Raw genomic sequence first — 57,671 nt, 5'->3', positions numbered from 1 at the left:
TAATTGATAGTCAAAAAGAAGATTGGGAATCTTTAATCAGTTGGCAAGCCAAATATCATCAATTAACGGAGGATGTTAAACTAAATGAAGGTTTGCCTGTTATTGAAAATATGTCTACACAACAGCAAGATATTATGAAAATGTATTTCAACAATATCATTAGCACTCATCAGCAATTAGTCCAATTAATGCATGTGCGGCGTAGTGAACTGAGCAAGCTTATTGGCGAACAAGTTGATTATCAAACTAAAATAGGCAGTTATCAAAAAGTTGCCAACCTAGTATAAGTAACTAAATACCCTTGACCTTATTTATTAAGTTAGTAATTAACTAAACGTAATTGAGGAAAAGGGTTTTTAACATATAAAAAGCACCTTTCCTCAAACTTTTTATTGATTAATTTTACATCTTTAAAGCATACACTGTGCTTGCAATGGCGACTCCCTCATTTCGCAATAACGTGCACCTTTTGCATCAAGCACTGGATAACTTCTGGGGTTGCTATAGGTATATTCACAAACGAATAAATTTCCTAAAGGATCATTAGGATTGATTGTCTATTTTAGATCTCCATTTTCAAAATCTTCAGACCTTAGTTCTGTTTATAAACATATCTTGCCAATAAATAAACACGCGTTATAAAGTTTATAAGTGGTATTGCCCGTTGAAAAGATTGCCGGGAAACTGATCACCTGAGTCTTAACTTGATCCAGACTATTTATTAATGTAAAACTAAATGGCAAACTTTACCATGCCGATTGTATGTAATAACTTGCATGGTGTTAAAAATTAATAATCTTAATTTTTTCAAATAATAAAAATTTAAAAGGAGAGCGATTGATTAGTCGTTGTTGCAACAATAGTGGTGAGGTTAAGCCAATTTACTATAAAAATTGGCAGTTAATTAATCATATTTTTTAAACCAAAATACCATCATCTAGTAGATGATTAGCTATCCGATAATGGTTTAAACATTCATATTCATGATTTCTTGATATGCTGAAACTAATTTATTTCGAACTTGAATACCAAATTGTAACGAAACTGAAGATTTTTGCATATTAACCATTACTTCATTTAGAGAAACATTTGGTTCTCCCATTTCAAACGCTTTAGCTGAATGATTGGCTTGTATTTGTAATTGGCTAATGTTATCCAATGCGGTTTTTAACTCATTGATAAAGTTATTCTCATCGGTTAATTGAGGCTTTGTGGCATAGGGTGCATTTAAATTTGTAAGTTCATTTGTATTTAATGTATTGATCGTTGTCATAACGGCTTGGTAATTTTCATTTTGTCACTTTACTGTGCAATTTATCATACAAGGCAAAAACTAAATGGCATAAGTAAGGGGAAAATGCTGTGTTTTTTTAGCTATTGATTTTTATTAATACAAAGATAATAGAGCCTAGAATTAATCTAATCAGCTTAGCATTAGGATTTTTATGGCTAGCCAAACAGTCGACGGTAAAGGTGAATCAATATTAAATAAATTACCTTTTATTAACCAAATAAAACACAATGCCAAAATGGCAGGGTCAATTGCAGCTGTTATTGCTATTGCTATTATCAGTATCATCTATTTATGGGTTAAAGATGACTCTTATAGTGTTTTATTTAGTAATTTAAATGATAAAGATGGTGGCGAGATTATCAGCCAGCTCGATAAGATGAATATCCCCTATAAATTTTCATCGTCGGGATCGACCATCTTAATTCCTGAAGATAAAGTTTATGATACGCGTTTGCGTATTGCTCAACAAGGATTGCCTAAAGGTGGTGCTGTTGGCTTTGAATTACTCGATAAAGAAAGTTTTGGTATGAGTCAATTCAATGAACAGGTTAATTACCAACGTGCTTTGGAGGGCGAATTATCCAGAACAATATCAATTATAAGTAGCATTAATGATGCTAGAGTGCATTTGGCGATGCCTAAACCATCATTATTTGTCCGAGAACGAAAGTTTCCTTCCGCATCTGTGGCATTAACGTTATTACCTGGTCGCAGTCTATCACAAGGGCAAATTGATGCCATTATTCATTTAATTTCAAGTAGTGTACCCGAATTACAGGCCGATAAAGTTACGATTATTGATCAACATGGTCATCTATTAACCGGTGAAAATTATCGTGACCGAAATGCCAATGTGGCGCAATTAGAATTTAGTGAACGCATTGAAAACAGTGTTCGTGAGCGCGTTGAAAAAATTATTATCCCTATTTTGGGTAAAAATAATGTTCGGGTGCAAGTGAATGCTGAGGTTGATTTTAGCCGACAAGAATCGACTTCAGAAATTTATGATCCTAACAGTGATATTGCCAAGCAAACTATTCGCAGTAAACAGTTAACGGAAAATCGGCAATCAATTAATAGTTATGGCATAGGTGGTGTGCCAGGTGCGTTATCTAATCAACCTGTACCTACATCAAGTGCCCCTATTGATGAAGACAAGGAATCCAACGATATTGCCGATAAGCAGCAGCCGAGCAACTGGCAATCCAATAATACTTTAAATTATGAAGTGAATCGGCAAGTTGTACACAGCAAAATACCTGAAGGGCGCATTAAACGTTTATCGGTTGCAGTACTAGTTAACTATAAGCTTGTGACCAATGAATCAGAGAATAATGAGACAAATGAGAGTGATGATGAAAATAAATTATCACTTCCAACCGAACAATGGGTAAAACTTGATAGTAATGAATTAAACGACATTGAATTATTAGCTCGTCAAGCGATGGGTTTTTCCCAATTACGTGGTGATAGTTTGACTGTTGCCAATTTAAAATTTACAGATCAAGAGTTTGATGAAGAGAGTGGTATCGCGTTTTGGAAAACGTCTGAATTTTATGATTCTATCAAAACAGGCGGTAAATATTTAATCTATATTTTAATCATTTGGATTATCTGGCGAAAAGTATTGCGTTCAGTATGGCTGAAACTACAAAGACATTTCTTAAGTGTTAATAATAAATCGACGGATGCTCAAGCAACGCTAGATGAGAAATTAGATTATAAAGCGCACAGTAAACAGCAGCAGAAAATGTTTGAAGATAATATGCAACAACAACAATATATTAGAAAAATTGTCGAGAAAGAGCCTCGGGTAATGGCATTAATTATTCGTGGTTGGATGAATAAGAGGGACACAGAATAATGAATTTAAGTGAAACTCAAAAAGCCGCTACAGTAATGATGGTATTGGGTGAAGATCTTGCTGCCAAAGTGATGCAATATCTTAACCCTAAAGAAGTACAACATATCAGTAGTGCAATGATGTCTTTACCACAGCTTTCGCAAGAGCAATTGAAAAGTATTCTTAATGAATGTCAATTTACACTTGAAAATTGTGCCGTTTTAACTACCGATGCCGATGGTTATTTACGTTCAGTACTCGAAAAATCCATTGGTAGTGAAAAAACCGAACGTTTACTTGATGAGTTGTTAGAAACTGATCGAGAAGAAGCCACCGATGGTCTTGAAATGCTTAATTTTGTTGATGCTGCACGAGCAGTTGATCTGGTTAAAAAAGAGCACCCACAAATTATTGCTACTATTTTAATTCATCTGAATCGGGATTTAGCTGCTGAAGTTTTAAATCTGTTTGATGACGAATTACGTAATGATGTCATGTTACGTATTGCAACTTTTGGAGGTGTCGAACCATCAGCGCTACAAGTTTTATCGACATCATTATCTACATTATTACATGGTCAAAATCTTAAACTGAATAATATGGGTGGCATTCGTACCGCAGCAGAAATTATTAACTTAATGAAATCTCATCAAGAAGAGCTTGTTATCAATGCGTTACGTGATTATGACCACGAACTTGCTCAAAAAATTATTGATGAAATGTTCTTATTTGAAAATCTCATTGAAGTTGATGACAGAAGTATCCAACGTCTACTTAGAGATGTTGATAATGAAACATTAATTATTGCTTTGAAAGGCGCATCAGTCGCATTACGTGATAAGTTATTAAGTAATATGTCACAACGTGCCGCCTCTATTTTACGTGAAGATCTGGAAAACAGACCTCCTGTGCGCCTATCGCAAGTTGAAACTGAACAGAAGAAAATTTTGGTTATTGCGCGTCGCTTAGCGGAAAGTGGTGAAGTTATCTTGAGTCGTGGTGATGATGAGTATGTATAATCAATCCCGTAGATTGAACTGGAAACCACTTATTTTTCAGGATTTAACTTCGGCAACGTTATCACAACTCAGTACCAACGACAGTACCCAAGAAAGTGAAATTTGCCAGCCTGAACAGGAATTAGAGTTAATTGAATCGAATAAAGAACCTGATGTTGACCAAGAAACACTTGAGCAGTTAAAGCAAGAAGTTAAAGCACAAGCTTATCAAGAAGGGTTCACATTAGGTCAAACGGAAGGTTTTGATGTGGGTAAACACTCTGGTTATGAACAGGGATTTGCGCTTGGACAGCAAGAAGGACGTCAACAGATAGAGCAGCAACTTAGCGATGAAAAGTTAAAAGCAGTAGAGAACATCACTGATTTAATACGCAATTTTCAGCAGTCAATTAATGATATTGATGAGTTAATCGTCCCCAAATTAATTGATTTAGCATTGGTTGCTGCACAAAAAACCGTTGGCACTCTTTCTAAAGTCAAACAAAAGCAGCTGGTCTTTACGATACAAATGCTTATTGAACAGTGTTCGATGTTATCCGAACCGATTTTATTGCATCTTAACCCTGATGATCTGTTGTGGTTAGAGCCAATAATAAGTGAAGAAATTAAACAATACCATTGGCAATTTATCGCCGATCCTAATATTGAAAGTGGTGGCTGTAAAATTTTTACAGATACCAATGAAATTGATACCAATGTTGACAATCATTGGCAAATTATGTCCGATTGTTTACATGAAAGGTGAGCATTAATATGACTTACTCATCGCAATGGATCAACAAAATTAGCCAAGCTACGCAGAAACTTCAATCTTTATCCTTAATTCGCCAATATGGACGATTAGTCAAAGCATCGGGATTAGTGCTTGAAGCTGTGGGGTTAAAATTACCATTAGGTTCAAACTGTTTTGTTGAGCGACAATCTAATGGTCAACTTGATGCGGTCGAGTGTGAAGTGGTTGGATTCAATGGGCAAACTTTATTTTTGATGCCATTTGAGGCAACCGATGGCATTTTATTAGGTGCTCGAGTTTATACTTTACAATATGATTTAGCGCATTTTAGCCATAAATTATTACCCGTCGGTATGGCGTTATTAGGTCGAGTCGTTGATGCCATGGGTAAACCGTTAGATGGTAAGCCACTACCAGAACATGTTGAATATGCTGGTTTAGTCAATAAAACACTCAATCCTTTAAATCGCACCCCGATTCATCAAGTTCTGGATGTTGGGGTCAGAGCCATCAACGCATTATTAACTGTCGGACAAGGCCAACGAATGGGGCTATTTGCTGGCTCGGGTGTCGGTAAGAGTGTTTTACTCGGTATGATGGCTCGTTATACACAAGCCGATATTATTGTAGTGGGCTTGATTGGTGAACGTGGACGAGAAGTTAAAGATTTTATCGAAAATATTTTAGGTGAAGAGGGTTTAGCCCGTGCTGTTGTGGTCGCTGCACCAGCCGATGTATCACCATTATTACGTTTGCAAGGCGCTGCCTATGCAACAAGAATTGCTGAAAGTTTTCGCGATCAGGGTTTTAATGTTTTATTAATCATGGATTCTTTGACTCGCTACGCTATGGCGCAACGAGAAATTGCCTTAGCAATCGGTGAACCACCAGCCACCAAAGGATATCCACCTTCTGTATTTGCAAAATTACCGGCTCTTGTTGAAAGGGCAGGCAATGACGAACATGGTAAAGGGGCCATTACTGCTTTTTATACGGTTTTAACCGAAGGCGATGATCAACAAGATCCGATAGCTGATTCGGCTAGGGCAATATTAGATGGGCATATTGTTTTGTCGCGTGCGCTTGCTGAGTCAGGCCACTATCCCGCTATTGATATTGAAGCATCCATTAGTCGAGTAATGACCGAACTTACCGCTACTGAAGATGAAAAGAAATCACGCTTATTTAAACAGCTATTTTCCAGTTTTCAACGTAATCGCGATTTAATTAATGTTGGCGCCTATGTGGCAGGTACTGATCCTTTGCTAGATAAGGCGATAAATTTATATCCAGCCATGCAAAAATTTTTGCAACAAGGTATTTACGAACATTGTGGATATGAAGAGGCGTGCCAACAATTAGCCGCGATTGTGAGTCAACATTAATCGGTTAGGAAAGTACTCATGAATGAAAATCCTTCACAATTAGCTTTTACAACATTAAAAAAATTAGCGCAAAAATCGGTTGACGATAATTTACTTAAGTTAAAAAAAGCAAATGAGAATCAGGATAAAGCACAGTCACAACTCAATGTCTTAAATGATTACTATGCTGAGTATCAACAAAAACTGAATGATGCCTTATCTGATGGCATAAAAGGCTATGAATTAAATAATTTTAATGCTTTTATTGCCACAATTGAGCAAGGGATAGAGCAGCAAAAAAAACTGTTATTAACCTTAGATATCAAACAAAAGCAGATTACTAACCAGCTTAATCAATCACAAAAAAGTTTGAACACCTATACAACATTGTTAAGTAAGCAATATAACAAATATTTACAACAGCAAAACCGTTTACAACAAAAACTGACCGATGAATTTGCCCAGCAGCAATTAGCAAGGAGGATATTGAGTGAGTATTAATTTGATTGGTAATTTAAACTTAATGCCAGCGCATCAATCAGAGGTTGTTACTAAAGATACCATTGATAATGATAGTAATCTGTTTGAGCAGTTATTGTTACTGAGTGAACAGTATAGTCAACCTGCTAATAAGCCAACTCAAATCAAATCCAACGATATTGATAATGAGGAACTTGATGATAATAACGCTAAGGATGATGAGTTAATTATTGGCGGTTATCCCGTTGCTGTTGAGTATTTCGATCAGGAAAAATTGGCTATTATCAGTTCGACAGCGGTAAACAGTGTAGACAATAGGGATATACCTACCAACCCATCTTCATTGCCAACAAATAAGATAAATTCTGAAATATTAGAAGCCAACTTATTGACTAATCTACCGACAAATCTATCGACAAATCCATTAGACAGTGAGCCAGCCAACGAATTTATTCATGATGAAAGGAGTGTCATTCACTCGATAACGCAACAAAATAATTTTATGTCATTATTTGAAGCAAAACGTCGAGCTGACACCGCACTTATCAACCATAAAAATACTGAAATTAACCATGATACGAGTAATTATTTATTTAATTCATCAAATAACTTATCAAGTATTAGTGATGTGATGCCAAAAGTGACCTCTCCGCAAACTGATTTTGCTATGAATTTAGGGGGTAACGATGTAATAACGCCTATCCATCAAGCTTCGTCTTTGTCACCGATGACCAATGAACCGAACTTGTTATCATCAGCGAATTCGACTGTAACGCCTTATACAATGGATCTATCTATGCCTGTTGATGTAGCGCAATGGCAAAAATCGTTAACTCAGCACATTGTGATGTTTAACCGTCAGGGAATGCAAACTGCCGAAATTAAATTACATCCTCAAGAATTAGGTTCGTTACATATTAAACTTGATATGACCGATGATAATATCAATCTTCATATGATGGCTGCACATAATATGGTAAAAGGGTTGTTAGAATCTGCAATACCATTTTTACGAACTTCATTACAAGAACAAGGTTTTACCTTACAACAAACTGATATAAGTGATTTTTCGATGATGAGTGATGGCGAGCAATCAGCGATGCATCATCAAAATAATCATCGTCAACAATCGAATACCGTTGTATCAAGCACGGTAGACAAAATTACTGAGCAGTCAAACAACGAAAAACATATTGTTAAGTCAGGTTTGAGCGTATTTGCTTAAAAGATAGTTTGTGATTTATTGTCTGTTTAGTACCTTAAAAATAAATTGAAAACGTTAAATAGGTAATATTTTTATTGCCTATTCTTCAAATCAATTTTACATGTTTGATTTATTATTCTTATCATTATTACCATTTAATGGTTATAAATTTTTTATTGGGATAAGAATAAATATGCCAACTACTCCAAAGAAAGTGAATATTTTGAACTTAATACTTATTCTCATCACGCTGTTAGCATTAAGTGCAGCTGCTTATTTATGGTTCCAAAATCAACCAAAAACCAAGACTAAAAAGCAAGATGAAATAACTATCGTATCGCCGGTTTTTTTAACCTTAAAACCATTTACTGTCTCATTACCTGCATCAGAAGATAATGGTGATATTAATAAAATTCTTTATGTTGGTATGGTATTGCGTGTTGCCGATGAAGACCAAAAAACCGCATTATTAGAATATTTACCTGAAGTTAGAAGCGATATCCTTTTTTTATTATCTAAACAATATGTTAGTAAATTAAAACAAGAAACGGGTAAATTTGAATTACAAGAACAGATAAAAAATACGTTATCACGCCAATATGATATCAAACACTCAGTAAAAATCGATGAAGTTCTCTTTACTGATTTTATTATACGGTGATTGTTATGTCTGATAAGCGTGAACCGATAACCGACATTAATGGCAACAAGAATACTAACCCTGTATCAGGAAGCTCAATTGCCACTAAAGATAACGTTACTGATACAAATGTTGTATCATTACCATCAGGCAAAAAAGCCGATGTTAAACCTTACGATTTATCGGTCAAACATAGCTTTGTTCCTGAACGTTTAACCGCATTAGAAATTATTAATGAACGTTTTGCTCGCCAGTTCAGAATAAGTTTATTTAATCTGTTACGCCGCAATACTGATGTGATTGCATCTCCAATTGAAACACAAAACTTTAAATATTTTTCCGATATTTCATCAACATATCATTTAAATTTAGTACATCTTAATCCTTTAAGAGGCTCTGCTTTATTTTCGTTTTCACCTGAATTAGTGTTTATTGTGGTTGATACATTATTTGGTGGGGATGGACGTACAAATAAGGTTGCAACAGAAGATCGTGAGTTTACTCATACTGAACAACAAATCATTAAACGAGTCTTAGAGTTAGCATTAACTATATATCAAAATGCGTGGGCAGATATCTATTCAATTGAAACTGAGTATATTCGCTCTGAGATACAAAGTAAGTTTACTAATATTACTACTTCTCCTGATGATGTGGTTTTAACTACCAAATTTAAAATTGAAATTGGTAGCTTTAAAGCGACATTTTATATTTGTATACCTTATGCCATGGTTGAGCCAATTAAAGAATCTTTAATCAAACCGCCTATCGAGCAGCAAACTTATAAAGATGATAATATTTGGATGAGTTCATTAACCTCTGGCATTAAACAATCCACTGTCGAATTAGTTGCTAACTTTACTCGTATTCAAACTACTGTCTCTAAACTATTAGCGTTAAAAACTGACGATATTTTAGTGATCGATAAACCGACAAATTTAGATGTTACCGTCGGGGGGGTACCAGTATTAAAAGGTCATTACGGTAAAGTTAATAAACAATATGCAATTAAAGTAGAACAGGTTATTAATCCTGTAATAGAACAATTAAATGAGGGAATGCAAAATGACTGATATCAGACAAGATAGTGAAGAGATCCCGAAAGTCGATGAAAGCGGTGATGAATTATCTACTCAAGGCGTTATTTTTGAAACACTATCACCACAACAAACTGAAGAACAAAAGCAGGATATTAATCTTATTTTAGATATTCCGATTGATTTGAGTGTCGAACTTGGTCGAACCAAGATGGCAATTAAAGATTTATTGAATTTAACTCAAGGATCAGTCATTGCATTAGATGGTCTTGCTGGTGAACCTTTAGATATATTAATTAATGGTTATTTAATTGCCCAAGGCGAAATTGTGGTTGTCGGTGATAATTATGGCATACGCATCACTGATATTATAACTCCATCAGAGCGTGTACGTAGGTTGAGTCGTTAATGGATATTATATACGAAAATAAGGCTCAGCCTTCAATATCTGCAACAGATACAATTGCGATAACTTCTGTATCACCTGAATTAAAAGTAAACACGCAAATAATTACATCAATGGGGATGTCGCTTATCGGTGTGATTGCAGTGATTTTATTATTAGGGTGGATAGTAAAACGTTTTAATTGGAAAACGCCAAATAAACAATTGATTGAGGTAAAAGCCACTTACAATATCAATCCTAAAGAGCGAATTGTTTTGGTTCATGTCGATAATCAATTATTAGTTGTTGGTGTGACTGGGCAGCAGATGACTTTACTGCATACCATAAATGAACAACGAACCGATATGCTACTAGCAGAACCTTCTTCAAGAGTGAAAGATTTTTCCAGAAATAGGATATTTGAGCAAATGTTACAGTCCATTTTGAAATTAAGAAAGGAGTAATGGGTAGTGCGGTTAAAATCTGTTATTTTGCTGAGCTTATTGTCGATTAGCCAATATAGTTTTGCTGAAATCTCACCGTTATCTATCATTTCTCGTACTACGTTGGACAATGAACAAAGCTGGTCATTACCCGTAGAAACATTGGTCTTTTTGACCTTACTCACTTTTATTCCTGCAATACTACTGCTAATGACCAGTTTCACCCGCATTATTATTGTATTGGGTTTATTGCGTAATGCTTTAGGGACACAATCTGCTCCACCTAACCAAGTTATTTTAGGTATTGCTCTTTTTATGACATTTTTTATTATGTCACCGGTGACTGATAAAATTTATCAAGATGCTTATATACCTTATTCACAAAATCAAATCACTATGCAAGAAGCTTTATCCACCGCAACTAAACCATTGCAGGCGTTTATGCTTACTCAAACCCGCGAAAATGATTTAGCGTTATTTGTGAATATGTCCCACCAAAACGAGATCCAAAGCCGAGAAGATATTCCTTTAAAAATTTTGGTACCTGCCTTTGTAGTCAGTGAGTTAAAAACCGCTTTTCAAATAGGTTTTACGATTTTTATTCCTTTCTTAATTATCGATTTAGTGGTAGCCAGTACACTTATGGCATTAGGGATGATGATGGTTCCACCTGCAACGGTATCATTACCCTTTAAGTTAATGTTGTTTGTATTAGCAGATGGTTGGCACTTATTACTTGGTTCATTAGCGCAAAGCTTTTTTAGTTAGGGAATTTTAGTTAAGTAATTTTAGTCAAAAAATTCTAGTTAAGAAATTCGAATGAAGGAATAGTATGTCACCTGAGTATATTAGTACCTTAGCAATGCAAGCCATAAAAGTCGCAGCCTCTCTTGCTGGCCCTTTACTGTTAGCCGCTTTAGTTACTGGTTTAGTCATTAGTTTATTGCAAGCGGCTACGCAAATTAACGAAATGACCTTATCATTTATTCCCAAAATTTTAGCAGTGATCGTGGTTTTAATTATTTTGGGACCATCAATGTTGTCAACAATGATTGACTACATTCAAATTGTTATCACCGATATTCCTAACTTAACTCATTAAAGATGATAGATTTTAATATTAACAGTCTATTTAATATTGATTTCTTTTCTTGGATTAAAGATGTTTTTTTTCCGTTTGTGCGCATTTTGGCATTAATTATGGTTGCGCCAATTTTTGGTGAAAAAGAAGTACCAAATCGCATAAAGGTTGGTTTAGCATTAGTAATTGTTATGCTTCTACCCATTCCTCATCTTGATGAAAATATAAAAATCTATTCTTTAACGGGGGTATGGGTTATCGCTCAGCAAATAATGATTGGCGTGTTGATTGGTTTTACTATGCAACTTGCGTTTATAACCGTCAGAATTTCGGGTGAATTAATTGGAATGCAAATGGGATTGGGAATGGCAACTTTTTTTGATCCAATCGGGGGGCCATCCACTTCAGTTTTATCTCGCTTAATTAATATTATAGCGTTACTGATTTTTTTAAGTTTAGATGGTCACTTATGGTTATTATATGGTATTTCAAATAGCTTTGATATTGTTCCAATTAGACTTATGACATTGCCTGCAAATGGTTATTTAGCCTTAATTGATGTAAGTAACCAACTGTTTATTAATGGTATTATGTTAGCGCTTCCTTTGATGACTTTACTGTTGATCATCAATATATCATTGGGGTTATTAAATAGAATTACACCACAATTATCCATTTTTGTGGTCGGTTATCCACTAACACTATTGTTAGGATTAATCATGTTAAGCTATTTAATTTCGATGTTGCCAACATTTACTGAGTTTGTTTTTGAACAGATGTTTAATCACATTTCTGTTATTTTATGGTTTTTAAGTGATGTTCAGTAATGTGATATTGATGATATAATTGAGAAATTTATTAATTTAATTCTTATTTAATTACTCTTTTCATTAGCTATTCATCACATTCAATGTTCATTTTTGTAAAAAAGTTTCAGGTTAACTATACGTTTCAGTATAAAAATAGGTTGAATTACATTAAATAATAATTTAAAAAAGATGCGTTAAAACTAAACAAGAAAGGAATGCTGATATAATCAGCATTTTATTGATATCAATTAAGCTTTTTTTACAAAACAAGCTTTAAGCATGATTTTCATGCCATCAATTTTACAATCGATCTCATGATCGCCTTCAACTAAACGAATGCCTTTGGCTTTAGCACCTTTTTTCAAAACGGTAGAAGAACCTTTTAATTTAAGGTCTTTAATTAAAATAATATCGTCGCCATCAGCAAGTAAATTACCATTACTGTCTTTCACTTGTAATCCTTCATCAGTTGAAGCAACATCGTTCGGATCCCATTCGTGAGCACATTCAGGGCAAACATAAAATGAACCATCATGATAAGTATGTTCAGACTGGCAAACAGGGCAGTTAGGTATAGATTCCATGGGTATGAATAATCCAAGTTAAATAAAATGGCGTTTACTATAGCAAAAAAACGCTATTAAGTCATGGTATTCCGATTTTCAATAGCGTTATAGTGGTTATCAAATGGCTGATTTAGGTTTGATAGAACAGATGGCTATATAATTAAGTTGGTTTCGGTATTGTTTGAATGTTTTAAACATTTTAAAAAATTGTGGTCGATTTTGTTTACGTAGTGCATTGAGAATAATTCTGAATGTTCCTAATAAACCTTCATCATAAACCATGCCTTTAGGAGACATTAATGTCATGGCAGCATGTTGTGATTGAATATCAATAAATCCAACATCAGCAAAAAGGGCATGCCAAGATTCATAGCTAATCGGCTGGGCATTAACATTAATTGCTTGATGAATTCGTCCTATAACTTCTTGTGATTGTGCTGGATTAACTAGCATAATATCGTGAGTAAGGAGTTTGCCTCCTGGCTTTAATACTCGATAATACTCTTTAATTAAATGCGTTTTAGCTTTATTCGCATACATTGTTAACATCGCTTCGTTAATCACTATGTCAAAACTATTATCGGCAAAGGGCAATGTTGATGCATTAGCTTGTTGTATATCAACTAAATGAGTAACTTTATTTTTAATAACATTTTGCTTTGCTTTTTCTAAAGCAAGTTTATCCATATCTACACCAATTATATGGCAACCGAAACGCTGGGCAATTTCGATAGATGTTGTACCCATGTTGCATGCAATTTCAAGTACCTGACTTTGTGGTGTAAAGTGTGCTTGTTTAAATAACCATTCAGTAGCTTTTCTACCACCTGGGCGTAATCTGGTTTTTCCTAGGCGAGCAAGAAATTTGTGCCCAGCTTCTTTTTTTATGTCGTCCATTATATAGCACCTTAATTAGTATTTAGTGTAATTTCTCTTAACATGATGAGTAGCATTTTAGCTGCTTGTGGAGCTTCAACTGCATGAGGAACGTTAGCAGGCATTCTGACAATGGTACCGGGTATAGCTTTAACGGGTTGGCCATCAATAATCAAGGTTAGTTCACCTTCAATAACCATGACAATGGCATCAAAAGGGGCACTATGTTCGGATAATCCTTGCCCTTTATCAAACGCAAAGAGCGTTAAATTGCCACCTGTTGTTTTAGCTAAAATCCGACTGGCAATACTTTGTTCTGTTGCGTTAATTAATGAGGTGATTTCGAATGCTTGAGCAGGGTTAATGGTATTATTTGGCATAAACGACTCCTATATTTAGTGTGTAAATGAGTTATTGTGGTTTTAAGAATAAAACCATATATTTCATATGGTTATTTAATAATTTAAAGTAATTATCAGTATTGAAATAAGAACTATTATCAATTATATTGAATTCATTCTAGAAGCATCTTTAGGCAAAACCTATGATATTTGTCAAAAATATACCAACTGAGCAACAGATTTTTGGTTGGTTAACTCAAGTTGAGTTGTTTCAAGGATTAGATAAAGAGGCGTTAATGCCTATTATTGAAAATGCTAGCTATAAAGAATTGATAAAAGGAGAAATGATCAGTTATGAAGGTAAACCCTTATCTTGTTGTGTGCTTGTTTTAACTGGGGAAGTTGAAGTTTATCGTAGTACTTATTTAGGTGAAGAAAAGATTTTTGGTATTTTTTATCATTATCAATTAGTGGCTATTGCCGCTATCTTTATGCCACATAATCGTTTTCCAATGACGATTAGAGCTAAAACAGATTGTTCGGTATTATTAATTGAAAAACAGAGTTTATTGCAAGTTTGCAAAACTAATCCTATTATTATGCAACGTTTATTAATACGTTTTAGTACTAAATTATATGAGCAAATAAATAATATCGATTGGTTAACTTCAAGCTCCTCAGAACAGCGTTTGGCTAGTTATTTGTTATCATTATGTTCTTCCAGTAACACTTATCAATTTATATTGCCTATTTCACGTGGTCAGTTAGCGACAAAGTTAGGTATTCGTTATGAAACGTTAAGCCGATTAATGTCGAACTGGCGAAAACAAAAAATTATTCAAGTTGAAAATAATCGAATTAATATACTGAATGACGCTTATTTGAAAGAGCTTACTCTACCTTTTCAACGTTCATTTTAAAAATTTGTTGGTGTTTAGTAATAGTGTTTTATAAAGGACAAATAGAGCACATAAAAATTAAAACGATAAATTGACATTTTAAGAGTGATCGAGATACATAAAAAAGGCGCGTATTATACGCGCCTCTTATACTGATAAAGAGCATTAAATATATAATGCTCTAAATAGTTAACATAGATTATTTAATAACCTTAGCAACAACACCAGCACCAACAGTACGACCACCTTCACGGATAGCGAAACGTAAGCCGTCTGCCATTGCGATTGGGTGAATTAATGATACAGTCATTTTGATGTTATCACCTGGCATTACCATCTCTACGCCTTCTGGTAATTCGATAGTACCAGTTACGTCAGTTGTACGGAAGTAGAACTGTGGACGGTAGCCTTTGAAGAATGGAGTATGACGACCACCTTCATCTTTGCTTAGGATATACACTTCTGATTCAAAATCAGTATGTGGAGTGATTGAACCTGGTTTTGCTAATACTTGACCACGTTCGATTTCTTCACGTTTTGTACCACGTAATAGTATACCAACGTTTTCACCTGCACGGCCTTCGTCTAGTATTTTACGGAACATTTCTACACCAGTACAAGTTGTTTTAGTAGTCGGTTTGATACCAACGATTTCAACTTCTTCACCAGTTTTGATTACACCGCGCTCTACACGACCTGTTACTACTGTACCACGACCTGAGATTGAGAATACGTCTTCGATTGGTAATAAGAATGGTTTATCAATGTCACGCTCTGGTTCTGGAATGTAGGTGTCTAATGCATTTGCTAACTCAACAATTTTTTCTTCCCATTCTGCATCGCCTTCTAACGCTTTAAGCGCTGAACCACGAATTACTGGAGTGTCATCACCTGGGAAATCGTATTGAGATAGAAGTTCACGTACTTCCATTTCAACTAATTCTAATAACTCTTCATCATCAACCATATCGCATTTGTTTAAGAATACGATGATATAAGGAACACCTACTTGACGACCTAAAAGAATGTGCTCACGAGTTTGTGGCATAGGACCATCTGTTGCTGCTACTACTAAGATAGCACCGTCCATTTGTGCCGCACCAGTGATCATGTTTTTAACATAGTCAGCATGGCCTGGGCAGTCTACGTGTGCGTAGTGACGAGTTGGTGTATCGTATTCAACGTGTGAAGTGTTGATGGTGATACCACGAGCTTTTTCTTCTGGCGCGTTATCGATTTGATCGAATGCACGAGCTTGACCGCCGTATTTTTTAGAAAGTACAGAAGTAATAGCTGCAGTTAAAGTTGTTTTACCATGGTCAACGTGGCCGATTGTACCAACGTTAACGTGGGGTTTTGTACGTTCAAATTTTTCTTTAGACATCTTAATGTTCCTTTATTAAATCACTCCCCTTCTAAATAAAAGGGAAGTGTTACTTTATTTATATAAAAATTATTTCGCTTTACGAGCTTCAATAATTGCTGTAGCAATATTGGTTGGCGCTTCATTGTACTTCAAGAACTCCATAGAGTAAGAAGCACGACCTTGTGTTTGTGAACGAAGATCTGTTGCATAACCAAACATTTCTGAAAGTGGAACTTGTGCTTTAACTGTTTTACCAGTAGCGGTATCTTCCATTCCTTCGATCATACCACGACGACGGTTTAAGTCACCAATTACGTCACCCATATAATCTTCTGGAGTTTCAACTTCTACTTTCATAATCGGTTCTAAAAGCACTGGTTTAGCTTTCATGAAGCCTTCTTTAAATGCCATTGAACCGGCAATTTTAAATGCCATTTCTGATGAGTCGACATCATGGTAAGAACCATCAAAGATAGTAACTTCAACATCAACAATTGGGTAACCAGCAAGAACACCATTTTTCATTTGTTCTTGACAGCCTTTATCAACTGCAGGGATGTATTCTTTAGGAACCACACCACCAACAATTTCATTGTTGAATTTGTAGCCTTCGCCGCCAGCTTCCAATGGTTTGATTTTTAACCACACATGACCATATTGACCACGACCACCAGATTGACGAACAAATTTACCTTCTTGTTCAACTTCATTACGAATGGTTTCACGGTAAGCAACTTGTGGTTTACCAACATTCGCTTCAACTTTGAATTCACGTTTCATACGGTCAACGATGATTTCTAAGTGAAGCTCACCCATACCAGAAATGATTGTTTGACCTGATTCTTCATCTGTGTGAACACGGAATGAAGGGTCTTCTTGTGCTAGTCGACCTAAAGCAAGACCCATTTTTTCTTGGTCAGCTTTGGTTTTTGGTTCAACTGCAACTGAAATTACTGGTTCAGGGAATTCCATTCTTTCAAGAATGATTGGTGCGCTTTCAGCACAAAGAGTATCACCAGTAGTCACATCTTTTAGACCGATTGCTGCAGCAATGTCACCCGCGCGAACTTCTTTAATTTCTTCACGTTTGTTAGCGTGCATCTGAACGATACGACCAAAACGTTCTTTTTTATCTTTAACAGAGTTAAGAACAGTATCACCTGAGTTTACAACACCAGAGTAAACACGGAAGAATGTTAAGTTACCAACAAATGGGTCAGTTGCAATTTTGAATGCTAATGATGAGAATGGTTCATCATCACTTGAATGACGTTCAGCTGCTTCACCATTTGCTAATTCACCTTTAATTGCAGGTACATCAGTTGGTGCAGGTAGATATTCAATAACTGCATCAAGCATGAATTGAACACCTTTATTTTTAAAGGCACTACCACAAGTTACTAAGATGATTTCATTAGCAAGTACGCGTTCACGTAATGCAGCTTTAACTTCTTCTTCAGTTAACTCTTCACCACCAAGGTATTTTTCCATTAACTCTTCACTTGCTTCAGCCGCAGCTTCCATTAAGTAAGCACGCCATTCTTCGACTTGCTCAACCATGTCAGCAGGTACATCTTCATAAGTGAATGTTACGCCTTGATCAGCATCATTCCAGTTAATTGCTTTACGTTTAAGTAAATCAACTACACCAGTAAAGCCTTCTTCTGCACCGATAGGTAAAACTAAAGGAACTGGTACTGCTGCTAAACGAGTTTTGATTTGATCAACAACACGTAAGAAGTTAGCACCCATACGGTCCATTTTGTTTACGAAAGCGATACGTGGAACTTTATATTTGTTTGCTTGACGCCATACTGTTTCTGATTGAGGTTGAACACCACCAACCGCACAGTAAACCATTACTGCACCATCAAGAACACGCATAGAACGTTCTACTTCGATTGTGAAGTCAACGTGTCCCGGGGTGTCGATAATGTTGATACGGTGTGGTTCAAATTGTTGACCCATACCAGACCAGAATGCAGTTGTTGCAGCAGAAGTGATAGTAATACCACGTTCTTGTTCTTGTTCCATCCAGTCCATGGTAGCTGCGCCATCATGAACCTCACCAATTTTGTGACTTACACCAGTGTAAAACAAAATACGTTCAGTTGTTGTTGTTTTACCTGCGTCAATATGTGCACTAATACCAATATTGCGGTAGCGTACTATAGGGGTTGTACGAGCCATATTAATCCTCTACTTAGAATCGTTTGCTTAATAAAATATCATTTAGGTTGGCTGACAGTCGATATTTACTACCAGCCGAATCCTCAGCCATTTAATTGAATGGCTAAAATTACCAACGATAGTGTGCAAACGCTTTATTAGCTTCAGCCATACGATGAACATCTTCGCGTTTTTTCACAGCGGTACCTTTGTTTTCAAAAGCATCCATAAGTTCATTCGCTAGGCGTAAAGCCATTGATTTATCGCCACGTTTACGTGCTGCATCTACAATCCAACGCATTGCAAGTGCATTACGACGAACAGGGCGCACTTCAACAGGAACTTGGTATGTAGAACCACCAACGCGACGAGACTTAACTTCTAGAGTTGGTCTTACGTTATCTAATGCAACTTCGAAAGCTGCTAAGTGGTCTTTTCCACTACGCTCAGCTAATTTATCAAGAGCTGAATATACGATTGATTCTGCGATAGATTTTTTTCCATCTATCATTAAAATATTTACAAATTTCGCCAGCAAATCTGAACCGAATTTCGGATCAGGTAAAATTTTTCTTTGACCAGCAACATGACGACGTGGCATTGGAATACTCCGTTTATATGTTATAAATTTTTCAGGTTTACCCAAAACTCAAGTGAGTTAAATGGAATTATTTAGTTTGGCCTTACTTAACGGAGTTCCATTAAGCTTTAGGTCGTTTCACACCGTATTTAGAACGGCTTTGTTTGCGATCTTTAACACCTGCGCAGTCTAATGCACCGCGAACAGTATGATAACGAACACCAGGTAAGTCTTTAACACGACCACCGCGGATTAAAATCACGCTATGTTCTTGTAAGTTGTGACCTTCACCACCGATATATGAAGTTACTTCAAAACCGTTGGTTAAACGTACACGGCATACTTTACGTAATGCTGAGTTTGGTTTTTTCGGTGTAGTAGTGTAAACACGTGTACAAACACCGCGTTTTTGCGGGCATGCTTCAAGAGCAGGAACGTTACTTTTTACTTCCTTTAGCGCTCTCGGTTTGCGTACCAGCTGATTAATTGTTGCCATTAATAAGCTCCTGATTAATTAAAATAAATTTAAAATTGCTTTTTAGATACGTAATTAATAACTGTAGACCAAAAATTATGTATATAAGTTTTGGGTCGCAAGATTCTAGACCCCAACAGCCATAATGTCAAGTATTACCACAAGTTCTTTGCCTGTTTCAATTAAATTTTATTAGTATTAGGTAAAAATAATAAAAATGTTTTAATTTTATTTTGTTACTCTTCTTTTGTTGTTTAAATTATTTACTGTAATTTATGCTTATTTTGATATCACTCATGTTTAGTGATTAAGAAGGTCGCCAAAAAGCTAATTAAAGCGAGTATTTTTTATAAAAGTGATCGGTTTCATTTTATGTTAGTTAACATTATGTGATTTTACTCAAATTTTTAAACATTAAAAAACAGTAATAATATATTGATTGTGAACATATTTAACGTGTAACAATGATGAATATAAAGAATGAATCTTACAAAGTTGTTTTATTATTTAATGCAAATAATATCTACGATCGACAAATTCTTAAAGGTATTGGCGATTTTTTGAAATTAAATAATATTCACTGGAATATTTATATATCAGAAACTTTGCGTTACGATAAAAAAGCTTCTTTCCATTTAGATTGTGATGGCATTATTGCTAATTTTGATGATCCTGATATTGAAGATTTGCTTACCAAGGTTGATATTCCGATAATTGGTGTGGGTAGCTCGTATCATGATGATTTTAGTTATCCTAAAGTTCCTTATGTGGCGGCTGATAATTATGCCATCATGGAAAGTGCTTTTAATCACTTATGCGATAAAGGAATACATCAATTTGCTTTTTATAGTATACCACCAACTCGATATTGTCGTTGGGCAGGCGTAAGGGAAAAAATCTTTGAAAAAATTTTAACCCAGAAAGGTTATCAAGGCGTTATCTATCAAGGAATGATAACTTCTTTAGATAATTGGCAAGAAAGTTTAGATAAATTGTCCAAATGGTTATTATCATTACCTGTTAATACCGGTATTATCGCGGTAAATGATGCTAGAGCGCATCATATTTTACAAGCTTGTGATATGGTCGGCTTAAAAATACCAGAAGAACTATGTTTGATTGGTATTGATAATGAAGAAGTGATAAATAATTTATCAATGGTTTCTTTATCGACCGTAAAACAAGGCACAGAAGAGATGGGCTTTAACGCAGCGAGTCTATTGCATAAACGCTTAACTAAAGGGAAAGTTTCCACCTCTCCTTTATTGATTGAGCCCAAAAAAATTATTGCGAGGCGTTCAACAGATTATCGTTCAATACAAGATCCGTATGTTATTCAAGCAATGCATTATATTCGAAAATATGCCTGTAAAGGCATTAAAGTCGAGCAAGTTATTTCTGATATGCAAATTTCTCGGTCTAATTTAGAAATACGTTTTAAAGAGTCATTAGGTAAAACCATTCATTCAGTGATTCATGAAGAGAAATTTAATCGAGCTAAATATCTATTAATTGAATCATCATTGTCTATTCAGGCTATTTCCCAGCAATGTGGATATCCATCAGTACAATATTTTTATTTTTTATTTAAAAAATTTTATGGAATTACACCTAAAGATTTTAGAAGTAAATTTACAACCATTAATCATCTATAGGCGTCATATTATTAAGATCATTTTTTATAAAATGAAAGGAAAACAGAATATTTATTTACATTTTCCTAATTTCTAGATGTTTATCTTTTTACTGAACGGATTGAAAGTATTGATATTCCTCCCAACATTGCAAAAACAAAGGACGTAATAAATATTGCTCCAAAACCGAATAGTGATATTACACAAGCTGCAATTATTGGTGCTAAAGCTTGAGTTGCTGTATTACCTAAATTATAAACGCCTAGAAAGAATGCAATTCTATTTTTGTCGGGAATAACTTCTAAATTTAATAAATTATCTAAAGAGTTCCAAACGCCCATACCAATTCCAGCTGCGAATGCATAAATCAAAATACCAATATGATTAGGAGCAATAACTAAACTTAACGCGCCAATACCTAAAAATATTGTTGATAACCCAACTGGAATTTTGAGAATTTTCAATTTATCGGAGATTGGTCCAGCAATGAATCCCATCAAAATGCCAAATATAAGCATAACCAAATTAATTAACTGAATAGAGTTTTGAGTTTCAGATGAGTCAGTATTCATAAAGTCAGTCATAATAAATAGCAAATAACCAGTGATTGTAAAATTGCCAATTCCTTGAAAAAGTTTACCTATTAATGCTAGGTAGTAATCACGACCAATTGACCATCTCGGAAATATAGCTAATGAGCTTTTTTGTTTATGATCATTTTGTTTTACCTGATTTTGGTTTTTTTTGTCCAAATTAGAAGGTTCGCGAACAATAAAGACTGATATTAATGCACCGATAAAAGTGATTATCCCAAATACAATGAAACCTAATCGGAAACTACCTAAGAACATTGCAGCAATAATTGTAAATCCATTATTACCCAGTGCCATACCGAGGCCTCCATAAGCACCTGATGCGGTTCCTTTTTTATCATCTGCTGCAAAATCAAGCCAAGCAACCATCGGCGCCACAACAAAATTTAAGGCAGTTTGCGCTAATATCCAACAAAATAATAAAAAAGGTATACTGTTTGCGGTTGATGTTAATATCATTGATAACATAAACGTAATTGCGCCAATTATAATCCATGGTGTGCGACTGCCAAATCTAGAATAAGTCCTATCAGATACATAACCTGCCAACATGTTTGATATTGTTGCAGCAACCATACCACAACTTGAAAATAGCGCTAATAATGTAATTTTATTTGTTTCATCAAGTTGTTGAATTAAAGCGGGTAAAAATAGACTGGCTGCTGCAATGTAGGGACCTAACCAAGTGGCAGGTCCAATAATAAGTCCAGGAACTAGTCGAGTTAATGGAATTGTTATTTTCATGATGTCTTCCTTAATATTATTGATTATTTTTCACGTAGTAATAATCAAAATCGGCGTAGGATTGATGTTGGTAGGTATCAACTGAGGCGATAAAATTAAATAATCCTGTAAAACCACCTATTTCTCCAGGTTCTCCATTTACTCCCTCATCAGACAAATAAGTAGCATCTATCTGATTAATGATATTATTCCACTCCTCTTTCTCAATTCGATAAAAGAGTGAAACAAATCCATCTCGATATGATAATTTGAGTTCAACTTGTCCATTAGGTATTACTATTCTATGATTAACAAATTCAATTCGAGCTCCAAGTTTTGCTTGTAAAATAGTAAGGATGGTAGCGTTTAGTTGTTCACTATAAGTTAAATGTAAGTAGATCCAATTATTAGAATCATAATAAATTCCAATTCCAGCCGTTTGTGAATAATGCTCAGGATGAAACTCTACTTTAGTTTGAACATCATAATTAAAGGATGTTGCTCTTGTTGCCATAATTGATGGATTAAATTGGGAGAATAGTGAATTTTGTCCATATATTCGCAAATGTCCTGGTCGTTCATGGGTATTTACCCAATTAGGTGTTTGCGCTCTATATGGTGTCATAAATTCTAATTGATACTCTTTATCAAAATCATCAATAACATCATGGCTTACTTCATTACCAATAGGTAATGAATAATCAAACTCCATTTTAGCTAAATTTGTACCGTCAGCCATTTCTAACCAGCCATCATCGGTCCATCTCATCTTTTGTATAGACGTTTCTCGACCCAAAGGATTTAACAATGTCCCCTTAAGCGGTCTAGACATTAAGTGAGCAATGTACCACTCACCATCTTGTGCCTCAAATAATGAACCATGACCGGCTTTTTGCATTATTGAATTTGGATTGTACATTTCAAAATGCCCCGCATCTGGGTCACCTAATGAAAATAAATGATTGGGTGATGATGTGACTATTGGTTCTCTTGACGGATGTGGTTCATAAGGCCCATAAATATTTTTAGAGCGACCTATTTCAATGCCATGAGCATAACCAGTTCCTCCGGCAGCAATTATTAGATAATAATAGTCGAATTTTTTATAAATTTGTGGAGCTTCAGAACATCCTCGAGTAGTAAATCCATTGGTCACTCTTGTCCATGGGCTAATGACTTTACCTGTATTTAAATCTACTTCTGCTATTACTATATTTCCAGGTGCTTGATAACCTTGGCGAGTTTCCCATTCTAAGATCGTTAAATAATGTTTGCCATCATCATCGTGAAATAATGCAGGGTCAAAACCAATGGAAGTAAAATAAATAGGATCTGACCAAGGACCTTTTATGTTATCTGCATGAACTGCATAAGCATCAGCATTAAATTCTCTTCCAGCCATGCTAACCATGTGAGAATAAATTAACCAATATTTTTTATTGATCGGATCATAAGATAAATGAGGAGCCCAAATACCCGCAGGTGTATTGGTTCCAGAAAGTTTGATTTCACCATTTTTAAAAATATAATCAATTAGTTTCCAATTTGATAAATCATTAGATTGAAAAATTTGTATTGAAGGGTGCCAATGGAAAGTTGATGTAGCAATATAGTAAGTATCATTGACCCGTATAATAGATGGATCAGGTGACATGCCAGGTATAATAGGATTTTTTATTTTAGGCATTTTTTAAAACTCCTTGCATTATGTTATTGATAAGAGAAAATCTTTATGTTTCTGATTGAACTATAATTTATCTGTTAAAACTTTTTTATTATCAAATTTGGTTTTCAGATTACGATATTTTGTTAATGAGAGATTGATCACATTCCTAGCGTTATGAACATAAATAGGTGGTGAGTTAATTTTAAATTATTAAATATTTTGTCAATTTTTCTAAAAGTTGAACGCTGTAGTTAGAATTATGCATGTTTTTTCATGTCGGGTTGATAGGTTTGAATTATTGGCAATAGTGATAATAACGTTTGACTAAATATCATTTAACTAGTGAAGATGTTTGGTTAACAGCAGAAAATCATATAAATATGAACTTCTGCTGGTTAAATATTAAGACATTAATGGTTTTAGCTGTTGATAAATTTTTCTAAAAATTGAACGTTGTTGTTGGAATTGTGCATATTTTTTCATGTCAGGTTGATGGGTTTGAATCAGCGGTAATGGCGGTAATAAAGCCTCTAACTGAGTATTTGGATTACATGCAATTTGTGCCAGTTTCGCTGCACCTAAAGCGGGGCCAACTTCGCTTCCTTCACAATATTCAATAGGGTAGCCTGAAATATCACTGATTAATTGTCGCCAATAGCGGCTACGTGCCCCGCCACCAATAATCAAAATTTTATCGGGTGAAATACCTGTTTGATGAACAACATCAATACCATCGGCAAGCGCATAGCTGACACCCAATAATACTGCTTTTGCTAGATCTATCTTGTTATGTTGATAAGTTAGACCAAAAAATACGCCTTTTGCTTCAGGATTATTATGTGGCGTTCTCTCTCCTGATAGATAAGGTAAAAAATACACCGGTGGTTTATCGTTAGCTTGTTGTTCTTCAATTGAAGATAATAATGTCGCCACATCTTTAATTTCTAATAATTGGCAGGCCCAATCAAGGCATGAAGCGCAACTCAACATAACCGACATAAGATGCCACCGATTAGGTAGGGCATGGCAGAAACTATGGATTGCTTGTTCTGGCTTGCTGATAAAACGATCCGTAACGGCAAAATAAACACCTGAGGTTCCAAGTGATAACATGGCTTGACCAGATTGATACAAACCGACCCCCACTGCGCCAGCTGAATTATCTCCGCCACCAGCTATCACCGAAATGGTGTTAATTCCCCAATCATTGGCAATTTCATCTGTAACATAACCAGTGACTTGAGTGCCCTCAAACAGAGTTGGCATATGTTTTCGAGTTAAACCGCAAGCATCTAATAGTAAATCACTCCAATCGCGCTTTTCAACATCTAACCACATTGTACCGGCAGCATCAGCCATATCGGATGCAAATTGATTGGTGATTTTAAAACGTAAATAGTCTTTGGGTAATAGTACTTTGTCAATCTTGGCGAATATTTCTGGTTCATGATTTTGTACCCATTTGATTTTGGGTGCAGTGAAGCCCGCCATCATCAAGTTTCCTGTGATTTGTCTTGACGCCGGTACTTGTTGTTCTAATTGATGACACTCGGCATCACAACGTCCGTCATTCCAAAGTATTGCTGGTCTTAATATTTGTGCTTGTTGATCTAAAAGTACAGCACCATGCATTTGCCCACTTAGACCAATGGCTTTTACAGTTTTTAAATTATGTTGCTGACTAAGTTCACGCATAGCCATATTGGTTGCATGCCACCATTGTAAAGGATCTTGTTCAGACCATAATTGATGAGGGCGTGATACAGTTAGTGGTTTTGTAATAGTGGCAACGATGTGTTGTTGTTCATCCATCAAAATTACTTTGATCCCTGAAGTACCTAAATCAATACCAATGTACATAGTTTTCTCCATTGTGTTGCCATCAGAGCTATCGTTATTACCGAATAATGGTAACTATATAGTAGCTCTGACTTTATTATATTCAACAATATTGCTAGCCAAAAATAAACTTATTAACGAGATTTTCTAATTTCTCTTGTTCTCCACTGTATGGTTTTGGTTGTAAATTGTGGGAAAGACTATATTGAGCAATATCTTGTAGCGTCATATTGCCTTGTAATATCTCTTTACCTAAGTTGTTACTCCAACCTGCATAACGGTCAGTAACTTTTTGATTCAGTGCATTATCCTCAATCATTCTTGCTGCACATTTCAATGACAATGCCATGGTATCCATTGCGCCAATATGTCCATAAAATGCATCATATTTATCAACACTTTGACGGCGGATTTTCGCGTCAAAATTCAATCCTCCCGTTGTAAATCCGCCATTTTTAAGAATTTCATACATGACAAGGGTATTTTCTTCCACACTGTTTGGAAATTGATCGGTATCCCAGCCTAGTTGTGGATCGCCACGGTTAGCATCAAGTGATCCAAATATATCTAAAGCAAAGGCAGAGGCTACTTCATGCTGGAATGAATGGCCGGCAAGTGTCGCATGATTGGCTTCGATGTTTACTTTAATCTCTTTTTCTAAGCCAAATTGTTTTAAAAATCCATAAATGGTTGCGACATCATAATCATATTGGTGCTTAGTTGGTTCTTGTGGTTTAGGTTCAATAAGTAACGTGCCGTTAAAACCAATTTTATGTTTGTTTTCAACGACTAGTTGCATAAATTTACCGACTTGTTCTCGCTCTTTACGTAAATCAGTATTTAACAATGTTTCGTATCCTTCTCGTCCCCCCCATAGTACATAATTTTGTCCACCTAGTTTATGAGTTGCATTCATGGCATGTACAACTTGTGTTGCTGCACAAGCAAAGACTTCCGGATCTGGATTTGTCGCTGCACCAGCTGCATATTTCGGATTGGTGAAACAATTAGCTGTACCCCAGAGTAAGTTAACACCTGTTTGTTGTTGTTTTTCTAGTAAGATATCGGTCATTATTGATAAATTATTGATATATTCTTGAATCGAATTGCCTTCAGGTGCAACATCCACATCATGAAATGCATAAAAAGGTACGTTCATTTTATAAAAAAACTCAAAGGCAACATCCGCTTTAGCTTTTGCGTTACTTAATGGATCTGCATTAGATTGCCATGGATAGTTAAACGATCCTGAACCAAACATATCCGTTCCAGCCCAACAAAAAGTATGCCAGTAACAGATTGAAAAGCGTAAATGTTCAGCCATGGTTTTACCTAAAATGATTTGGCTTGGATTATAATGCCGAAAGGCGAAAGGATTATCAGTTTGTGCTCCTTCGTAATTAATGCGTTCTATTTTGTCATAGTAATGTTTCATAATGTTCTCCTTAATATTGTTTTTAAATTAGATTTTGATTTATTTATTCCAGAACTTTTCAAGTTCTTCTAAAGATTTTCCTTTTGTTTCAGGAAGCCATTTCCAGATAAAAATAGCAGCCATTATGCTAATTGCACCGTATAGCCAATAGGCAAAACCGTTATTAAAATGAGATATAAGATAGGTATTTTTATCCATGATTGGAAAAGTCCAAGATACTAGGTAATTTGTGATCCTCTGTGCTGCTACAGCAATGGATAAAGCTTTACTTCGGATAGAGTTGGGGAATATTTCTGATAATAATACCCAGCATACAGGCCCCCAGGAGATAGCAAAAGAAGCGATATAAAACAACATTGCAGCAAGAGCAATACTGGCTGATATCTGTAAATAAAATGTTGTGCCTAATGTGATCATGCCTATTGCCATGCCAATGGCACCAATTATTTGTAATGGTTTTCGACCAAATTTATCAACGGTAAAAATAGCAATGGTAGTAAAAGATAGATTGATAATACCAACTACAATGGTTTGTAATAATGCTGAATCAGTACTAGCACCTAATGTTTTAAACACTTCTGGTGCATAATAAAGAACAACATTAATTCCCATTAATTGTTGAAATGCAGATAATAAAATTCCAATGATAATAACCCCTATACCATATTTTAATAATGAGCTACTTTTTTTATCACAGTTGGATGATAGGGAATCGATAATGCTTTTTAATGCTTGATCGGCTTTTTGATTTCCTAAAATGTTAGAAAGAATGTGTTGAGCTTTGTTTGTTTTATTTTGTGCGGTTAACCAACGAGGGCTTTCTGGGACTGTGAATAATAATCCAAAAAATAGTAATGCTGGAATGGCTAAAGATAAAAACATATATCTCCAACCAACTATATTTAACCAAACTTGATCGCCTGAACTTGCTATACCGTAGTTAACACAATAAACTAAAAGTTGTCCAAAAATAATAGCAAATTGGTTAAACGATACTAGCTTACCCCGGATTTCTGCTGGTGCCACTTCAGCTATGTACATAGGTGATAACATAGAAGCTAAGCCAACACCGATACCACCGATGATGCGATAAAACACAAAGTGAGGGACATATTGAGCTAAATAATAAGGTATTTGTTGAGATTCTATTGTACGAAATCCTAGTTCAGGCCAAGCGGATCCAATTGCAGCAATAAAGAATAAAAATGCTGCAATTAGTAATGAATTTCGACGTCCAAAACGATTACTTAAATAACCTCCCATTAAACCGCCAATAATACAACCAATTAAAGCACTTGCTACACAGAAACCTAATAAGGAATTTGCAGCAGTCTCACTTAAATGTTGTGGTTCAACAAAAACTTTAAATATGGATTCAACTGTTCCAGAGATAACGGCTGTATCATAACCAAATAATAGACCTCCTAAAGTTGCAACTAAGGTAATTCGGAAAACATATAGAGAATTATAATGTGTACTCATATTCATACCTGCTTGTTTATCAAATTAGGTTTCAATTAGATCTGAAACTGTTTAATCAATATGCATGAATATTAAGCACAACAACAATTACTAAATTTTGTACTATTTTTATGTTTTTTAGTTTTTGTGATGCAGATCAAATTAGTTAAAGGAGTGTTTGTTGAATAGGTGAGTTATTGATAATTTGCCATTTCCAATTTAATTTAAATGATAAATTCAGATTAAGTCATGAAAAACACGTTAATAGATTTTGTGTGTAGCAAGCTTGGTAAGGACTAATTGATAGGATTATTTCTACCGTTATAAAACGGTAGAAATAAAATTGAATTAATGATGATCAATAAAGATAAATTTTAAAGCAAATAATATAGCAAAAATAATAACGCAAAGGTTGAGTTCTTTAAATTTACCTGTACAAGTTTTTAATACGACATAAGAGATAAAACCAAGTGCAACACCTTCTGTAATCGCGAAGGCAAATGGCATCATTAATGCGGTGATAAATGCTGGTGTTGCATCAGTTAAATCTGACCAATTGACTTTAACTAAGCTTGAAACCATTAAAATTCCAACAAAAATAAGCGCACCAGAGGTAGCATAATTTGGTACAAGGTGAGCTAATGGCGATAAAAAGGTCATCATTAAAAATAATAATCCAACAACCACTGCCGTTAAGCCTGTACGACCACCAACAGAGATACCTGAAGAGCTTTCAATATAGGTTAATACAGATGATGTACCGAATAAGCCACCAAGTGATGAGCTAAAACTATCAATTAATAACGCTTGACGCATTTTTGGAAAGCGACCTTTTTCATCACAAATACCCGCTTTATCGGTTAATGCCAGAATTGTTCCAGATGAATCAAATAAGCTGACAATCATAACTGAGAAGATTACACCCATAATACCGATGTTGAATGAACCAGCAAGGTCAACATGACCGACAACAGGAGTTACACTTGGTGGGATAGATGCTATACCTTGATAATTAATGTTTGGATCTAACCAAAGCGCAAGCAACGTTACAGCAAAAATCGAAACAAGCACTGCTGCATGAAAGTTACGCGCAGCTAAAATTATAATAATAAAAAAGCCCAGTGAACCGAGTAATACTTTTAGCGATAAAATATTTCCCATGGTTAATAGTGTTGCCGGCGAAGAAACGACAATACCCATATTTTGAAAGCCCATAAAAGCAATAAATAGGCCAATACCAGCACTAATACCAACGCGTAAACATTGTGGAATGTGTTCAATTAACCAATGGCGAACTTTCAATAATGATAATACAAAAAATACCAGCGATCCCCAAAATATCGCTCCCATACCTATTTGCCATGAGTAACCCATTGCACCACATATTCCATAAGCAAAAAAGACGTTAAGTCCCATTGCTGGGGCTAAAGCAATAGGTAAATTGGCAAATAAACCCATTAAAATAGTGGCAAAGGCTGTAACGACGCAAGTTAACACAAATACAGCTGAAGTATCCATACCCGTTGCAGATAAAATGGAAGGATTGACGAAGATTATATAGACCATCGTAAGAAAGGTGGTACAACCAGCGATAATTTCAGTACCGACAGTTGTTTTTTTTTCTTTCAATTGAAATATTTTTTCGAATATTGAATTCATAAATTAAAGCCCAATTTTGGTTGTCAAGAATGAACGTATTTTACGTTGTACTATTTATTTTTTAACAAAAGTAAAAAATAAAAAAGATGAGGCATTGTCAGTCCACATCTTTAAAAAAAGAAATTTTACCGCATAATTATTGCTTGTTATTTATTTAGGTCAAGCATTATTCTAGTCTATACAGTGCATTAGGCTCTGTTCTACTCAGATACATTATCAAGTTTATTCAAAGTAATTTTGACTTTAAGAATACGGTGACTTTCTATCTCGGCAATTTCGAATAAATAATCGCCAATTTGTATCGTTTCACCAACATTTAGTAAATGTTGGGCTTTTTCCATTAGCAATCCTGCCAGAGTATGATATTCGCGTTTATCATCAATGGGTATAGGTACAAAACGAATTAATTCTTCAACAGGAATATAGCCATTAGCAATCCAACTATTATCATCTATACATTGAATATCATGTTTAGCATCAATTTCCTCTTCTTCAGTTGGAAAATCACCCGCAATCGTTTCAATAATATCTGTTACCGATACAACGCCTTGCATTGAGCCAAATTCATCAACAACAAAAGCAAAGTGGGTTTTAGCCTTTTTAAATTGCTCAAGCGCAACCAATAAAGATACCGTCTCTGGGAAGATAAGAGGTTGCTTAATCAATGAATTAATATCAATTGATTTTTTGCTTTGGATCATATCTTTTAAAAGATCGTTTACTTGAATGATACCCAACGGTTCATCAATTGAGGCGTTATCAGTGACAACTAAACGTGAATGAGGATTATCAAAAATTTCTTTTAGAATTACTTCACGATCATCATTAATATTAACCATATCAACATCTAGTCGTGATGTCATAACACTACTGACTGAACGCTGAGCAAGTCCAAGTACCCGTTCGACCATACTTAATTCTTGATGATTAAATACGGAAACTTTTTTATTAGTATCTGATACCACATCAATAGTGTGAGTTTCAGGATCTTCTTCTGCATCCCCTTTAAGTAAATGCAAAACAGCTTCGGCGGTACGTTCACGTAATGGTTTTTTGTTTAATATTTTACGACGATTAAAAATAGCCAATTGATTGAAAAATTCAATCATGATTGAGAATCCAATCGCTGCATATAAATAACCTTTAGGAATAATAAACCCAAATCCTTCTGCTACTAAGCTAAAGCCAATCATCAGTAAGAAGCTTAAACAAAGAATGACAATGGTTGGATGTGAGTTAACAAAATTAGCTAAAGGTCCACTGGCAACCATCATAATGGCAATGGCAATACAAACAGCAACAATCATCACGGGAATATGTTCAACCATACCCACAGCGGTAATTACAGAATCTAAAGAAAATACTGCATCAAGTACCACGATTTGGGCAACCACTGTCCAAAAATGTGAGGTTTTTTTCGGTTTTCCTTCTTCATGGGCAGAGCCTTCAAGGCGTTCATTAAGCTCCATCGTTGCTTTGAAAAGCAAAAATAGTCCTCCAATAAACATAATTAGTTGGCGCGCATTGAACGTAATACCAAATTTTGAAAATAGTGGTGTATCAAGAGTAACTAACCAACCAGCTATCATTAATAATAAAACTCGGGTAATTAATGCAAATGCAAGACCGGTTATACGGGCTTTATCTCGTTGGTGAGATGGAAGTTTCTCGGCAAGAATGGCTATAAAGACAATATTATCAATACCAAGGACGATTTCAAGTACAACTAGAGTGGATAAACCAATCCAGATTGTAGGATCCATGATCCATTCCATATGTCAGGTGATTACCTCTAATGAACACAGCACATGCTGCCGTGTAATTCTGGCTGTAATTGACCAAATAATCAATAAAATATTTATAAAAATTGTTTATTTTGTCAAAAAGTTTCAGATTAACTATACGTTTCAGTATAAAATCAGTTTCGCCAGAAGGTTGGTGTAAATAAAACAAGTAAGGTAAATATTTCTAATCGACCAAATAACATATCAACTATCATGACCCATTTAACCATGTCGCTAACACTAGCGAAATTATCACTTACACTTCCAAGGCCAACACCTAAGTTATTGAGTGATGAAGCCACAATGTAGAAAGAATCAGAAGCTGTGACGCCTGTTGCCATAATGATAAATAAGCTGACTAAAAAGACTAAGGCATATGCCGAGAAAAATCCCCAAACAGCTTCAATAATTCGTTCTGGTACTACACGATTGTTTAGTTTCAATGTATAGATAGCATTGGGATGAATAAGGCGTTTTAACTCTCGTGAACCTTGCATAAATAGTAATAATACTCGAACGACTTTTAAACCACCGCCTGTTGAACCTGCACATCCACCAATAAACGATGCACATAGTAAAAACAGCGGAAGTAATGACGGCCAAGTATTGATATCATCAACGGTAAACCCTGCTGTTGCTGCGACAGATACAACTTGCAGTATTATTTTGTCTATACTTAATTTGTGTTTTACCTGATAAAAATAAACTCCACACGCACAAATCACAATTAAAATAAGCAAAATAAAGATAAAAGTCCTAAACTCTTGGTCTCGCCAGTATACCTTAATTGATAATCCATTTAATGCGGCAAAATGTAACGCAAAATTACAACCCGATAAAATTAGGAAAATAGTAATAATATAGTTGATGATCGCGCTGTTAAAATAAGCAAGATTATCATCGTGAGTAGAAAATCCACCCATCGATATGGTTGAGAAACTGTGTGAAACAGCATCAAAAATATTCATTCCGGCAGCCCATAAGCTAATTGCACAGAGCGTTGTGAGTAAAATATAAATTGACCACAGTGTTTTTGCTGTTTCGGCAATACGTGGTCGCATTTTACTGTCTTTTTGTGGACCAGGTATTTCAGCGCGATAAAGCTGCATACCACCAACACCCAATAACGGTAAGATAGCAACCGCTAAAACAATAATACCCATACCACCTAACCATTGTAATAATTGCCTATAAAAAAGTAGGGCTTTTGGTAGGTGATCGAGATGTACAATTGTCGTTGCACCTGTTGTTGTTAGGCTGGAAAACGATTCGAAAAATGCTGTGGTTAAATTTAAATTAATATGGGTGTCGAAAATAAAGGGAAATGCTCCTATTGTACCGAGTACAACCCAAAATAATACGACGATAAAGAAACCTTCTCGAGTACTGAGCTCATGGCGTTGATGACGATTCGGTAGCCATAGTAAACAACCTAATATTAATGCGGCGAAAAATGAACGAACAAATATAGCACCTGCACCATCACGATAGATTAGAGCAATCAGTGCCGGTAGTAACATAAATATCGATAAGAGTGCAATTAACAGACCTATAATTCTAAGAATTGAGCGCCAGTGCATCATATTGATTATCTCTATTTAAAACCACGAGAAGTTTTGATTAGATCATAAGCTGCTTGAATTTCTTGTGCCCGTTTTTTAGCGGCTTCAAGCATCTCTTTTGGTAATCCTTTAGATACTAACTTGTCAGGATGATGTTCATTCATTAATTTACGATAAGCTCTTTTTATTGTAGCAATATCATCAGATGGTTTAACACCTAGAATATTATAAGCATTTTGTAAATTTAGTTGTGAAGAGTTGTTTTGATATCCACCATAGCCATTATTATTGTGTCGATATTGATTATATTGTTCGTGTTGATAGTCATAATTTTGTTGATGAAAATGATAACTCCCCATCATCATTTGAATGTAAATTGCCATTTGATGACGAGGAATATTGAATTCATCGGCTACAATAAAGAGTATTTCTGATTCTTTATCATCTAAACGACCGTCGATTAATGCCGCTTGGATAAGCTGTTCACAGAAAATATTTAAAACATTACGTTTAGAACGATATTGATTATATAACTCTCTTAAACGTGCCCTTAGTGGGTAGTCACTTGCCTTACCGCGATTAAAGGAGTCTTGGGCAAGTTGACGACTATTGCTGTCAAGCTGCAATTGGGTCATAAATCTACGTGCCAGATTAATATCATCTTGCGTCACAACACCTTTAGCTTTACCTAAATGACCAAGCACTTCAAAAACAACGGTTAAGTAGAGTTTTGGGTTTCCTTTAGATTCTTCTTCAGTCAATTTATTACAAAATTCGTAGAGTTTTGGACCAATGAATAGACCAAGTAAAAATCCCCAGTTTGATTTTAATATAATGCTTAAGACAAAACCTGTAATTATCGCCCAAATAAAAGACATATTATTAAATTACCTCAATTCGATCTATTTTTTGTAATCCACGTGGTAAAGCTGTTCCTTTACGTGCGCGTTCCGCTCTAAATTTTTCTAAATCAGCTGGATTGAGCGTAAGTTTGCGTTTACCAACATATAAGGTTAAGGATGTTTCTGGTGTGATTAATCGTATATAAGCAAGGCTGTCGTCTGCACCTGATAATGATATGATTTTATTGCCTTTACCTTTTGCAAGTTCTGGTAAATCTTTTACAGGGAAGATAAGCATTCGTCCAGCTTGAGTAATGGATAATAATAAACTATCTTCAGATAGAATCTCAATTGGCGTTAGCACTTTAGCACCGTTTGGTAAATTGATAATGGCTTTACCATTACGATTACGAGTAACTAAATCACTGAATTGACAAATAAAGCCATAACCAGCGCTAGAGGCTAATAGTAATTTTTGATTTTCATTCGCAGACATTAACAAGTGCTCAATTGTGGCTCCAGCTGGTAGTGCTAGTTTACCGGTTATTGGTTCACCTTGTCCGCGTGCTGATGGTAGTGTATTTGGCTCAATAGCATAACTTCGACCAGTCGAATCAATGAATACCACTGGTTGATTGCTTTTACCTTTGGCTGCAGCTTTAAAACTATCACCAGCTTTATAACTTAAACCAACAGGATCGATATCATGCCCTTTTGCTGATCTCACCCAACCCATTTCAGATAATACAATAGTGACAGGTTCTGATGGTGTGAGTTCTTGTTCTGTAATAGCTTTAGCTTCACTACGCTCAACGATCGGAGAACGACGCTCATCGCCATATTTTTCGGCATCTTGTTGAAGCTCTTTTTTAATTAAATTATTTAATTTTCGTGGCGATGCCAATAATGCCTGTAACTGATCTCGTTCTTTAGCAAGTTCGTTTTGTTCACCTTTAATTCGCATCTCTTCCAATTTGGCTAAATGACGAAGTTTTAACTCTAAAATAGCTTCTGCTTGAATTTCGGTCAGAGTAAAACGACGAATTAACTCAGCTTTTGGGTCTTCCTCATTACGAATGATTTCAATTACTTCGTCTATATTTAAGAAAGCAATTAATAGACCCTCTAAAATATGTAGTCGCTTTAACACTTTGTCTAAACGATAATTTATGCGACGTATAACAGTTGTTCGACGGTATTCTAACCATTCAGTAAGAATTTCAACCAAACCTTTTACTGATGGGCGATTGTCTAGCCCAATCATATTCATATTTACCCGATAGCTTTTTTCAAGATCGGTGGTGGCAAAAAGGTGATTCATTACTTGTTCTAAATCAACACGATTAGAACGAGGTACAATTACCAATCGAGTAGGATTTTCGTGATCAGACTCATCGCGTAAATCTTCAATTAATGGTAATTTTTTAGCCCGCATTTGCGATGCAATTTGCTCTAAAATTTTTGCACCAGAGACTTGATGTGGTAGATCGGTAATAACAATATCACCGTCTTCTTTTTTCCATACTGCACGCATGCGAATTGAACCACGACCTGTTTTATATATTTTAGCAATATCCTCTGGTGAGGTAATAATTTCGGCCTCGGTTGGGAAGTCCGGCCCTTGAATGTGAGCCATCACTTCACTTAAAGTTGCATTAGGGTTATCAGCCAACATAATGGCAGCATTTGCTACTTCACGGATATTATGCGGTGGAATGTCTGTCGCCATACCCACAGCAATACCCGTAGTACCATTTAATAAAATATTTGGTAATCGAGCAGGTAGCATTTTAGGCTCTTGCAAAGTACCATCAAAGTTAGGTGTATAATCAACGGTACCTTGTCCTAATTCACCCAATAATAATTCCGCATACTTTGATAAACGTGATTCAGTGTAACGCATAGCAGCAAATGATTTGGGATCATCAGGTGCCCCCCAGTTGCCTTGACCATCAACTAGTGGATAACGGTAAGAAAATGGTTGTGCCATTAACACCATCGCTTCATAACATGCACTATCACCATGCGGGTGGTATTTACCGAGGACATCACCTACAGTACGCGCTGATTTTTTAAATTTTGCTTGAGCATTTAGCCCTAATTCGGACATGGCATAAACAATACGTCGCTGTACAGGTTTTAGACCGTCACCAATAAAAGGTAATGCGCGATCCATAATGACATACATTGAATAGTTTAAATAAGCACTTTCTGTAAATGTGCGTAGTGACTGGATTTCTACTCCGTCATGAGTTATTTCACTCATTATTGTTCCTCTAAATCATTCTTTATGTTAGACATCAAGTTCGACTTGATCACCTTTTTCTTGTAACCATTCACGGCGATCTTCTGAACGTTTTTTGGCTAGTAGCATATCCATTAATGCCATGGTTTCTTCTGTATTATCAAGTGATAACTGAACTAATCGACGGGTATTGGGATCCATTGTTGTTTCACGGAGTTGTAATGGGTTCATTTCACCCAGTCCTTTGAAACGTTGTACGTTCGGTTTGCCTTTTTTGCGTTTTAGTTGATCTAAGATACCTTCTTTTTCTTCTTCATCTAAAGCGTAATGTACTTCTTTGCCTAGATCGATGCGATAAAGCGGTGGCATTGCCACAAAGACATGTCCTTGTTCAACCATAACACGAAAGTGACGAACAAATAGCGCACAAAGCAAAGTGGCAATATGCAATCCGTCTGAGTCAGCATCAGCTAAAATACAGATTTTACCATAACGTAATTGGCTTAGGTCATCACTATCTGGGTCGATGCCAATAGCCACTGAAATATCATGGATCTCTTGTGAACCTAAGACTTCGTCAGATGAAACTTCCCAAGTATTTAAAATTTTACCTTTTAAAGGCATGATCGCTTGATATTCACGATCTCGCGCCTGTTTAGCGGATCCTCCCGCAGAATCCCCTTCGACTAAAAATAGTTCTGTACGACTTAAATCTTGTGACGAACAATCTGCCAATTTACCTGGCAGAGCTGGGCCACTCGTGAGCTTTTTACGAATAACTTTCTTTGATGCTCTTAAACGTTTTTGTGCACTGGTAATTACCATTTCTGCTAATGATTCAGCGATCTGTACATTTTGGTTTAACCATAAACTAAATGCATCTTTAACAATCGCAGATACAAATGCTGCACTTTGTCTTGATGATAGGCGTTCTTTGGTTTGCCCAGCAAACTGTGGTTCTTGCATTTTTACTGATAATACATATGCACAACGTTCCCAAATATCATCAGCCGTAAGTTTTAAACCGCGCGGTAATAAATTTCGAAATTCACAAAATTCCCGCATGGCATCAAGCAATCCTTGGCGCAAACCATTAACATGCGTGCCACCTTGTACGGTTGGAATTAAGTTAACATAACTTTCTGTTAAAAGTTCGCCACCTTCTGGTAACCAAAGCAAAGCCCATTCGACAGCTTCTGTTTCACCCGTGTGGCTACCGGTAAATGGATCTTCAGGTAAAAGTGTGTAACCACTAACAGACTCCATTAAATAATCTTTTAAGCCATCTTGATAACACCAGCGTTGTTCAGTATTGTTAATTTTGTCTTTGAAAATAATTTCCAGACCTGGACAGAGTACCGCTTTCGCTTTAAGCAAATGAGTTAAGCGGGGCACTGAAAATCGAGGTGAATCAAAATACTTTTCATCTGGCCAAAAACGTACTTTAGTACCCGTGTTACGACGACCACATGTACCTATTACATGTAAATCTTCAACTTTATCACCATTTTCAAAAGCAATTTGATACACTTGACCATCGCGATTAACAGTAACTTCTACCCGTTTGGATAAAGCATTAACCACGGAAATACCTACACCATGCAAACCACCAGAGAACTGATAATTTTTGTTCGAGAATTTACCTCCGGCATGTAAACGGCAAAGTAGTAGCTCAATGGCTGGCACCCCTTCTTCAGGATGAATATCAACCGGCATTCCTCGTCCATCATCAATGACCTCAAGAGAATTATCTTCATAAAGGGTGACTTTCACTTGACGAGCATGTCCCGCAATAGCTTCATCGACACTGTTATCAATGACTTCTTGCCCTAAATGATTTGGGCGAGCCGTGTCAGTATACATCCCTGGGCGATGTCGGACTGGATCGAGTCCCTTTAATACTTCAATATCGACGGCATTATAAGTAGATTGTGACATAGCGTTTCTATTTTATTTAAATAAATGGGGTGTATTATACCAATCTTTCTTTAAGATGTATGATATTAAATTTACAATGAAATACAAATAGTGTTTTATGATAGTGTATTAGTTGATAATAATTATTATTTAATTAATTTAATTTAAAATTAATCATGAGCTATATTGCTTTTTCAGTTTTAATATTCCATCAATAGTATTATGATAAATAAATCCCACATAAAAAATAAGGGAATTCAATGAGCAAGTCACAAAATAATAAAATTAGTCGACGTGGTTTTTTACAAAGATCGATAGCAATTGGAAGTATTGCTGCATTAGCAAGTAATATGCAAATACCTTTTTCTTATGCTGAATCGGATAAGAATGCCAATAATAGTGAAATTCCTCCTAATCCTACTAACCAAGAAAAAATCTTTTATAGCGCCTGTTTAGTCAACTGTGGAAGTCGTTGCCCTCTAAAAGTTCATGTTAAAAACGATATCATCACTAAAATTTCTGCTGAAGATGGTATTAATGATCCTGTTTTTGGTCAGCATCAAATTCGCCCTTGTTTGCGAGGTCGATCTGTTCGCTGGCGAACTTATGATCCTGACCGTTTAAAATATCCAATGCTACGAGTTGGTAAACGCGGTGAAGGTAAATTTAAGCGAATTTCATGGGAAGAGGCGATTAATTTATTAGCTGATAAACTCAAATATACTATTGATAAGTATGGCAATGAGGCTATTTATTATCAATATGGTACAGGTACTACTGGTGCAAACATCCCTGGACGTAACGCCTGTAAGCGGTTTTTAAATACTATTGGTGGTTTTTTGAATTACCATGGTGATTATTCAAGCGGACAAATAACAGCAATTCAACCTTATATTTATGGTAATGCTAAAGAATCTTTGTTGGACCAAATAAAACATTCTGATTTGGTTGTGATGTTTGGTCAAAATATTGCCGAAACTCGAATGTCAGGTGGTGGACAAGTTACGGAGTTATTTAATGCTTTATCACAAAGTAAGGCAAGGGTCATCATTATCGATCCTCGACGTAGTGAAAGCGTAGTTGGTTATGATGCTGAATGGATCCCCATCATTCCCGGTACTGATGCCGCTTTGGTTGCCGCAATTGGATATGCTTTACTTGAAGAAGATCGCATTGATGATGAAATGCTCAATCGATACTGCGTGGGTTGGAATGCTGACTCACTGCCTGATACTGCACCGCCTTTTAGCGATTTTAAATCTTATATTCTTGGTTTGGGGGATGATAGAACCCCAAAAACACCTGAATGGGCAGCTCAAAAAACTGGCATCTCAGCAAATCAAATTCGAAAATTGGCGATCGACATAGTCAATGCTAAGGCTGCATGGATTTCCCAAGGTTGGGGACCTCAACGTTGGCAAAATGGTGAACATACCACAAGAGCGATCATGATATTACCAATCATCACAGGTCAGTTTGGTAAGCGTGGAACCAATATAGGAACTTGGGGGGGCAGTGTGACTTATTCTGTTCCAAGTTTAAGTCTAGTTAACCCAATTAAAACCAGTATTCCTTTCTTTTTATGGACTAAAGCCATTGATGAACCATTTAGCATGACTGCCAAAAATTCTTATATAAAAGGTAAAGATAAATTAGATGTTGGTATTAAATTTATCTGGAGTTATGCAAGTAATGTTATTGGTAATCAGCATGCAGATCTCAATCGAACTCACCAAATTTTACAAGATGAATCAAAATGCGAATTTATTTTAGTTTGGGACACTCATATGACCGCGTCGGCTAAATATGCCGATTTATTATTACCAGATGTATCATCGGTGGAAAGTAATGATCTGATTAACAATTCTTATGCATCAGGTGCTTATCATTATATTATTCGTATGCAACGAGCAATTAAGCCTCTTTGGGAAAATCGTTCGTCATACGATGTGTTAACTGATTTATCTGAAAAGATGGGGGTAAAAGATAAATTCACGCAAGGTCGCACTCAAGATGAGTGGATAGAGTATTGCTATGAAAAACTCCGCAAACAAGAGCCTAATTTACCAAGCTTTGATGAAACTGATGGTATGGGAGTCATTGATCGTAAGTTAGCTAATAGTGATAACCACATTGCTTTACAAACCTTCAGAGATGATCCTCTTAAAAATCCATTAAATACGCCATCAGGAAAAATTGAACTTTATTCTGAAGCATTGGCTAAAATTGCCAATGAATGGGAGTTTGATGAAGATGATAAACTTTATCCTATTCCAGCTTATTTACCTGCTATTGAAGGCAGTGAAGATAAACAACAGAAACAAAAATATCCATTACAATTAATTGGTTTTCATATTAAAGGTCATTGTCATTCAAGTTACAGTAATCTACCGCAATTACGAGAAGCTGTGGCGAGCAGTATCTGGATTAATCCATTTGATGCAGAGCCAAGACAGATTAAGCATGGACAGTTAGTTGAGGTTTATAACGATCGTGGTCGATTGTATATACCTGCTAAAGTCACACCACGTATATTGCCTGGTGTTATTGCAATTCCTCAAGGTTTGTGGGCAAAAATTAATGAAGCAGGGATTGATATTGGTGGTTGTGTCAATCGCCTAACTTCAATGCGCCCATCTGTTCTGGCTAAATCCAATCCACAACATACAAATTTGGTTGAAATTAAACCATTGTCAGCTATGTCAACGGCATCGTAATTACAGGGAGATGATAAAAATGCAATATGGATTCTATATTAACTCTTCTAAATGTACGGGCTGTAAAACCTGCCAATTGAGTTGTAAAGATGAGAAAGATAACTCTTTAGGTATCCATTTTCGTCGTGTTTATGAATATGGCGGTGGTGATTGGCAACAAGTTGATGGTCTTTGGCAAAATAATACTTTTACTTACTATTTGTCGATTTCTTGCAATCATTGTGAACAACCGACTTGCGTTCAAGGATGTCCAACTGGTGCAATGCATAAACGTGAGCAAGATGGCTTAGTTGTGGTGAATCAAGATGTTTGTATTGGTTGCCGATACTGCGAAATGCGTTGTCCTTATGGTGCACCACAATATGATCAGCAAAAAAAAGTTATGTCTAAATGTGATGGATGTTATGAGCGTGTAGCGGAAGGATTAAAGCCTGTATGTGTGGAATCATGCCCGCAACACGCTTTAGATTTTGATGAGATTGGTAAGTTACGAGAGCAATATGGTGATGAACGCAATATTGCACCATTACCAAATTCACAATTGACTAAACCCAATATTGTTATAAAACCACATGCACAGGCCAAAGCATCCGGTGATACACTTGGTAAAGTGCTTAATCCGGAGGAGGTCTAAAATGCATGAATTACCACTGGTATTTTTTACTATATTTGGGCAACTATCTGCGGGGATGGTGCTTTTAGGCAGTCTAAATTATTTATTTAATCGATCAACTCATAATACGCTGATTATCGAAAAAATTAATTTGGTTGCTTTGATTTTCATGGCATTAGGTATGTTACTGGCTTCATTTCACTTAGGTAAACCTTTCCGTGCTTTGAATGTGATTTTCGGTATTGGCCGTTCACCAATGAGTAATGAGATTTTTACCTTTGGGGTATTATTTGGTGTGACATTTGGTTGTGTCATACTTGCTTACTTTTCGCACCTTAACAATTCAAATCGATGGGGCTTTATTAACACTTTATGCCAGCGCATTAATCAAATTCCACATATCGGTAAAATGCTTGCTCTATTGTTGGTGATCTTAAGTTTAGTTTTTGTGTGGACAATTGTATTAACTTACATGTTGCCGACGGTTAAAACTTGGGGTACTTACTACACGGCAATTCAAATGTACACCACAATGTTGGTATTGGGTGGGGTTATGGTTGCAATGTTAGGATTCTATCGGACGGGTAGTATTGCCTTTTTTATTGGTGCTTTATTGATACTGTTATTAAAGTTCCCCTATATTAACTTAATGATCGAAAACGCTCCCCAGTTGGCTTATGATCAGTATCATTGGGTTGCAATACAGTGTGGGTTATTGCTGGTAGCATTGATTTTGATTGCCTTAAATAGTTGGCTTAGCAAAAAAATAATGATGATTTATTTGCTTGGTTTTGTATGCACTTTAGTCGCTGAACTTTGTGGACGTATTGCCTTTTATAATTTATGGACGATACCGTTATAATAATCGTAAATATTACTAATTAGCGATAATATATAAATAAGAGATTAAGTAATTTGGATAACTTAACTTCAGTCACATTAGCAAAATTATTGGGTGCATTTTTCTATTATTCACCCAATAGCGAAACAGTTAAACCATTGATTGATGGGCTTCTGCATATCGATGAGTTAGCAAGCTGGACAGATAATAAATTAATTAATAAACAGTGCCAAATATTAGCCGATCAAATACAAAACCCTGATCTTGATTTTCAGTTTTCATTGTTATTTGAAGGGCAAGGTAGTATGCCAGTCCCTCCTTGGGGTTCGGTATATCTTGATCAAGAAAAGTTATTAATGGGAGAATCCCAAGAGCGTTACCGTCAATTTTTACAACAAAATGGTTTAATGCTTAATAGTGGTATGAATGAACCAGAGGATCAGTTCGGGTTAATGCTAATGGCTTTTGCTCTATTAGCAGAAAAAAAACAGTTAGGGGCAGCAAAGCAACTCATTACTGATCATCTATCAATTTGGTGTTCGACCTATTTAAATCGCTTAAAACACAATGAGCTTAGTTTTTTTTACCAAGCTTTAGCTGTGATTACGGAACAATATTTACAGATATTATTAACCAATATTGAATTAGATCTGTTATAACTATTAAAAAAATTAAATTCTTGTTCAAACAGATATTTTTATACCTTATACCTAGCATTGCAGCTTTTAGGATAAACGGTATAATTCTCCAATAATTTATCAGGATAAACTCTATTTATGCTAGCTTATTTACAACTAATGCGACTCGATCGTCCAATTGGCTCATTGCTATTATTATGGCCAACATTTTGGGCTATTTGGCTTGCGACCCATTATCCTCCGGTTTATATCATTGTTGTATTTACTTTAGGGGTACTGGTCATGCGTTCAGCTGGATGTGTTGTGAATGATTACGCTGATAGGCATTTGGATGGTCATGTTGATCGTACTAAGGATCGTCCATTGGCACGCGGGGCATTAACTGAAAAAAATGCATTGTGGACGCTATTAATACTGTTAGTTGTAGCATTAGGTCTTTTGTTAATCTTAAACAAATTATCATGGTTTATAGCCTGCTTAGCATTGTTAACGGCAATGGTTTATCCTTTTATGAAACGTTACACCCATTTTCCTCAAGTTATCTTAGGTATTGCCTTTAGTTGGAGCATTCCGATGGCGTATGCAGCAACAGTAGAACAATTCCCATTAACGTGTTGGTTACTTTGTGTTGCAAATATTTGTTGGACAGTTGCTTATGATACGGAGTATGCCATGGTTGATCGTAATGACGATGTAAAAATTGGCATTAAGTCTACAGCCATTTTATTTGGTCACTATGACAAGCTAATTATTGGAATGCTACAGGCAATTACGCTTATTAGCTTATTGGCTATAGGTAAAATCAATCAGTTATCTGCTTTTTATTATTTTGGTCTATTATTGACGGTATTGCTGTTTATTTATCAACAATGGTTAATTAAAGATCGTGACAGAACAAATTGTTTTAAAGCTTTTATGAATAATAATTATGTCGGTTTGGTTGTATTTATTGGGATATTTGCGGCATAAATATTTATTAAAAGTAATGTTGTTATCGATTTTACTTCAAAATGAGTAATAAAATAAATAATTCCAATAAGATAAGAACTTAGTGAAAGTAATGATATCTATCTAACGTCATTTATCTAATTATTTTTTCATTGTGTATTGATTTCTTTATTAAAAAGACCAGAATTAATTTCAATCCTGTTTCTTTTTTAATAAGTTTGATTCAAATGGTATACAATATTGGCAGATAGAATAAGTAGTATGAACAAATCCTAATATAGGCATAAATATTTTAGATTGAATAATATTAGCCATTCTAAACTTGAGTATAGTTAATCATAAAAACTATTATGATATAACAATAAAATTTTAATTTATCGAACTTGATAGAAATTAAAAAAAGATATCAATAGGTAATATTATTCACTTTTCAATTCATTTTGGTTTTAATTTAATCTTGTTCAGCTAAGGTTGCTTGCACAATCCGCAGTGCATCAAAGGTTTCTTTAACATCATGAACACGAATAATCTGTGCACCTTGCATAGCTGCAATTACAGCACAAGATACACTACCAATCATACGTTCTTGAGGTGGCACATTTAATACTTGTCCTATCATTGATTTACGTGACATACCAACTAATAACGGTAAACCGAAATGGTGAAAATTTTTTAATTTAGCCAATAATCGATAGTTGTGTTGTAGAGTTTTACCAAAACCAACACCAAAACCTGGATCGAGTATGATTTTTTGACGTTCTATTCCAGCATTTATACAACGGTTAATATGTTGAGTAAAAAATTGATCCACTTCTTGATATATGTCTTGCTGATAATGTGGTGCATTTTGCATGGTTTTAGGATCACCTTGCATATGCATAATACAGACTGGTAATTGTGTTTTTGCTGCCGCTTCGATGGCTCCAGGTTCGGTTAGCGCTCGAATATCATTAATTAAGTGGGCTCCCGCTTTTGCAGATTCAGTGATTACTTGTGGTTTAGATGTATCTACTGAAATCCAAACATCAAAATAACGAGCAATTTTTTCAACCAAAGGTATAACTCGATCCAATTCTTCCTCAACAGATACTTCAGCCGCTCCAAGGCGAGTCGATTCTCCTCCAACATCAATGAATGAGGCACCAGCTTGAATCATACTGTCAACTCGCCGCATAGCATCATCAAGATTATTGTAATTGCCCCCATCAGAAAATGAATCAGGTGTCATATTAACAATGCCCATTACTTGTGGAAATGAAAGGTCCATTATCTGATTTTGAAATCGAATTTCCATAATTGTGCCTTATTTAATTGAATCTTGATAATTATTTTTTAATCTATAGCGTTATAAAATCTTTAACTATGAAAAACGCGCCGTAGCGCGTTATGTTTATATCTTATGAGCAAATTAACTTTCTGGTTGAGGTGGGGTTGTACTACCCTCATTTGGAATTTTGTTTGCTGCTTTTTCATCACCTTCTGTCCAATCATCTGGGACAGAAACTGGACGGCGTGCAATTAAATCTGCAACTTGTTTTGAACCAATAGTTTCATATTTCATTAATGCATCTTTCATTGCATGAAGTACATCAATATTATCAGTTAATATTTGGCGAGCTCGTTGGTAATTACGATCGATTATCGCTTTGACTTCTTCATCAATGATTCGAGCTGTTTCATCTGAAATATCTTTAGGACGCCCATAGGCTGAATTTTCATCCATTTCATAAAATAATGGTCCTAAACGCTCAGAAAAGCCCCATTGTGTGACCATTGCCCTCGCATACTGAGTTGCAACTTTAATATCATTTGATGCGCCTGTCGATACTTTATCTGTACCGTAGATTAACTCTTCTGCAAGTCGACCACCATAAAGTGTTGCAATATCGCCCTCTAATTTTTCTCGACTTTCACTTACTCGGTCACCTTCTGGTAAAAAGAAAGTCACACCTAAGGCGCGTCCACGAGGAATAATGGTCACTTTGTGGATTGGATCGTGATCAGGCATTAAATAGCCAATAATCGCATGTCCAGCTTCGTGATAAGCCGTTGAGACAAGTTGTTCTTGGGTCATGGTTAATGAACGTCTTTCTGTACCCATATTGATTTTGTCTTTGGCTTCTTCAAATTCATCCATGGTTACAAGACGTTTATTACGTCGAGCAGCAAATAAAGCAGCTTCATTAACTAAATTGGCTAGTTCTGCACCTGAATAACCTGGTGTACCTCGCGCTAATACCGATAAATCAACATCAGACCCTAGTGGAATTTTACGCACATGTACGGCTAAAATTTGTTCGCGTCCTTTCATGTCAGGTAAACCAATTTGTACTTGTCGGTCAAAACGACCAGGACGGAGTAAAGCTGGATCAAGTATATCCACTCGGTTAGTTGCAGCAATAATGATAATGCCACTATTGGTTTCAAACCCATCCATTTCAACCAACATTTGGTTTAATGTTTGTTCTCGTTCATCGTGGCCACCCATTGAACCTGCACCACGTTTGCGTCCAACGGCATCGATTTCGTCGATAAAAATAATACAAGGAGCGTGTTTACGAGCTTGATCAAAGAGATCTCTTACACGGGATGCTCCTACACCGACAAACATTTCAACAAAATCAGAACCTGAAATACTGAAGAATGGTACATTGGCTTCGCCAGCTATCGCTTTTGCCAGTAAGGTTTTACCTGTACCAGGAGGCCCAACCATTAGAATTCCTTTTGGAATTCGCCCCCCTAATTTTTGATATTTACCAGGATCACGTAAGAAATCAACTACTTCAGTTACCTCTTGCTTAGCTTCTTCGCTGCCAGCAACATCAGTGAATTTGGTTTTGACCTGATCGGGTGTTAACATGCGGGCTTTACTTTTGCCGATCGCCATCGGCCCACCTTTACCGCCCCCATTCATTTGGCGAATGACAAAAAACCAAAGACCAATAAATACTGCCATTGGAAACCAAGAAATTAATACATTGGCTAATAAGCTTGGTCTTTCATCAGGTTGGCCATATACTGCAACTTTATTGAGCACCAAATCATCCATTAACTTATCATCATAATAAGGGATATAGGTAACATAATTTTCATTACCGTTGGTTGTAGCAGTAATCTCACGTCCATTGATATGCACTTCTTTGAGCTTTTTGTTGGCAATATCAGAATTAAATTGAGTATAATTAACTTGAGGGAGACCATTAGATATAGCGCTAAATTGGTTAAATACAGCGATTAACACTATAGCAATTACTCCCCAAATCAGTAAATTCTTTACCATGTCGTTCAAAAGAAAAACCTCTCATAAAAATAATAGTTACGACCAAAATTAACGAAGTATGGTACTACAAATTTATTAAACTGGCTACTTCATACCCATTGCAACAATATAAACTTCTCGAGATCTTGCACGAGAAGCTTCAGGTTTACGAATTTTGACTGTTTTAAACATAGCGCGTACTTGTTTTAAATATTCTTCAAATCCTTCTCCTTGAAAGACTTTCACGATGAAATTGCCATTATGTGCAAGCACATCTCTACACATATCAAGTGCAAGTTCAACTAAGTACATTGCTCTCGGTATATCAACAGCTGGTTGACCACTCATATTTGGAGCCATATCAGACATAACAACTTGGACTTTTTCTTCTCCAACTCGTTCTAATAATGCTTTCAAAACGAGTTCATCTCTAAAGTCACCCTGTAAAAAATCAACACCAACGATAGGATCCATAGGAAGTAAATCACATGCAATAATGCGCCCTTTATTACCAATCAATGAGGCAACATATTGTGACCAACCACCGGGCGCTGCACCTAAATCAACTACAGTAATACCTGGTTTGAATAATTTATCACTTTTTTGAATTTCTTCTAATTTAAACCATGCTCTTGAGCGTAGTCCTTTTTTTTGTGCCTGTTGCACAAAGCGGTCATTAAAATGTTCATTGAGCCAACGCGTTGAACTTGCTGAGCGTTTTTTGTTACTCACAGATAATAAATCCTTAGTATAAGATGGTTACTTCAATTGATTACTCATATATATAAGGGTAAAATAACCAAATTACAACTTAATGTGATAAAAAATTAATGAATTTATCGAATAAACAAAAACAGTATTTAAAAAGTGAAGCTCATCACCTTAAACCTATTGTGATGATTGGTGCTAATGGATTTACCGAGGGCGTTTTAGCCGAAATTGAAAATGCCCTGAATTTCCATGAATTAATCAAAATTAAGATATCTGCAGAAGACCGTGAAACTAAAAAGTTAATTTGTGAAGCCATTATTCGCGAAACAGATGCGCTAGCTGTTCAACAAGTTGGATCGATTTTCACTATTTTTAGACCAAGTGAAGAGAAGAAAATCTCATTACCTAAATAATTGTAACAGGGCGTGTAAGCCCTGTACATTTTTTAATTTAAATATATTCAACTTTAACAATATCAAATTCGACATCACCGCCAGGTGTTTTTATTTGTACTGTATCACCATCTTCTTTGCCTATTAGTCCTCTTGCAATCGGAGAGTTGACCGAAATAAGATTTTGTCTATAATCAGCTTCATCATCACCAACGATTCGATAGGTGGTTTCTTCATCCGTATCTACATTTATTACTGTAACCGTTGCACCGAAAATTATTCTTCCAGTATTTTTCACTTTAGTAATGTCGATAATTTGCGCTTGTGATAATTTACCTTCGATTTCTTGAATACGCCCTTCGCAAAAACCTTGTTGTTCTCTTGCTGCATGATATTCGGCATTTTCTTTTAAATCCCCGTGTGCTCTAGCTTCGGCAATGGCGGCTGTAATTTGCGGTCGTTTAACGTTTTTCAGCTCTTCCAATTCCGCACGTAATAATTCTGCTCCCTTTACCGTCATTGGGATTTGTTTCATCTCTGTTTCTCCCGTTTTACTTTTTAACAAATAAAAAATAGCAAGCCTACCTCTTTATATACAGTAGAAAAGTTATTTATTTTATTTTAAATACACTCATTTTTATATATTAACTTTAAAACTGACTTAATCACAAATCATTTGTATCGAAATCAGATGCTATTTTGATTAAAATGAGGTATCGTAATGTAATTATTAAATAATTTATTTTAGTGATTAGTCTATTTATGCGACGATTAAAACTTTTTATAATTATTTTATCGACAATTGTTTGTTTTTTGATTTTTTTACCTTATTTTTTTCTACAGACTTCATTTGGCGCAAAATTAGCCAGTCAACAATTGTCAAAATTAAGTTCTTATACTATATCAATTGATAATATGCATCATTCATTTGCAAATTTATATGAATTATCATTTGATAATGTAATTATTAGTGATGAAAAACAGGAAATAGTTAGAATTCCTAAATTAGTTATTGGATTAGATAAAAATAATCTTTGGCAATTGAACCATTTTAAGTATATTACTGTTATAAATGGTGTAATTAATTATGATCCAGATATTAAGCATGATAATTTTACAGCAGATACGTTAAAACTCATTGATTCTACCGTTAATACCTCCTTTAATAATGGGCAAATAAATTTATCTTTTCAACAATTAAATGGTGGTATTAAACCATTTAGTTCATCCGGTGATGGAAAGTATCAGTTTGATCTGACTTCACAATATGTTTCCCTTAACCAGCTACCAATGAATAAAGTTCTTATTCAAGGATTTCATCGCGATAATATTACATCTATTACTAATTTAGGTGGGAATTTTGATAAAGGCTTTTTTGTGAGTAAATTAAAAATATTATCAGATAATAGTTTGGATATTGATCAATTAAAAGTAAGCAATATTCATTTCCAAACAACGGATGATAATTATTTTGATGAATATTTATCAGCATTACCAAAATTAACGCTTCGCCAGTTGTCTATTTTTGAAAGCAGTATACAGTTGCCGTCTTTAATTATTGATAAAGGTAATCTTGAAACAGCTAACCTACGATATGATGATCGATGGCATGTTGAGGATGGTTCTATTATTTTTAATGCTGATAGTGTTGTCTGGCATAATAATACGTTTTCATCCGTATTGCTTCAATTAGCTTTAAATGATCAACAGGTAGATATCCAAAAAGCAATGGCAACTTGGAATAATGGCAATGTGAATTTTTCGGGTATATGGAAGAATAACTCATTATATTTAAGTAAGTTATTATTAGCGGGCGTTGATTGTAAAATAACCGAAAAATTAGAGCAATTTTTATTGCCAGACATTTTTAGTCAAGTTGTAATCAATGAATTAACAGTGTTACCAAGCATGTTAATTAATACTAATCGAACTTATCCATTTACTTTAATTAATTTCGAAGTTTCTGGCTCTGATGTAATTTTAGTCAAAGATAAAAAATTGGGCTTATATTTTGGAACTTTATTTTTAAAAGCCGAAAAAGGTTCGATTAATGGGATCGATGTTAACTATCCTGATCTGGTAGTAAAATTTGATCCACAGTATAATACCTTATTGAATTTTAGTTCATTAGTAAGTGGTGGAATGGTTGAGGCTGTTGCCAAAGTTAATCCATTGCAAACTGAGTTTTTATCATTGCACATCTCAGCATACGGTATAAGCAGTTTACTTCTTGACGAATGGAAGTTAGTTAAAGAACCCCCTAACGCTTTCAATTATAATGCCGATTTACATGGCGACATTTCACCATTTGGTTTATCTGGTACATTTTTAACAAATGGTAATGAGTTTATTGTTAACCCACAACATTGATTTTAAAAAAAGCAATCTTATATAATTTGTAACAAACTATTTTATTGGTTGTATCAATTTTAATATCAAACTGGCTTTGATAATAAAATTACATGAGGTGGTGATGGAGTTAGTAAGATTAGATAAATGGCTGTGGGCTGCAAGGTTTTATAAAACCCGTTCTTTAGCCAGAGAAATGATTGATGGTGGTAAAGTTCACTACAATGGGCAACGTGCTAAACCAAGTAAAATTGTTGAAGTTGGGGCAATGTTGACACTTCGTCAGGGTTCTGAACAAAAAACGATTCAAATTTTGGCTATTAGCAGTCAAAGAAGAACTGCCGCTGAAGCCCAATTTCTTTATCGAGAAACTCTCGATAGTATTGCTAAGCGCGATAAAATGGCAGAAGCACGCAAGCTTAATGCATTAACTATGCCGCATCCTAATAGAAGACCAGATAAAAAAGAGCGACGAAATTTGCTTAAATTTAAATATGATAGACAAAAAGGTGACAACAACTAATATGGATACTCTAAATCGATTTTTATTTGATAATCATCCTATTCGCGGTGAAATTACCCATCTTGAACAGACATACCAAGCTATTTTAGATAATCATAATTATCCAATAGCAGTACAAAAGTTATTAGGCGAATTATTAGTTGCAACCAGCTTATTAACTGCCACTTTAAAATTTGAAGGTGATATTGCTGTACAATTACAGGGTGATGGACCTCTCACTTTAGCTGTAGTTAATGGTAATAATCAGCAAGAGTTGCGTGGTGTTGCTCGAATTAATAGTAGTATCGCTGATAATGCTTCACTTAAAGATATGGTAGGTAATGGCTATATAGTTATCACAATTACACCTAAAAATGGCGAACGCTATCAAGGCATAGTTGGTTTGGAAAAAGATTCATTAATAGGCTGTATAGAAAACTATTTTATGCAGTCAGAACAGTTACCAACTAGGCTGTTTGTTAAAACAGGTTTATTTGAGGGTAAGTTAATGGCTTCAGGAATTTTACTGCAAGTTTTACCTAGTAATGAAAATGCAACCGATTCATTTGAGCATCTTAGCGCTTTGACTGAAACAATTACTAGTGATGAGTTATTTGGGCTATCAACTGATGAAATTTTATATCGTCTTTACAATCAAGAAGAAGTTAGGCTTTTTGAAACTCATAATATTATTTTTAAATGTGGATGCTCTCGTCAACGTTGTGAAGATAGTTTAATGACTTTACCCGCTAACGAAATTGATGAAATTCTAAATGAAGATGATGGAAAGATTGATATTCATTGTGATTATTGTGGAAAGCATTACATCTTTGATGCAATTGATATCACTCAAATGAGAAATAAACAAAATCCTCAATACCATTAATATTTCATTTAAAAGAACCACTAAAATTTATGAAATTTTAGTGGTTAAGGGAAATATAGGGAAATTAAACCCATATTTAATGTATCAAAGTTATGTAAATATACCAGTCTTTTTTGTTTATTTAGATGATATTTTTGTAAATCATCTTTACAAATAAATTTTTAGTTAAGTATCTTAAAACAAGGTATTAATTTGAAAATTTTTCACAAAAGTTAATACTTTATTATTTAATAGGCTATTATATTTATCGCCAATTATTAAAAGTTATTCAAAGCTGATACCTTTGTTCTTTATCAATAAAAAGTGACAAGTTTTAACTATTTCTTCTTATCTATAGTGATATTTTCAACAATTGCGTGTTGGTTACTGATTTTGCATTTTATATTAAATTGATAAAGTGTCAGTCCATATTCTCGTTGCTCAATATTATTTTGTTTATATGCAGGTCTTGGATCTTGAGAAATAACCTGCGTAATTAATTCTGTAAGGTGTGGGTAAGTTGATAGGTGTGAAGTTAGAATCAATTGCGCTTGCGGTGAAAATTCAACTGTGATTTTTCTCTCTGGTTCTGATTGAGCATAACCAGCAATAGCTGTAGGATAACTATCACAATAAGGTAAGTAAGGTTTAATATCGATAATTGGCGTGCCATCAACTAAATCAATACTGCCTAATTTCAAAATAATTTGCTTATTTTTAATGACAATATCTTTTAATTCGACCGCTGAAAGTCCAATATGATTGGGGCGAAAAGGTGATCTGGTGGCAAATACACCTAATGTTTTATTACCGCCTAAGCGCGGTGGACGCACAGCTAAACGCCACTTTTCTGGCTCAATATGATGAAACTGAAATAATAGCCATAAATGTGAAAATTGTTCTAATCCTTTAACACTAACAGGATTATTATATGGTGCTAATAGATGAAGTTCGCCTTGGCCTGCGGTAACTAAATTGGGTTGTCGAGGGACCGCAAATTTTTCGCTGTAGGGGGAGTGAATAATACCGATAGGTTTGATTTGATATGTCATTATTTAAGATTTTTATTCATTGATGGCAAAATTTAAATAGTTTTATTGATTCTTTATTATCTTTCCGCTGATTTATTGGTCAGCGGAAAGATATTTATAGTTGATAATTCATAAATCATTACCAACCGCGAATTGCACCGCCATTGAAAATTTGATCGGCTTTTTGTGCTACTGCATCGGTTTGATAGGCTTTAACAAAGTTTTTGACGTTCTCATTATCTTTGTCAGCTTCTCGGGCTACAATAATATTAACATAAGGTGATTCTTTATCTTCAACAAATATACCATCTTTGCTTGGTGTTAAATTTGCTTGTCCTGCAAAGGCATTATTGATAATAGCAAGATCAATCTGTGCATCATCTAATGAACGCGGTAGCATTGGTGCTTCAAGCTCAACAATTTTGTAATTATAAGGATTACTTGTGATATCAAGAACGGTTGGTAGTAAACCTTTGGTTTCATCAACAGTAATCATTCCTTCGTGTTGTAGTAAGAGTAATGCACGACCTAAATTGGTTGGATCATTTGGAATAGCAATAGTTGAATTAGCAGCAATAAAGAAAGTTTCACCACGAGGTGAAGTTACTTTTACACCTTCACCTGTTTCAGTTGTGTTATCAATTGGTTTTAATTTATGGGAATAGCTAGCAATAGGGTAAACAAATGAGTTACCGACAACAGCGAGTTTATAGCCGCGTTCTTTTATTTGTTCATCTAAATAAGGTTTATGTTGAAAAGCATTAATATCGATTAAGCCATCATTTAATGCTTGGTTTGGTGTAACATAATCATTAAAAATAACCAGTTCAACATCTAGGTTATAAAGATCTTTGGCTTGTTGCTTAACAACTTCTGCAACTTCTTGTTCAGGACCAGAAATCACACCTACTTTAACCATGCTAACTTTAGTCGGTTCTTCTGATTTATTATCTGAAACTGTTGATTGCTTATTATCGCAACCAGTTAAAAAAAATGAACTTACCAATGTGGTAATAAGTGCTAACTTTTTAATAGACATAAATTCCTCCAAAATTAGTGATGCGTAACGCGTTTGACAATCCTATTGCCGATAAATTGTATAATAAAAACAATAACAATTAATATAATTAAAACCGTATTCATTATAGCAGGCTTATAGCCATTGTAACCATATTGAATCGCAAGTTGACCTAAACCACCGGCACCAACGGCTCCAGCCATAGCAATATATCCAGTAAGAGTAATTAATGTGATTGTCATGCTGTTGACTATTACCGGTAATGATTCAGGTAATAGAACTTTATATATAATTTGTAATGGGGTTGCGCCCATTGAGCGAGCCGCCTCAATTAGTCCTTTAGGTACATCCAATAACGCATTTTCAATCATACGTGCAATTAATGGAGAAACACCAATACTTAATGGAACCACCGCTGCTTGTTTACCGATAAAAGTTCCCATTAAAATTGTAGTAAATGGAATAATCCAAACAATTAATATAATAAAAGGTATGGAACGAAACACATTAGTAATAAATGAAAGCGTGCTATTGGCTGTATAACAATCTAAAATTTGTCCTTTACGGGTGGTATAAAGTAATATACCAATAGGTAAACCTATTACTGCCCCCCAAAAACCGGACAGAATAACCATATATAATGTTTCATCGGTTGCTTGTGCCATTTTGAATAGCATAGCTTCATTAAATCCATTAAATGAAGAACAAAATGCCACAAAGTTTGCCCAAAAGTCGTGTCCTGCTAAATATCTAAATAATGACTCAAAAGGCTTAAATGATGGAATAAAATTAAACATAGCCAAGCACCTCTACTTTAGTGTTATTTTTTTCTAAAAATTGAATTGCTGATGCTGTGCTTTTGGGGTTTCCTCTTATTTCAGCTAACATTAATCCGAATTTAACACCTCCTGCATAATCCATTTGTGCACTAATAATATTGCTATCAATATCAAACTCTTTAGAAATTTGTGATAATAACGGTAAATCAACTGAAACACCGGTAAACTCAAAACTAACCAAAGGATTAAGTCCTTCTTTATATTCAGACGATAGTTTTACTAAATAATCTTCAGGAATATTAAGGTGTAAAGTTGATTGAATAAATTGACGCGCAATATCTGTTTTTGCATGTGAAAACATTTCTCCGACCGATGATTGCTCAACTAATTCTCCATTACTAATAACGGCAACTTGGTCACAAATTTGTTTAACAACATCCATCTCGTGGGTAATTAATAAAATGGTTAAACCTAATTTTTGGTTGATATCTTTTAATAATGCCAAAATAGAACGCGTTGTTTCAGGGTCAAGTGCACTGGTTGCTTCATCACACAATAAAACTTTGGGATCACTAGCTAACGCTCTTGCTATAGCAACACGTTGCTTTTGACCACCCGATAAATTAGCTGGATAGGCATTAGTCTTTTCAGTTAATCCAACTAAATCAATAAGTTCACTAACTTTTTGTTTAATTATGGCTTTAGGTGTTTTATTCAGCTCAAGGGGAAATGCAATATTATCAAATACTGTGCGTGAAGAAAGCAGATTGAAATGCTGAAAAATCATGCTAATTTTTCGACGTACTTCTATAAGCTTACGATTTGATAAATGAGTTATCTCTTGATTATCAAAAAATATTTTACCACTGGTCGGTCTTTCTAAAAGATTGACACAGCGAATAAGCGTGCTTTTTCCTGCACCCGACTTACCAATAACACCATAAATTTTTCCTTTGGGTACATGAATTGTAATGTCCTTTAATGCATGAATTGGCGAATTATTATGTTCAAATATTTTCGAAATATGTTGTAGTTGTATCATAATATATAAAGACAATGTGTGAATAGGTGAATATTAAGACGTCTAGACATCTAAGTCAATCAATAATATGCTATGTAAATTCGCGGAATATCTAAGCAAAAGGGAAAAAAGTTAACATGAAACCAGCTATTTTTTTAGATCGAGATGGAACCATTAATATTGATTATAATTATGTGCATACAATTGATAAATTTCATTTTATTGATGGTGTCATTGATGCAATGCAAGAACTGAAAAAAATGGGCTTTTTATTGGTTATTACAACTAACCAATCTGGGATTGCAAGAAATAAATTCACAGAAGAACAATTTAATGTCCTAACAGAATGGATGGATTGGTCATTACAAGATCGAGGTGTAGATTTAGACGGTATCTATTATTGTCCGCATGATCCTTTATTAGATACATGTGAATGTCGAAAACCAAATCCGGGTATGATTCAAACTGCAGCTAAAGAGCTAAACATAGATATCACTAATTCATATATGGTTGGTGATAGAATTTCTGACTTATTATCAGGTAAACGTGCTGGTGTTAAAAAAACAGTACTAGTAAAGACTGGGGATATAGTTACGGATGAAGCATTAGCTCAAGCTGATTGGGTCATCGACAGCTTAGCGGATTTACCAAAAAAGATAAAAGCAGAATCTTAGATTAGTGATTATTTGAATGCAGCATTTAGAATGAATGCTGCATACTTTATATATTAATTTAATCATTACTGATTCTTTTAGTGATAGGCAATATAGTTTATACAAGTAAATAAAAACAGCGATTTGATATAAAATGTCTAGTTTTAGTATGCTTTGAATGCATTTAGACCAAAAAAAACACAAACAGAAAAAAAATAGCAATAAACACTTGCAGTAAAATTTAAAGTGCCTATAATGCGCATCCACTGACACGGCGTCAGCGACAAGCAGACGAAAAAGGTGTGAGTGAGCAAGGTCAAAAATTTTGAAAAAAGATCTTGACGAATAAAAAGGTGTAGCGTAGTATACG

52 protein-coding genes and 1 pseudogene (1 of these 53 running past the window's edge) are annotated in these 57,671 nt (G+C 35.2%); 26 read left to right on the top strand and 27 right to left on the bottom strand.

Annotation, left to right across the window (positions count from 1 at the left end; genetic code table 11):
• Positions 1–287, top strand: partial view of a flagellar protein FliT gene (fliT, locus tag H3S73_RS09845; RefSeq protein ID WP_198236505.1) — the 3' portion only. The gene continues 61 nt to the left of window position 1, outside the view; only the last 287 of its 348 coding nucleotides appear in the window; its start codon lies beyond the left edge, outside the window; the stop codon is at positions 285–287.
• Between the two features lie 680 nt (positions 288–967).
• On the opposite strand, the gene fliE is transcribed toward fliT, so the two are convergent.
• Positions 968–1,273 carry a flagellar hook-basal body complex protein FliE gene (gene fliE, locus H3S73_RS09840; RefSeq protein WP_039126446.1) on the bottom strand — a complete coding sequence of 102 codons (306 nt, stop codon included), beginning with the start codon at positions 1,271–1,273 and terminating at the stop codon, positions 968–970.
• A gap of 172 nt (positions 1,274–1,445) precedes the next feature.
• Between fliE and fliF the strand changes: the two genes are divergently transcribed.
• The 13 genes and pseudogenes from fliF (at position 1,446) to fliR (ending at position 12,350) form a co-directional block, all read left to right on the top strand.
• Positions 1,446–3,158 carry a flagellar basal-body MS-ring/collar protein FliF gene (gene fliF / locus H3S73_RS09835; protein ID WP_198236506.1) on the top strand — a complete coding sequence of 571 codons (1,713 nt, stop codon included), beginning with the start codon at positions 1,446–1,448 and terminating at the stop codon, positions 3,156–3,158.
• Positions 3,158–4,156: a flagellar motor switch protein FliG gene (fliG, locus tag H3S73_RS09830; RefSeq protein WP_039126443.1), complete on the top strand. Its 999-nt coding sequence runs from the start codon at positions 3,158–3,160 to the stop codon at positions 4,154–4,156. Before fliF ends, fliG begins: the two co-directional genes overlap by 1 nt.
• Entirely contained in the window at positions 4,149–4,901 is a 753-nt protein-coding gene (locus H3S73_RS09825; protein WP_198236507.1) for a flagellar assembly protein FliH, read from the top strand. The genes fliG and H3S73_RS09825 overlap by 8 nt, the downstream gene beginning before the upstream one ends.
• A gap of 8 nt (positions 4,902–4,909) precedes the next feature.
• Positions 4,910–6,274 (top strand): flagellar protein export ATPase FliI, encoded by a 1,365-nt coding sequence (gene fliI / locus H3S73_RS09820; RefSeq protein ID WP_198236508.1) that lies wholly within the window; start codon positions 4,910–4,912, stop codon positions 6,272–6,274.
• Between the two features lie 18 nt (positions 6,275–6,292).
• A complete protein-coding gene (gene fliJ / locus H3S73_RS09815) occupies positions 6,293–6,754 on the top strand; it encodes a flagellar export protein FliJ (protein ID WP_086326424.1) in 462 nt (153 codons plus the stop codon).
• Positions 6,744–7,958, top strand: a complete 1,215-nt coding sequence (locus tag H3S73_RS14035; protein ID WP_198236509.1) for a flagellar hook-length control protein FliK — start codon at positions 6,744–6,746, stop codon at positions 7,956–7,958. The genes fliJ and H3S73_RS14035 overlap by 11 nt, the downstream gene beginning before the upstream one ends.
• Positions 7,959–8,130: 172 nt before the next feature.
• Positions 8,131–8,598, top strand: a complete 468-nt coding sequence (locus H3S73_RS09805) for a flagellar basal body-associated FliL family protein (RefSeq protein ID WP_172398442.1) — start codon at positions 8,131–8,133, stop codon at positions 8,596–8,598.
• Positions 8,599–8,603: 5 nt separating this feature from the next.
• Positions 8,604–9,650: a flagellar motor switch protein FliM gene (fliM, locus tag H3S73_RS09800; RefSeq protein ID WP_198236510.1), complete on the top strand. Its 1,047-nt coding sequence runs from the start codon at positions 8,604–8,606 to the stop codon at positions 9,648–9,650.
• 55 nt (positions 9,651–9,705) lie between these two features.
• Positions 9,706–10,023 (top strand): annotated as a pseudogene (gene fliN / locus H3S73_RS09795) (flagellar motor switch protein FliN); the annotation flags it as partial.
• Positions 10,023–10,463, top strand: a complete 441-nt coding sequence (gene fliO, locus H3S73_RS09790; RefSeq protein WP_198236511.1) for a flagellar biosynthetic protein FliO — start codon at positions 10,023–10,025, stop codon at positions 10,461–10,463. The pseudogene fliN and the gene fliO, both read left to right, overlap by 1 nt.
• 45 nt (positions 10,464–10,508) lie before the next feature.
• On the top strand, positions 10,509–11,210 hold the full coding sequence (fliP, locus tag H3S73_RS09785; protein WP_370528576.1) for a flagellar type III secretion system pore protein FliP: 702 nt from the start codon (positions 10,509–10,511) through the stop codon (positions 11,208–11,210).
• Positions 11,211–11,274: 64 nt separating this feature from the next.
• Positions 11,275–11,544, top strand: a complete 270-nt coding sequence (gene fliQ, locus H3S73_RS09780; RefSeq protein ID WP_039129046.1) for a flagellar biosynthesis protein FliQ — start codon at positions 11,275–11,277, stop codon at positions 11,542–11,544.
• A gap of 2 nt (positions 11,545–11,546) precedes the next feature.
• Positions 11,547–12,350, top strand: a complete 804-nt coding sequence (gene fliR, locus H3S73_RS09775; protein WP_198236512.1) for a flagellar biosynthetic protein FliR — start codon at positions 11,547–11,549, stop codon at positions 12,348–12,350.
• A gap of 230 nt (positions 12,351–12,580) precedes the next feature.
• On the opposite strand, the gene H3S73_RS09770 is transcribed toward fliR, so the two are convergent.
• The 3 genes from H3S73_RS09770 to H3S73_RS09760 all read right to left on the bottom strand — a co-directional run bounded on the left by H3S73_RS09770 (position 12,581) and on the right by H3S73_RS09760 (position 14,154).
• Positions 12,581–12,916: a zinc ribbon domain-containing protein YjdM gene (locus H3S73_RS09770; RefSeq protein ID WP_065602954.1), complete on the bottom strand. Its 336-nt coding sequence runs from the start codon at positions 12,914–12,916 to the stop codon at positions 12,581–12,583.
• 99 nt (positions 12,917–13,015) lie between these two features.
• A complete protein-coding gene (locus H3S73_RS09765) occupies positions 13,016–13,795 on the bottom strand; it encodes a class I SAM-dependent methyltransferase (RefSeq protein WP_198236513.1) in 780 nt (259 codons plus the stop codon).
• An 11-nt stretch (positions 13,796–13,806) separates the two neighbouring features.
• Positions 13,807–14,154 (bottom strand): cupin domain-containing protein, encoded by a 348-nt coding sequence (locus H3S73_RS09760; RefSeq protein ID WP_198236514.1) that lies wholly within the window; start codon positions 14,152–14,154, stop codon positions 13,807–13,809.
• Positions 14,155–14,318: 164 nt separating this feature from the next.
• Here H3S73_RS09760 and H3S73_RS09755 point away from each other — a divergent pair, with 164 nt between their 5' ends.
• Entirely contained in the window at positions 14,319–15,035 is a 717-nt protein-coding gene (locus H3S73_RS09755; protein ID WP_086272649.1) for a Crp/Fnr family transcriptional regulator, read from the top strand.
• A 178-nt stretch (positions 15,036–15,213) separates the two neighbouring features.
• On the opposite strand, the gene tuf is transcribed toward H3S73_RS09755, so the two are convergent.
• From tuf to rpsL, 4 genes are all read right to left on the bottom strand, one after another.
• The gene (tuf, locus tag H3S73_RS09750; protein ID WP_025314614.1) at positions 15,214–16,398 is read right to left on the bottom strand and encodes an elongation factor Tu; all 1,185 of its coding nucleotides are present in this window, start codon (positions 16,396–16,398) and stop codon (positions 15,214–15,216) included.
• A 69-nt stretch (positions 16,399–16,467) separates the two neighbouring features.
• Positions 16,468–18,570, bottom strand: coding sequence for an elongation factor G (fusA, locus tag H3S73_RS09745; RefSeq protein WP_065737966.1), 2,103 nt, complete (start codon positions 18,568–18,570; stop codon positions 16,468–16,470).
• Positions 18,571–18,679: 109 nt separating this feature from the next.
• Positions 18,680–19,150, bottom strand: coding sequence for a 30S ribosomal protein S7 (rpsG, locus tag H3S73_RS09740; protein ID WP_065737965.1), 471 nt, complete (start codon positions 19,148–19,150; stop codon positions 18,680–18,682).
• Between the two features lie 100 nt (positions 19,151–19,250).
• On the bottom strand, positions 19,251–19,625 hold the full coding sequence (rpsL, locus tag H3S73_RS09735) for a 30S ribosomal protein S12 (RefSeq protein ID WP_025316630.1): 375 nt from the start codon (positions 19,623–19,625) through the stop codon (positions 19,251–19,253).
• Between the two features lie 443 nt (positions 19,626–20,068).
• Here rpsL and H3S73_RS09730 point away from each other — a divergent pair, with 443 nt between their 5' ends.
• Entirely contained in the window at positions 20,069–21,259 is a 1,191-nt protein-coding gene (locus tag H3S73_RS09730; RefSeq protein ID WP_232352971.1) for a DNA-binding transcriptional regulator, read from the top strand.
• A gap of 80 nt (positions 21,260–21,339) precedes the next feature.
• On the opposite strand, the gene H3S73_RS09725 is transcribed toward H3S73_RS09730, so the two are convergent.
• From H3S73_RS09725 to parE, 11 genes are all read right to left on the bottom strand, one after another.
• Entirely contained in the window at positions 21,340–22,575 is a 1,236-nt protein-coding gene (locus tag H3S73_RS09725; RefSeq protein ID WP_198236515.1) for an MFS transporter, read from the bottom strand.
• A gap of 16 nt (positions 22,576–22,591) precedes the next feature.
• Positions 22,592–24,241 (bottom strand): family 43 glycosylhydrolase, encoded by a 1,650-nt coding sequence (locus tag H3S73_RS09720; RefSeq protein WP_198236516.1) that lies wholly within the window; start codon positions 24,239–24,241, stop codon positions 22,592–22,594.
• Between the two features lie 381 nt (positions 24,242–24,622).
• A complete protein-coding gene (xylB, locus tag H3S73_RS09715) occupies positions 24,623–26,080 on the bottom strand; it encodes a xylulokinase (protein WP_198236517.1) in 1,458 nt (485 codons plus the stop codon).
• Between the two features lie 94 nt (positions 26,081–26,174).
• On the bottom strand, positions 26,175–27,494 hold the full coding sequence (xylA, locus tag H3S73_RS09710; RefSeq protein ID WP_039128402.1) for a xylose isomerase: 1,320 nt from the start codon (positions 27,492–27,494) through the stop codon (positions 26,175–26,177).
• 39 nt (positions 27,495–27,533) lie between these two features.
• Complete coding sequence (gene xylE / locus H3S73_RS09705) at positions 27,534–28,976, bottom strand: D-xylose transporter XylE (RefSeq protein WP_198236518.1); 1,443 nt, start codon at positions 28,974–28,976, stop codon at positions 27,534–27,536.
• 327 nt (positions 28,977–29,303) lie between these two features.
• Positions 29,304–30,614 carry an NCS2 family permease gene (locus H3S73_RS09700; RefSeq protein WP_198236519.1) on the bottom strand — a complete coding sequence of 437 codons (1,311 nt, stop codon included), beginning with the start codon at positions 30,612–30,614 and terminating at the stop codon, positions 29,304–29,306.
• 200 nt (positions 30,615–30,814) lie between these two features.
• Complete coding sequence (locus tag H3S73_RS09695) at positions 30,815–32,389, bottom strand: TerC family protein (RefSeq protein WP_198236520.1); 1,575 nt, start codon at positions 32,387–32,389, stop codon at positions 30,815–30,817.
• Positions 32,390–32,532: 143 nt separating this feature from the next.
• Positions 32,533–33,978: a TrkH family potassium uptake protein gene (locus H3S73_RS09690; protein ID WP_198236530.1), complete on the bottom strand. Its 1,446-nt coding sequence runs from the start codon at positions 33,976–33,978 to the stop codon at positions 32,533–32,535.
• A gap of 14 nt (positions 33,979–33,992) precedes the next feature.
• The gene (djlA, locus tag H3S73_RS09685) at positions 33,993–34,838 is read right to left on the bottom strand and encodes a co-chaperone DjlA (RefSeq protein WP_198236521.1); all 846 of its coding nucleotides are present in this window, start codon (positions 34,836–34,838) and stop codon (positions 33,993–33,995) included.
• 4 nt (positions 34,839–34,842) lie between these two features.
• Positions 34,843–37,068, bottom strand: coding sequence for a DNA topoisomerase IV subunit A (gene parC, locus H3S73_RS09680; RefSeq protein ID WP_198236522.1), 2,226 nt, complete (start codon positions 37,066–37,068; stop codon positions 34,843–34,845).
• A gap of 27 nt (positions 37,069–37,095) precedes the next feature.
• Positions 37,096–38,985, bottom strand: coding sequence for a DNA topoisomerase IV subunit B (parE, locus tag H3S73_RS09675; RefSeq protein WP_025316618.1), 1,890 nt, complete (start codon positions 38,983–38,985; stop codon positions 37,096–37,098).
• A gap of 239 nt (positions 38,986–39,224) precedes the next feature.
• On the opposite strand from parE, the gene H3S73_RS09670 reads away from it, so the two are divergent.
• The 5 genes from H3S73_RS09670 (at position 39,225) to ubiA (ending at position 44,742) form a co-directional block, all read left to right on the top strand.
• Positions 39,225–41,681 (top strand): DMSO/selenate family reductase complex A subunit, encoded by a 2,457-nt coding sequence (locus H3S73_RS09670; protein ID WP_198236523.1) that lies wholly within the window; start codon positions 39,225–39,227, stop codon positions 41,679–41,681.
• A 19-nt stretch (positions 41,682–41,700) separates the two neighbouring features.
• Entirely contained in the window at positions 41,701–42,315 is a 615-nt protein-coding gene (locus H3S73_RS09665) for a DMSO/selenate family reductase complex B subunit (protein WP_216355799.1), read from the top strand.
• A gap of 1 nt (position 42,316) precedes the next feature.
• The gene (locus tag H3S73_RS09660) at positions 42,317–43,156 is read left to right on the top strand and encodes a DmsC/YnfH family molybdoenzyme membrane anchor subunit (RefSeq protein ID WP_198236524.1); all 840 of its coding nucleotides are present in this window, start codon (positions 42,317–42,319) and stop codon (positions 43,154–43,156) included.
• Between the two features lie 53 nt (positions 43,157–43,209).
• Positions 43,210–43,794: a molecular chaperone gene (locus H3S73_RS09655; RefSeq protein WP_198227157.1), complete on the top strand. Its 585-nt coding sequence runs from the start codon at positions 43,210–43,212 to the stop codon at positions 43,792–43,794.
• Positions 43,795–43,911: 117 nt separating this feature from the next.
• Positions 43,912–44,742, top strand: coding sequence for a 4-hydroxybenzoate octaprenyltransferase (ubiA, locus tag H3S73_RS09650; protein WP_198227155.1), 831 nt, complete (start codon positions 43,912–43,914; stop codon positions 44,740–44,742).
• 430 nt (positions 44,743–45,172) lie between these two features.
• Here ubiA and folP read toward each other — a convergent pair whose 3' ends face one another.
• From folP to rlmE, 3 genes are all read right to left on the bottom strand, one after another.
• Positions 45,173–46,015, bottom strand: a complete 843-nt coding sequence (folP, locus tag H3S73_RS09645) for a dihydropteroate synthase (RefSeq protein ID WP_198236525.1) — start codon at positions 46,013–46,015, stop codon at positions 45,173–45,175.
• Between the two features lie 114 nt (positions 46,016–46,129).
• Positions 46,130–48,010, bottom strand: coding sequence for an ATP-dependent zinc metalloprotease FtsH (ftsH, locus tag H3S73_RS09640; RefSeq protein WP_216355798.1), 1,881 nt, complete (start codon positions 48,008–48,010; stop codon positions 46,130–46,132).
• A gap of 75 nt (positions 48,011–48,085) precedes the next feature.
• Complete coding sequence (gene rlmE / locus H3S73_RS09635) at positions 48,086–48,712, bottom strand: 23S rRNA (uridine(2552)-2'-O)-methyltransferase RlmE (RefSeq protein ID WP_086327270.1); 627 nt, start codon at positions 48,710–48,712, stop codon at positions 48,086–48,088.
• Positions 48,713–48,810: 98 nt separating this feature from the next.
• Here rlmE and yhbY point away from each other — a divergent pair, with 98 nt between their 5' ends.
• The gene (yhbY, locus tag H3S73_RS09630; protein WP_065737947.1) at positions 48,811–49,104 is read left to right on the top strand and encodes a ribosome assembly RNA-binding protein YhbY; all 294 of its coding nucleotides are present in this window, start codon (positions 48,811–48,813) and stop codon (positions 49,102–49,104) included.
• A gap of 37 nt (positions 49,105–49,141) precedes the next feature.
• On the opposite strand, the gene greA is transcribed toward yhbY, so the two are convergent.
• Positions 49,142–49,618, bottom strand: coding sequence for a transcription elongation factor GreA (gene greA / locus H3S73_RS09625; protein ID WP_065559646.1), 477 nt, complete (start codon positions 49,616–49,618; stop codon positions 49,142–49,144).
• A 227-nt stretch (positions 49,619–49,845) separates the two neighbouring features.
• Between greA and H3S73_RS09620 the strand changes: the two genes are divergently transcribed.
• The 3 genes from H3S73_RS09620 to hslO all read left to right on the top strand — a co-directional run bounded on the left by H3S73_RS09620 (position 49,846) and on the right by hslO (position 52,820).
• Positions 49,846–51,453 (top strand): hypothetical protein, encoded by a 1,608-nt coding sequence (locus tag H3S73_RS09620; RefSeq protein ID WP_198227151.1) that lies wholly within the window; start codon positions 49,846–49,848, stop codon positions 51,451–51,453.
• Positions 51,454–51,556: 103 nt separating this feature from the next.
• Positions 51,557–51,955: a ribosome-associated heat shock protein Hsp15 gene (gene hslR / locus H3S73_RS09615; protein ID WP_198227149.1), complete on the top strand. Its 399-nt coding sequence runs from the start codon at positions 51,557–51,559 to the stop codon at positions 51,953–51,955.
• Positions 51,927–52,820, top strand: a complete 894-nt coding sequence (gene hslO / locus H3S73_RS09610) for an Hsp33 family molecular chaperone HslO (RefSeq protein ID WP_370528572.1) — start codon at positions 51,927–51,929, stop codon at positions 52,818–52,820. The genes hslR and hslO overlap by 29 nt, the downstream gene beginning before the upstream one ends.
• Positions 52,821–53,137: 317 nt before the next feature.
• Here the strand turns inward: hslO and tsaA are convergent, their stop codons facing one another.
• From tsaA to metN, 4 genes are all read right to left on the bottom strand, one after another.
• Positions 53,138–53,854: a tRNA (N6-threonylcarbamoyladenosine(37)-N6)-methyltransferase TrmO gene (gene tsaA, locus H3S73_RS09605; RefSeq protein ID WP_198227463.1), complete on the bottom strand. Its 717-nt coding sequence runs from the start codon at positions 53,852–53,854 to the stop codon at positions 53,138–53,140.
• 115 nt (positions 53,855–53,969) lie between these two features.
• Positions 53,970–54,869, bottom strand: coding sequence for a MetQ/NlpA family ABC transporter substrate-binding protein (locus H3S73_RS09600; RefSeq protein WP_198236526.1), 900 nt, complete (start codon positions 54,867–54,869; stop codon positions 53,970–53,972).
• Positions 54,870–54,883: 14 nt separating this feature from the next.
• Positions 54,884–55,525, bottom strand: coding sequence for a methionine ABC transporter permease MetI (locus H3S73_RS09595; protein WP_198227461.1), 642 nt, complete (start codon positions 55,523–55,525; stop codon positions 54,884–54,886).
• Between the two features lie 112 nt (positions 55,526–55,637).
• Positions 55,638–56,669: a methionine ABC transporter ATP-binding protein MetN gene (gene metN / locus H3S73_RS09590; protein WP_198227143.1), complete on the bottom strand. Its 1,032-nt coding sequence runs from the start codon at positions 56,667–56,669 to the stop codon at positions 55,638–55,640.
• A gap of 116 nt (positions 56,670–56,785) precedes the next feature.
• Here metN and gmhB point away from each other — a divergent pair, with 116 nt between their 5' ends.
• Positions 56,786–57,322 (top strand): D-glycero-beta-D-manno-heptose 1,7-bisphosphate 7-phosphatase, encoded by a 537-nt coding sequence (gene gmhB / locus H3S73_RS09585; RefSeq protein WP_198227141.1) that lies wholly within the window; start codon positions 56,786–56,788, stop codon positions 57,320–57,322.
• The last annotated feature ends 349 nt before the right edge of the window (positions 57,323–57,671 follow it).

Source organism: Gilliamella sp. B14384G12, assembly GCF_016101825.1.
Taxonomy (GTDB): domain Bacteria; phylum Pseudomonadota; class Gammaproteobacteria; order Enterobacterales; family Orbaceae; genus Gilliamella; species Gilliamella apicola_N.
This window is presented reverse-complemented; position numbering and strand designations above follow the sequence as displayed.

Bases quoted from the DNA above. Each gene is read 5' to 3' on its own strand.
- xylA (WP_039128402.1), bottom strand. From the start codon at position 27,494: ATGAAACATTACTATGACAAAATAGAACGCATTAATTACGAAGGAGCA.
- parC (WP_198236522.1), bottom strand. From the start codon at position 37,068: ATGAGTGAAATAACTCATGACGGAGTAGAAATCCAGTCACTACGCACA.
- djlA (WP_198236521.1), bottom strand. From the start codon at position 34,838: ATGTCTTTTATTTGGGCGATAATTACAGGTTTTGTCTTAAGCATTATA.
- rpsL (WP_025316630.1), bottom strand. From the start codon at position 19,625: ATGGCAACAATTAATCAGCTGGTACGCAAACCGAGAGCGCTAAAGGAA.
- H3S73_RS09755 (WP_086272649.1), top strand. From the start codon at position 14,319: ATGATATTTGTCAAAAATATACCAACTGAGCAACAGATTTTTGGTTGG.
- fliO (WP_198236511.1), top strand. From the start codon at position 10,023: ATGGATATTATATACGAAAATAAGGCTCAGCCTTCAATATCTGCAACA.
- ubiA (WP_198227155.1), top strand. From the start codon at position 43,912: ATGCTAGCTTATTTACAACTAATGCGACTCGATCGTCCAATTGGCTCA.
- H3S73_RS09600 (WP_198236526.1), bottom strand. From the start codon at position 54,869: ATGTCTATTAAAAAGTTAGCACTTATTACCACATTGGTAAGTTCATTT.
- fliE (WP_039126446.1), bottom strand. From the start codon at position 1,273: ATGACAACGATCAATACATTAAATACAAATGAACTTACAAATTTAAAT.
- H3S73_RS09690 (WP_198236530.1), bottom strand. From the start codon at position 33,978: ATGCACTGGCGCTCAATTCTTAGAATTATAGGTCTGTTAATTGCACTC.
- H3S73_RS09825 (WP_198236507.1), top strand. From the start codon at position 4,149: ATGTATAATCAATCCCGTAGATTGAACTGGAAACCACTTATTTTTCAG.
- H3S73_RS09730 (WP_232352971.1), top strand. From the start codon at position 20,069: ATGATGAATATAAAGAATGAATCTTACAAAGTTGTTTTATTATTTAAT.
- parE (WP_025316618.1), bottom strand. From the start codon at position 38,985: ATGTCACAATCTACTTATAATGCCGTCGATATTGAAGTATTAAAGGGA.
- fliQ (WP_039129046.1), top strand. From the start codon at position 11,275: ATGTCACCTGAGTATATTAGTACCTTAGCAATGCAAGCCATAAAAGTC.
- H3S73_RS09765 (WP_198236513.1), bottom strand. From the start codon at position 13,795: ATGGACGACATAAAAAAAGAAGCTGGGCACAAATTTCTTGCTCGCCTA.
- metN (WP_198227143.1), bottom strand. From the start codon at position 56,669: ATGATACAACTACAACATATTTCGAAAATATTTGAACATAATAATTCG.
- tuf (WP_025314614.1), bottom strand. From the start codon at position 16,398: ATGTCTAAAGAAAAATTTGAACGTACAAAACCCCACGTTAACGTTGGT.
- H3S73_RS09770 (WP_065602954.1), bottom strand. From the start codon at position 12,916: ATGGAATCTATACCTAACTGCCCTGTTTGCCAGTCTGAACATACTTAT.
- fliR (WP_198236512.1), top strand. From the start codon at position 11,547: ATGATAGATTTTAATATTAACAGTCTATTTAATATTGATTTCTTTTCT.
- greA (WP_065559646.1), bottom strand. From the start codon at position 49,618: ATGAAACAAATCCCAATGACGGTAAAGGGAGCAGAATTATTACGTGCG.
- xylB (WP_198236517.1), bottom strand. From the start codon at position 26,080: ATGTACATTGGTATTGATTTAGGTACTTCAGGGATCAAAGTAATTTTG.
- gmhB (WP_198227141.1), top strand. From the start codon at position 56,786: ATGAAACCAGCTATTTTTTTAGATCGAGATGGAACCATTAATATTGAT.
- H3S73_RS09670 (WP_198236523.1), top strand. From the start codon at position 39,225: ATGAGCAAGTCACAAAATAATAAAATTAGTCGACGTGGTTTTTTACAA.
- H3S73_RS09700 (WP_198236519.1), bottom strand. From the start codon at position 30,614: ATGAATTCAATATTCGAAAAAATATTTCAATTGAAAGAAAAAAAAACA.
- fliF (WP_198236506.1), top strand. From the start codon at position 1,446: ATGGCTAGCCAAACAGTCGACGGTAAAGGTGAATCAATATTAAATAAA.
- H3S73_RS09595 (WP_198227461.1), bottom strand. From the start codon at position 55,525: ATGCTATTCAAAATGGCACAAGCAACCGATGAAACATTATATATGGTT.
- fliG (WP_039126443.1), top strand. From the start codon at position 3,158: ATGAATTTAAGTGAAACTCAAAAAGCCGCTACAGTAATGATGGTATTG.
- H3S73_RS09725 (WP_198236515.1), bottom strand. From the start codon at position 22,575: ATGAAAATAACAATTCCATTAACTCGACTAGTTCCTGGACTTATTATT.
- H3S73_RS09720 (WP_198236516.1), bottom strand. From the start codon at position 24,241: ATGCCTAAAATAAAAAATCCTATTATACCTGGCATGTCACCTGATCCA.
- fliI (WP_198236508.1), top strand. From the start codon at position 4,910: ATGACTTACTCATCGCAATGGATCAACAAAATTAGCCAAGCTACGCAG.
- H3S73_RS09665 (WP_216355799.1), top strand. From the start codon at position 41,701: ATGCAATATGGATTCTATATTAACTCTTCTAAATGTACGGGCTGTAAA.
- H3S73_RS09620 (WP_198227151.1), top strand. From the start codon at position 49,846: ATGCGACGATTAAAACTTTTTATAATTATTTTATCGACAATTGTTTGT.
- yhbY (WP_065737947.1), top strand. From the start codon at position 48,811: ATGAATTTATCGAATAAACAAAAACAGTATTTAAAAAGTGAAGCTCAT.
- folP (WP_198236525.1), bottom strand. From the start codon at position 46,015: ATGGAAATTCGATTTCAAAATCAGATAATGGACCTTTCATTTCCACAA.
- fliJ (WP_086326424.1), top strand. From the start codon at position 6,293: ATGAATGAAAATCCTTCACAATTAGCTTTTACAACATTAAAAAAATTA.
- H3S73_RS09805 (WP_172398442.1), top strand. From the start codon at position 8,131: ATGCCAACTACTCCAAAGAAAGTGAATATTTTGAACTTAATACTTATT.
- rpsG (WP_065737965.1), bottom strand. From the start codon at position 19,150: ATGCCACGTCGTCATGTTGCTGGTCAAAGAAAAATTTTACCTGATCCG.
- hslO (WP_370528572.1), top strand. From the start codon at position 51,927: ATGATAGACAAAAAGGTGACAACAACTAATATGGATACTCTAAATCGA.
- fliM (WP_198236510.1), top strand. From the start codon at position 8,604: ATGTCTGATAAGCGTGAACCGATAACCGACATTAATGGCAACAAGAAT.
- hslR (WP_198227149.1), top strand. From the start codon at position 51,557: ATGGAGTTAGTAAGATTAGATAAATGGCTGTGGGCTGCAAGGTTTTAT.
- H3S73_RS09760 (WP_198236514.1), bottom strand. From the start codon at position 14,154: ATGCCAAATAATACCATTAACCCTGCTCAAGCATTCGAAATCACCTCA.
- H3S73_RS09695 (WP_198236520.1), bottom strand. From the start codon at position 32,389: ATGGAATGGATCATGGATCCTACAATCTGGATTGGTTTATCCACTCTA.
- fusA (WP_065737966.1), bottom strand. From the start codon at position 18,570: ATGGCTCGTACAACCCCTATAGTACGCTACCGCAATATTGGTATTAGT.
- H3S73_RS09660 (WP_198236524.1), top strand. From the start codon at position 42,317: ATGCATGAATTACCACTGGTATTTTTTACTATATTTGGGCAACTATCT.
- xylE (WP_198236518.1), bottom strand. From the start codon at position 28,976: ATGAGTACACATTATAATTCTCTATATGTTTTCCGAATTACCTTAGTT.